54 protein-coding genes and 2 tRNA genes (1 of these 56 running past the window's edge) are annotated in these 56,477 nt (G+C 63.8%); 32 read left to right on the forward strand and 24 right to left on the reverse strand.

Annotation, left to right across the window (positions count from 1 at the left end):
* Positions 1-335: 335 nt before the first annotated feature.
* From Q1V43_RS02710 to Q1V43_RS02760, 11 genes are all read left to right on the forward strand, one after another.
* On the forward strand, positions 336-854 hold the full coding sequence (locus Q1V43_RS02710) for a c-type cytochrome (RefSeq protein WP_300513679.1): 519 nt from the start codon (positions 336-338) through the stop codon (positions 852-854).
* 752 nt (positions 855-1,606) lie between these two features.
* The gene (locus Q1V43_RS02715) at positions 1,607-2,998 is read left to right on the forward strand and encodes a bifunctional enoyl-CoA hydratase/phosphate acetyltransferase (protein ID WP_300513681.1); all 1,392 of its coding nucleotides are present in this window, start codon (positions 1,607-1,609) and stop codon (positions 2,996-2,998) included.
* 3 nt (positions 2,999-3,001) lie between these two features.
* Positions 3,002-4,171 (forward strand): acetate/propionate family kinase, encoded by a 1,170-nt coding sequence (locus Q1V43_RS02720; protein ID WP_300513683.1) that lies wholly within the window; start codon positions 3,002-3,004, stop codon positions 4,169-4,171.
* A 342-nt stretch (positions 4,172-4,513) separates the two neighbouring features.
* Positions 4,514-6,484 carry an acetate--CoA ligase gene (gene acs, locus Q1V43_RS02725; RefSeq protein ID WP_300513685.1) on the forward strand — a complete coding sequence of 657 codons (1,971 nt, stop codon included), beginning with the start codon at positions 4,514-4,516 and terminating at the stop codon, positions 6,482-6,484.
* A 1-nt stretch (position 6,485) separates the two neighbouring features.
* Complete coding sequence (locus tag Q1V43_RS02730) at positions 6,486-7,172, forward strand: adenylate kinase (protein WP_300513687.1); 687 nt, start codon at positions 6,486-6,488, stop codon at positions 7,170-7,172.
* A 57-nt stretch (positions 7,173-7,229) separates the two neighbouring features.
* Complete coding sequence (locus tag Q1V43_RS02735) at positions 7,230-7,490, forward strand: DUF4212 domain-containing protein (protein WP_300513689.1); 261 nt, start codon at positions 7,230-7,232, stop codon at positions 7,488-7,490.
* A gap of 18 nt (positions 7,491-7,508) precedes the next feature.
* Entirely contained in the window at positions 7,509-9,299 is a 1,791-nt protein-coding gene (locus Q1V43_RS02740; protein ID WP_300513691.1) for a sodium:solute symporter family protein, read from the forward strand.
* 217 nt (positions 9,300-9,516) lie between these two features.
* Positions 9,517-11,343, forward strand: coding sequence for a DUF294 nucleotidyltransferase-like domain-containing protein (locus Q1V43_RS02745; protein WP_300513694.1), 1,827 nt, complete (start codon positions 9,517-9,519; stop codon positions 11,341-11,343).
* Positions 11,344-11,391: 48 nt separating this feature from the next.
* Positions 11,392-11,922, forward strand: a complete 531-nt coding sequence (locus tag Q1V43_RS02750) for a hypothetical protein (protein ID WP_300513696.1) — start codon at positions 11,392-11,394, stop codon at positions 11,920-11,922.
* Positions 11,919-13,334 carry a 3'-5' exonuclease gene (locus Q1V43_RS02755; RefSeq protein ID WP_300513698.1) on the forward strand — a complete coding sequence of 472 codons (1,416 nt, stop codon included), beginning with the start codon at positions 11,919-11,921 and terminating at the stop codon, positions 13,332-13,334. The genes Q1V43_RS02750 and Q1V43_RS02755 overlap by 4 nt, the downstream gene beginning before the upstream one ends.
* Positions 13,335-13,481: 147 nt before the next feature.
* Entirely contained in the window at positions 13,482-14,330 is an 849-nt protein-coding gene (locus tag Q1V43_RS02760; RefSeq protein ID WP_300513700.1) for a Rossmann-like and DUF2520 domain-containing protein, read from the forward strand.
* Positions 14,331-14,469: 139 nt separating this feature from the next.
* Here the strand turns inward: Q1V43_RS02760 and Q1V43_RS02765 are convergent, their stop codons facing one another.
* From Q1V43_RS02765 to Q1V43_RS02800, 8 genes are all read right to left on the reverse strand, one after another.
* Entirely contained in the window at positions 14,470-15,435 is a 966-nt protein-coding gene (locus tag Q1V43_RS02765; protein WP_300513702.1) for an oligopeptide/dipeptide ABC transporter ATP-binding protein, read from the reverse strand.
* The gene (locus Q1V43_RS02770) at positions 15,432-16,406 is read right to left on the reverse strand and encodes an ABC transporter ATP-binding protein (RefSeq protein WP_300513704.1); all 975 of its coding nucleotides are present in this window, start codon (positions 16,404-16,406) and stop codon (positions 15,432-15,434) included. Before Q1V43_RS02770 ends, Q1V43_RS02765 begins: the two co-directional genes overlap by 4 nt.
* Entirely contained in the window at positions 16,403-17,338 is a 936-nt protein-coding gene (locus Q1V43_RS02775; protein WP_300513706.1) for an ABC transporter permease, read from the reverse strand. Before Q1V43_RS02775 ends, Q1V43_RS02770 begins: the two co-directional genes overlap by 4 nt.
* 14 nt (positions 17,339-17,352) lie before the next feature.
* Positions 17,353-18,336, reverse strand: coding sequence for an ABC transporter permease (locus Q1V43_RS02780; protein WP_300513708.1), 984 nt, complete (start codon positions 18,334-18,336; stop codon positions 17,353-17,355).
* A gap of 362 nt (positions 18,337-18,698) precedes the next feature.
* Positions 18,699-20,279, reverse strand: coding sequence for an ABC transporter substrate-binding protein (locus Q1V43_RS02785; protein WP_300513710.1), 1,581 nt, complete (start codon positions 20,277-20,279; stop codon positions 18,699-18,701).
* Between the two features lie 340 nt (positions 20,280-20,619).
* Entirely contained in the window at positions 20,620-21,003 is a 384-nt protein-coding gene (locus Q1V43_RS02790) for a carboxymuconolactone decarboxylase family protein (protein ID WP_300513712.1), read from the reverse strand.
* A gap of 98 nt (positions 21,004-21,101) precedes the next feature.
* A complete protein-coding gene (locus Q1V43_RS02795) occupies positions 21,102-22,193 on the reverse strand; it encodes an aromatic ring-hydroxylating dioxygenase subunit alpha (RefSeq protein WP_300513714.1) in 1,092 nt (363 codons plus the stop codon).
* Entirely contained in the window at positions 22,190-23,077 is an 888-nt protein-coding gene (locus Q1V43_RS02800) for a MurR/RpiR family transcriptional regulator (protein WP_300513716.1), read from the reverse strand. The genes Q1V43_RS02795 and Q1V43_RS02800 overlap by 4 nt, the downstream gene beginning before the upstream one ends.
* 74 nt (positions 23,078-23,151) lie before the next feature.
* Here Q1V43_RS02800 and Q1V43_RS02805 point away from each other — a divergent pair, with 74 nt between their 5' ends.
* From Q1V43_RS02805 to Q1V43_RS02825, 5 genes are all read left to right on the forward strand, one after another.
* Positions 23,152-25,605: an FAD-dependent oxidoreductase gene (locus Q1V43_RS02805; RefSeq protein ID WP_300513718.1), complete on the forward strand. Its 2,454-nt coding sequence runs from the start codon at positions 23,152-23,154 to the stop codon at positions 25,603-25,605.
* A complete protein-coding gene (locus Q1V43_RS02810) occupies positions 25,602-25,802 on the forward strand; it encodes a hypothetical protein (protein WP_300513720.1) in 201 nt (66 codons plus the stop codon). Before Q1V43_RS02805 ends, Q1V43_RS02810 begins: the two co-directional genes overlap by 4 nt.
* On the forward strand, positions 25,799-26,377 hold the full coding sequence (locus Q1V43_RS02815) for a dimethylsulfonioproprionate lyase family protein (protein ID WP_300513722.1): 579 nt from the start codon (positions 25,799-25,801) through the stop codon (positions 26,375-26,377). Before Q1V43_RS02810 ends, Q1V43_RS02815 begins: the two co-directional genes overlap by 4 nt.
* 118 nt (positions 26,378-26,495) lie before the next feature.
* Complete coding sequence (locus tag Q1V43_RS02820) at positions 26,496-27,599, forward strand: enolase C-terminal domain-like protein (protein ID WP_300513724.1); 1,104 nt, start codon at positions 26,496-26,498, stop codon at positions 27,597-27,599.
* 15 nt (positions 27,600-27,614) lie between these two features.
* On the forward strand, positions 27,615-28,889 hold the full coding sequence (locus tag Q1V43_RS02825; RefSeq protein WP_300513726.1) for an aminotransferase class III-fold pyridoxal phosphate-dependent enzyme: 1,275 nt from the start codon (positions 27,615-27,617) through the stop codon (positions 28,887-28,889).
* Between the two features lie 3 nt (positions 28,890-28,892).
* On the opposite strand, the gene Q1V43_RS02830 is transcribed toward Q1V43_RS02825, so the two are convergent.
* Positions 28,893-29,357, reverse strand: coding sequence for an Rrf2 family transcriptional regulator (locus tag Q1V43_RS02830; RefSeq protein ID WP_300513728.1), 465 nt, complete (start codon positions 29,355-29,357; stop codon positions 28,893-28,895).
* 65 nt (positions 29,358-29,422) lie between these two features.
* A complete protein-coding gene (locus tag Q1V43_RS02835; RefSeq protein ID WP_300513730.1) occupies positions 29,423-29,989 on the reverse strand; it encodes a DUF2478 domain-containing protein in 567 nt (188 codons plus the stop codon).
* A 48-nt stretch (positions 29,990-30,037) separates the two neighbouring features.
* Here Q1V43_RS02835 and Q1V43_RS02840 point away from each other — a divergent pair, with 48 nt between their 5' ends.
* From Q1V43_RS02840 to Q1V43_RS02855, 4 genes are all read left to right on the forward strand, one after another.
* Positions 30,038-30,463, forward strand: coding sequence for a GtrA family protein (locus tag Q1V43_RS02840; RefSeq protein WP_366146199.1), 426 nt, complete (start codon positions 30,038-30,040; stop codon positions 30,461-30,463).
* Between the two features lie 98 nt (positions 30,464-30,561).
* Complete coding sequence (locus Q1V43_RS02845; RefSeq protein ID WP_300513732.1) at positions 30,562-31,596, forward strand: NAD-dependent epimerase/dehydratase family protein; 1,035 nt, start codon at positions 30,562-30,564, stop codon at positions 31,594-31,596.
* A complete protein-coding gene (locus tag Q1V43_RS02850; protein ID WP_300513734.1) occupies positions 31,577-33,307 on the forward strand; it encodes a hypothetical protein in 1,731 nt (576 codons plus the stop codon). The genes Q1V43_RS02845 and Q1V43_RS02850 overlap by 20 nt, the downstream gene beginning before the upstream one ends.
* Complete coding sequence (locus tag Q1V43_RS02855) at positions 33,304-34,266, forward strand: SUMF1/EgtB/PvdO family nonheme iron enzyme (RefSeq protein ID WP_300513736.1); 963 nt, start codon at positions 33,304-33,306, stop codon at positions 34,264-34,266. The genes Q1V43_RS02850 and Q1V43_RS02855 overlap by 4 nt, the downstream gene beginning before the upstream one ends.
* A gap of 194 nt (positions 34,267-34,460) precedes the next feature.
* On the opposite strand, the gene Q1V43_RS02860 is transcribed toward Q1V43_RS02855, so the two are convergent.
* Together Q1V43_RS02860 and Q1V43_RS02865 are read right to left on the reverse strand one after the other, a co-directional pair.
* A complete protein-coding gene (locus Q1V43_RS02860) occupies positions 34,461-35,294 on the reverse strand; it encodes a hypothetical protein (protein WP_300513738.1) in 834 nt (277 codons plus the stop codon).
* Between the two features lie 307 nt (positions 35,295-35,601).
* A tRNA-Tyr gene (locus tag Q1V43_RS02865) sits at positions 35,602-35,685 on the reverse strand.
* Positions 35,686-35,824: 139 nt separating this feature from the next.
* On the opposite strand from Q1V43_RS02865, the gene rlmB reads away from it, so the two are divergent.
* The 3 genes from rlmB (at position 35,825) to Q1V43_RS02880 (ending at position 37,793) form a co-directional block, all read left to right on the forward strand.
* Positions 35,825-36,604 carry a 23S rRNA (guanosine(2251)-2'-O)-methyltransferase RlmB gene (gene rlmB / locus Q1V43_RS02870; RefSeq protein WP_300513740.1) on the forward strand — a complete coding sequence of 260 codons (780 nt, stop codon included), beginning with the start codon at positions 35,825-35,827 and terminating at the stop codon, positions 36,602-36,604.
* A 90-nt stretch (positions 36,605-36,694) separates the two neighbouring features.
* Positions 36,695-37,153, forward strand: a complete 459-nt coding sequence (locus tag Q1V43_RS02875; protein WP_300513741.1) for a YHS domain-containing (seleno)protein — start codon at positions 36,695-36,697, stop codon at positions 37,151-37,153.
* Positions 37,154-37,349: 196 nt separating this feature from the next.
* Complete coding sequence (locus Q1V43_RS02880) at positions 37,350-37,793, forward strand: CoA-binding protein (protein ID WP_300513743.1); 444 nt, start codon at positions 37,350-37,352, stop codon at positions 37,791-37,793.
* Positions 37,794-37,983: 190 nt separating this feature from the next.
* Here the strand turns inward: Q1V43_RS02880 and Q1V43_RS02885 are convergent, their stop codons facing one another.
* The 4 genes from Q1V43_RS02885 to hisA form a co-directional block, all read right to left on the reverse strand.
* Positions 37,984-38,295: a phosphoribosyl-ATP diphosphatase gene (locus tag Q1V43_RS02885; RefSeq protein ID WP_300513745.1), complete on the reverse strand. Its 312-nt coding sequence runs from the start codon at positions 38,293-38,295 to the stop codon at positions 37,984-37,986.
* Positions 38,292-39,089, reverse strand: coding sequence for an imidazole glycerol phosphate synthase subunit HisF (hisF, locus tag Q1V43_RS02890; protein ID WP_300513747.1), 798 nt, complete (start codon positions 39,087-39,089; stop codon positions 38,292-38,294). Before hisF ends, Q1V43_RS02885 begins: the two co-directional genes overlap by 4 nt.
* A 71-nt stretch (positions 39,090-39,160) precedes the next feature.
* Positions 39,161-39,418 carry a hypothetical protein gene (locus tag Q1V43_RS02895; RefSeq protein WP_300513749.1) on the reverse strand — a complete coding sequence of 86 codons (258 nt, stop codon included), beginning with the start codon at positions 39,416-39,418 and terminating at the stop codon, positions 39,161-39,163.
* On the reverse strand, positions 39,415-40,134 hold the full coding sequence (gene hisA, locus Q1V43_RS02900; RefSeq protein WP_300513751.1) for a 1-(5-phosphoribosyl)-5-[(5-phosphoribosylamino)methylideneamino]imidazole-4-carboxamide isomerase: 720 nt from the start codon (positions 40,132-40,134) through the stop codon (positions 39,415-39,417). Before hisA ends, Q1V43_RS02895 begins: the two co-directional genes overlap by 4 nt.
* 144 nt (positions 40,135-40,278) lie before the next feature.
* On the opposite strand from hisA, the gene Q1V43_RS02905 reads away from it, so the two are divergent.
* A complete protein-coding gene (locus Q1V43_RS02905; RefSeq protein WP_300513795.1) occupies positions 40,279-40,665 on the forward strand; it encodes a DUF2147 domain-containing protein in 387 nt (128 codons plus the stop codon).
* A 70-nt stretch (positions 40,666-40,735) separates the two neighbouring features.
* Here Q1V43_RS02905 and hisH read toward each other — a convergent pair whose 3' ends face one another.
* The 3 genes from hisH to Q1V43_RS02920 all read right to left on the reverse strand — a co-directional run bounded on the left by hisH (position 40,736) and on the right by Q1V43_RS02920 (position 43,066).
* The gene (gene hisH, locus Q1V43_RS02910; RefSeq protein WP_300513753.1) at positions 40,736-41,377 is read right to left on the reverse strand and encodes an imidazole glycerol phosphate synthase subunit HisH; all 642 of its coding nucleotides are present in this window, start codon (positions 41,375-41,377) and stop codon (positions 40,736-40,738) included.
* Between the two features lie 72 nt (positions 41,378-41,449).
* A complete protein-coding gene (gene hisB / locus Q1V43_RS02915) occupies positions 41,450-42,037 on the reverse strand; it encodes an imidazoleglycerol-phosphate dehydratase HisB (RefSeq protein ID WP_300513755.1) in 588 nt (195 codons plus the stop codon).
* Positions 42,038-42,139: 102 nt separating this feature from the next.
* Positions 42,140-43,066 (reverse strand): LysR family transcriptional regulator, encoded by a 927-nt coding sequence (locus Q1V43_RS02920; RefSeq protein WP_300513757.1) that lies wholly within the window; start codon positions 43,064-43,066, stop codon positions 42,140-42,142.
* A gap of 142 nt (positions 43,067-43,208) precedes the next feature.
* On the opposite strand from Q1V43_RS02920, the gene Q1V43_RS02925 reads away from it, so the two are divergent.
* Positions 43,209-43,571 carry a helix-turn-helix transcriptional regulator gene (locus Q1V43_RS02925; RefSeq protein WP_300513759.1) on the forward strand — a complete coding sequence of 121 codons (363 nt, stop codon included), beginning with the start codon at positions 43,209-43,211 and terminating at the stop codon, positions 43,569-43,571.
* Positions 43,572-43,725: 154 nt separating this feature from the next.
* Here the strand turns inward: Q1V43_RS02925 and Q1V43_RS02930 are convergent.
* From Q1V43_RS02930 to tldD, 5 genes are all read right to left on the reverse strand, one after another.
* Positions 43,726-43,800 (reverse strand) — tRNA-Gly (locus tag Q1V43_RS02930).
* 95 nt (positions 43,801-43,895) lie between these two features.
* Positions 43,896-44,282, reverse strand: coding sequence for an MAPEG family protein (locus Q1V43_RS02935; RefSeq protein ID WP_300513761.1), 387 nt, complete (start codon positions 44,280-44,282; stop codon positions 43,896-43,898).
* Between the two features lie 145 nt (positions 44,283-44,427).
* Positions 44,428-47,868: a pyruvate carboxylase gene (locus Q1V43_RS02940; protein ID WP_300513763.1), complete on the reverse strand. Its 3,441-nt coding sequence runs from the start codon at positions 47,866-47,868 to the stop codon at positions 44,428-44,430.
* A 192-nt stretch (positions 47,869-48,060) separates the two neighbouring features.
* Positions 48,061-49,221: a DNA-processing protein DprA gene (dprA, locus tag Q1V43_RS02945; RefSeq protein ID WP_300513765.1), complete on the reverse strand. Its 1,161-nt coding sequence runs from the start codon at positions 49,219-49,221 to the stop codon at positions 48,061-48,063.
* 102 nt (positions 49,222-49,323) lie between these two features.
* Positions 49,324-50,748, reverse strand: coding sequence for a metalloprotease TldD (gene tldD / locus Q1V43_RS02950; RefSeq protein WP_300513767.1), 1,425 nt, complete (start codon positions 50,746-50,748; stop codon positions 49,324-49,326).
* A gap of 188 nt (positions 50,749-50,936) precedes the next feature.
* Here tldD and coxB point away from each other — a divergent pair, with 188 nt between their 5' ends.
* The 7 genes from coxB to thrC form a co-directional block, all read left to right on the forward strand.
* Entirely contained in the window at positions 50,937-51,788 is an 852-nt protein-coding gene (gene coxB, locus Q1V43_RS02955; protein WP_300513797.1) for a cytochrome c oxidase subunit II, read from the forward strand.
* Positions 51,789-51,865: 77 nt separating this feature from the next.
* Positions 51,866-52,822, forward strand: coding sequence for a heme o synthase (gene cyoE, locus Q1V43_RS02960; RefSeq protein WP_300513770.1), 957 nt, complete (start codon positions 51,866-51,868; stop codon positions 52,820-52,822).
* 1 nt (position 52,823) lies between these two features.
* On the forward strand, positions 52,824-52,988 hold the full coding sequence (locus tag Q1V43_RS02965) for a hypothetical protein (RefSeq protein WP_300513772.1): 165 nt from the start codon (positions 52,824-52,826) through the stop codon (positions 52,986-52,988).
* On the forward strand, positions 52,985-53,566 hold the full coding sequence (locus Q1V43_RS02970; RefSeq protein WP_300513773.1) for a cytochrome c oxidase assembly protein: 582 nt from the start codon (positions 52,985-52,987) through the stop codon (positions 53,564-53,566). Before Q1V43_RS02965 ends, Q1V43_RS02970 begins: the two co-directional genes overlap by 4 nt.
* Before the next feature lie 17 nt (positions 53,567-53,583).
* A complete protein-coding gene (locus Q1V43_RS02975; RefSeq protein ID WP_300513775.1) occupies positions 53,584-54,384 on the forward strand; it encodes a cytochrome c oxidase subunit 3 in 801 nt (266 codons plus the stop codon).
* Positions 54,385-54,453: 69 nt separating this feature from the next.
* On the forward strand, positions 54,454-55,116 hold the full coding sequence (locus Q1V43_RS02980) for an SURF1 family protein (RefSeq protein ID WP_300513777.1): 663 nt from the start codon (positions 54,454-54,456) through the stop codon (positions 55,114-55,116).
* A 12-nt stretch (positions 55,117-55,128) separates the two neighbouring features.
* Positions 55,129-56,477: the 5' portion of a threonine synthase gene (gene thrC, locus Q1V43_RS02985; RefSeq protein ID WP_300513779.1), read on the forward strand. 37 nt of this gene lie beyond the right edge of the window; the window shows 1,349 of its 1,386 coding nt (coding positions 1-1,349); the start codon lies at positions 55,129-55,131; its stop codon lies off the right edge, out of view.

The raw sequence follows: 56,477 nt of genomic DNA on the forward strand, positions 1-56,477 counted from the left end.
GCCTTGGGCGGGACTTTCCCGGGGCTCGTTGACTTTGGTCAAGTGGTCGTGCGCGACTCACCGGGTATAAACAGCTAGGAGGCGGGTTGCGAACCTGCCTCGGGGAAGCAGCAGGCACAAGGTGCCCCTCCTGTGAAGCCCACCCTTTTGACCGTGGAGACGCGCGAGCGGTTTCCAGCGGCCGGTTTCGTGCCATCACAAGATCGTGAGAGAATACACGAATTTGACCCAGCGCAAATTTGCCCCCCCCTCTGATAGGATAGCGTGGAATACGCAAAGAGGGGCGGGACAATCCGAAAGAGTGCCTTTTTGCGAGCCGCACAACAAAGGGAACTATGATTATGATCGTCAAAAAATCAGCCGTGCTGGCAGGAGTCTTGTCTGCTGTTGCACTTGCTTCGCCGGCTCTGGCCGATGTCGGGCACAAGGAAGAAGTCGAACACGAGCCGATTTCGGTTCGTCTTGAAACGCCGGAACTGGATGCTCACGCAGGGCGGGAGCTCTTTGTCGAAAAGGGCTGCGTCGCCTGCCATTCGGTAAATGGTGTCGGTGGCGAGGATGCGTCGTCGCTCGATGCGCACTCGATGGAACCGGTGATGAACCCGTTCGATTTCGCGGCCAAGATGTGGGCGATGGCTCCCTTAATGATCGAAGCACAGGAAGAGGCGTTCGACGAGCAGATCCTGTTCACCGGCGAGGAACTGGGCAATATCATCGCCTTCCTCCACGATGATGCCGAACAGCACAAGCTGACAGAGGATTCACTCAGCGACGAGGTGCGCGCGATGATGGATCATGCGCACGAGGACGCGCCCGGCGAGGAAGCCCACAAGGAAGAGCTTGGGCACGATTGATCCCCGATTGACCACGTTGGGGACGGTCCCGTTCCCCGTGGTCATGGCCCTGTCGGCTGCCGTTTCTGCCGACAGGCGCCGCGGCCTCTGCTGAGGCCACATGCGGGACGATGGCCGGCGCCAGATCGTATTGGTCTGGGGGGTGGCCACCGTCCTTGCAATCGTCCTAGCCGCCGTCGCGGTGCGCCGGGCACCTTACACCCCCACACCACCATACCGTCAGAGGAAACCGGATAAAGGTGAGGTGGAACGGGTACCAATCCAGCGTCCTGCCATGCCCGGATGCTCTCCCTTTCGGTTTTTCAGAACCAGCCCCGGTGCCATTCACCGTGCGGTCTTTCTCTACCTCGTGTTCCGCTCTTCCTGCGGAATGTAAAAGGTTCGGTCCGTGAACATGGTATTGAACCAGCCATGAGACCAGCCATCGCCGGACTGTTCCGTAGTCTTGCTCTGCGACCTGACTTTCCGACACCCGGACGTTCAGTTCCCGGCTGGGAAAGCCCCTTGGCCTTCGGGGCACGGGGCCGCATAAATGAGCAGCTCAGGCGGCTTTGCATCGTGACCGGCCCTTGCACGATTTGACCCGTTTTCGCTTCCCTTTTTTGCGTTTTCCCGTATCCCGGCCCCGCGCAACTGGACTGACGCGCGCGCGGCATCTGGCGGTATGTGTCAAGGGGATGCCTGTCGCTAATGACGGGCGGGCCGCCTGTCGCTATATGACAAGACGAGTAGCCAAGAAGAGAGACGTGAACATGATCCGGCGCAACAAGTTATGGGACGACCTGTCGGTCGGCGACCGAGCCAGCCTGAAGCGGCAGTGCACGGCGAATGACCTTTATGTCTTTGCCCATGCCTCGGGCAACCTGAACCCGCTGCACCTGCCAAATGACGAGCATGATACGCATGAGGCGGTGGCGCCTTCGATGTGGGTGGGCTCGCTTTTCAGCTCGGTGATTGGCAATTCGCTGCCCGGGCCCGGGTCGCTCTACCGTTCGCAAACGCTGGAATTCATGGGCCGCGCGCGCATTGGGGACGAATTGACCATTACCGTCACCGTGATTGAAAAACTGCCCGACCAGATGGTGCGGCTGGATACGCAGGTCACAAATGACCGGGGGCGGGTGCTTTGCGCCGGCGTGGCCGAGGTGCAGACGCCGACTTCGCGCGTGGCGATCGAGATCGCAGAGGGGGACATCCCCGAGGTCCTGATCACCCGCCACGCCCATTTCGACCGTATCCTGGAAGAGGTCGAAGGGCTCGACCCGATTCCCACGGCCGTGGTCGCGCCGGAAGAACCCGACGCGCTGGGCGGCGCGCTTCTGGCGGCCCGGCACGGGATCATCAAACCTGTCCTGATCGGGTCGCGCAGGCTGATCGAACAATGCGCCGAGGAGACCGGCGACGACCTGACGGGGATCGAAATCATCGACGAAGCGCGTCACGACAAGGCCGCCGCCTGCGCGGTGGCCATGGCCCGCGCGGGGCAGGTGGGCGCGTTGATGAAGGGGCATCTTCATACGTCGGACCTGCTGTCGGCGATCCTGAAGAAGGGCGAGGGCCTGCGCGCCGGGCGGCGCCTCAGCCATGCCTTCATCATGGATGTGCCCGGGCTGGATCATCTTCTGGTCGTGACCGATGCCGCGGTGAACATCGCACCGACGCTGATGGACAAGGTGGACATTTGCCAGAACTCCATCGACCTCTGCCTGGCGCTGGGCATGGATCAGCCCAAAGTCGGCGTGCTGTCAGCGGTCGAGACCGTGAACCCGGCGATCCAGTCCACGCTGGATGCGGCCGCCCTGTCGAAAATGGCCGAACGCGGTCAGATCAAGGGCGGGCTGGTCGACGGGCCGCTGGCGATGGACAACGCCATGGACGTGAACGCCGCGCGCACCAAGGGCATTACCTCGCTGGTTGCGGGCCGGGCCGAGGTGCTGCTGGCCCCGAACCTTGAGGCGGGCAACATGCTGGCCAAGGAGCTGACCTTCGTCGCCCATGCCGAGGCCGGCGGGCTGGTTCTGGGGGCTCGCGTGCCGGTGATCGTGACATCCCGCGCGGATGGCGAGAAGGCGCGGCTCGCCTCCTGTGCCGTCGCCGCGCTTTATTCGCAATGGTTGCTTCGCAATGGCCGTGGAGGACACTGAGACATGACCCATGTGCTGACCCTCAACTCGGGGTCTTCCTCGATCAAATTCGCGCTCTATGCGAACGGTGGTGCGCCGGTGGAACAGCTGCGCGGTCAGGTCGAAGGGCTGGGCGCCAAACCGCGCTTTGCCCTGAAGGCGCAGGACGGCAGCCGGGAAGAACGGGATCTGAGCCCCGGGGAAGGGGCCGATCACGCCTCCGCGCTGAAGGTTGTCCTGGCGCGGCTGGAGGCTCTGCGCCCCGATGCCCGGGTCACGGCCATCGGCCACCGCGTGGTGCATGGCGGGCCGGAGCATACGGCGCCGATCGTGATCAATGACGCGGTGATTGCCGATCTCGAAGGGCTCGTGCCGCTGGCGCCCCTGCACCAGCCCGCGAACCTGGCCGGCATCCAGGCCGCCCGTGCCGCCTTCCCCGAGGCGGTTCAGGTTGCCTGTTTCGACACTTCATTCCACCGCGCTCAGACCTGGGAGGCCGACACCTACGCCTTGCCCAAGGCGCTCTATGACGAAGGCATCCGGCGCTACGGGTTCCACGGGCTCAGCTATGAATATGTTTCGGGCCGCCTGGCCGAGATCGCGCCGGAACTGGCAAACGGCCGGGTGATCATCGCCCACCTTGGCAACGGGGCCTCGATGTGCGCCGTGCATGACGGGCATGGGGTCGGCAGCTCGATGGGCTTCACCGCGCTCGATGGTCTGCCGATGGGCACACGCTGCGGCCAGCTGGACCCGGGCGTCGTGCTGTATCTGATGGCCGAGAAAGGCATGTCCGCCAGGGAAATCGAGACGCTGCTTTATCGTGAAAGCGGGCTCAAGGGCCTGTCCGGTCTCAGTCATGACATGCGCGCGCTGGAAGCGGCGGATACCGAGGATGCCCGCCGCGCCATTTCCTATTTCGTGCACCGGATCAAGCGCGAGTTGGGCGGGCAGGTGGCCTTGCTGGGCGGTCTCGATGCGCTGGTCTTCTGCGGTGGCATCGGCGAAAACGCGACAGCGGTCCGGGCCGGGGTCTGCGAAGGGCTCGACTGGGCCGGAATTGCCATTGATCCGCAGGCCAATGCCGAGGGTCGCCGCGAGCTGACGGCCTCCGGCGCGGCCACACGGGTTTTCGTTGTCCGCACCGACGAAGAACAGATGATCGCCCGCCATACGGCAGCGCTTCTGGCCTGAGAGAATCCTCGAAAACTTCACGGCCCGGGTCGGCGCGGAACGATCCGGACCGAATCTTGCTGAATTGCGCAACATTGTTAGCGTTGCAACCGGTGCGGTTTTTTACGAGGTCATTTTCACTCGTTTCACACGCAGTCAATTGTATTTGCGTGTAAAAACACCGAGGCGGAAAAATGGTTTACAGAAAAAATGACGGAGAGTTAAACGAATTTACAAGAAATCTGTTGTTTGCAGGGGGCTTGTGAACCTATTTTCACCCCCGGTGAGGGAGCTCTGTCAAAAACAGGGGCCGTCACCCGGCGCACCCACCGCGCCGAGGAGGATATTTTAGGAGGATCCCGAATGTCGTCGGATGCCAACACCGGTGCGACCTACGCCCCGTCGGCCGAAATGGTTGCCAATGCCCATGTGAACGCAGAGCGGTATGAAGAAATGTATGCGGCCTCGATCGCCGACCCGGACGCGTTCTGGGCCGAGCACGGCAAACGCATCGACTGGATCAAGCCTTTCACCCAGGTGAAGGACGTGAACTACAGCTTCCCCGACGTTTCGATCAACTGGTTCGCCGATGGGACGCTGAACGTCTCGGCCAACTGCATCGACCGTCATCTGGCGACCCGCGGTGATCAGACCGCGATCATCTTCGAGCCGGACAACCCGGAAGAAGACGCGCAGCACATCACCTACGCCCAGCTGCATGCCGAAGTCTGCAAGATGGCCAACATCCTGACCGACCTGGGCGTGTCCAAGGGCGACCGCGTCGTCCTCTACCTGCCGATGATCCCGGAAGCGGCCTATGCGATGCTGGCCTGCGCGCGGGTCGGTGCGATCCACTCGATCGTTTTCGCGGGTTTCTCGCCCGACGCGCTGGCAGCCCGGATCAACGGATCCGAAGCAAAGCTGGTTATCACCGCCGACTACGCCCCGCGTGGTGGCCGTCAGACCCCGCTGAAATCCAACGCCGACGAGGCGCTGCTGCACGTCACCCATGACTGCAAGGCGCTGATCGTCAAGCGCACTGGCGGACAGACCACTTGGACCGATGGTCGCGACTTCGACTACAACGCGCTGCGCGAAGGTGCCTCCACTGATTTCGCGCCGGTTGAAATGAATGCCGAAGACCCGCTGTTCATCCTCTACACCTCCGGGTCCACCGGCCAGCCCAAGGGCGTCGTGCACAGCTCGGGCGGTTATCTGGTCTACGCCTCGATGACCCATGAGATCGTGTTCGACTATCACGACGGTGACATCTTCTGGTGCACCGCCGACGTGGGCTGGGTCACTGGCCACAGCTACATCGTCTATGGCCCGCTGGCCAATGGCGCGACCACGCTGATGTTCGAAGGCGTACCGACCTTCCCGGATGCCGGGCGCTTCTGGGACGTCTGCGAGAAGCACAAGGTGAACCAGTTCTACACCGCTCCCACCGCCATCCGCGCGCTGATGGGCAAGGGGACCGAGTTTGTCGAGGGCAAGGACCTGTCCAGCCTCAAGGTGCTGGGCACCGTGGGCGAGCCGATCAACCCGGAAGCCTGGAACTGGTACAACGAGAACGTCGGCAAGGGGAATTGCCCGATCGTCGATACCTGGTGGCAGACCGAGACCGGCGGCCACATGATGACCCCGCTGCCGGGCGCCCATGCGACCAAGCCGGGCGCGGCGATGAAACCCTTCTTCGGCGTGAAGCCGGTGGTACTGGACCCGACCTCGGGCGATCTGGTCGAAGGCAACGGCGTCGAAGGTGTGCTGTGCATCGCCGACAGCTGGCCGGGCCAGATGCGCACGGTCTGGGGCGACCACGAGCGCTTCCAGAAGACCTATTTCAACGACTACCACGGCTATTACTTTGCCGGTGACGGCTGCCGCCGTGACGAGGACGGCGATTACTGGATCACCGGCCGCGTCGATGACGTGATCAACGTGTCTGGCCACCGCATGGGGACCGCCGAGGTGGAAAGCGCCCTGGTGGCGCATGCCAAGGTCGCCGAGGCCGCCGTGGTGGGTTATCCGCACGACATCAAGGGCCAGGGCATCTACTGCTATGTCACCCTGATGAATGACGTGGAGCCGACCGAGGAACTGCGCAAGGAGCTGCGCACCTGGGTGCGTACCGAAATCGGCCCGATCGCCGCGCCGGACCTGATCCAGTGGTCGCCGGGCCTGCCCAAGACCCGTTCGGGCAAGATCATGCGCCGTATCCTGCGCAAGATCGCCGAGGACGATTTTGGCGCGTTGGGTGACACTTCGACCCTGGCCGAACCCGGCGTGGTGGACGAGCTGATCGAAAACCGCATGAACCGGAAGGACGCGTAAGATGGACGGAGCCAACACCTCCACCGCCGCCCCCGTTCTGATCCTTCTCGGCCCTCCGGGCGCCGGGAAGGGCACGCAGGCACGGATGCTGGAAGACAAGTTCGGCCTGGTCCAGCTGTCGACCGGTGACATGCTGCGCGCCGCCGTGGCCGCCGGCACCGACGCCGGCAAGGCCGCCAAGGCCGTGATGGAAGCGGGTGATCTGGTCTCGGACGAGATCGTCATCAACATCCTGCGCGACCGCCTGGCCGAAGATGACTGCGCCAAGGGCGTGATCCTGGACGGCTTCCCGCGCACCACGGTGCAGGCGCAGGCCCTTGACACGCTGCTGGGCGAAAGCGGCCAGAAGATCAACGCCGCGATCAGCCTCGAAGTGGATGATGCCGCCATGGTGAGCCGGATTTCGGGCCGCTACACCTGCGGATCCTGCGGAGAGGGTTATCACGACAGCTTCAAGCAGCCCGCCAAGGACGGCGTCTGCGACAAATGCGGCGGGACGGAAATGAAACGCCGTGCCGACGACAATGCCGAAACAGTGGGCAGCCGTCTTGAGGCCTACCACGCGCAAACGGCACCGCTCATTGCCTACTACGGCGGCAAGGGCGCACTGCAAAAGATCGATGCCATGGGCGCGATCGAGGAAATTGCAGAGGGACTGAGCGCGATCGTCACCAAGGCGACCGCGTAAGGGAAGGAGAGGCGGGGGCCCGGCCCCCGTCAAAATCGAAAGAGTGGGAGGGGACACATGTCCGACAACTCATCCAGCAACGCGTATTGGTCAGCGAACCTGCGCATCATTGTGATCAGCCTCATCATCTGGGCGCTGGTCTCGTTCGGCTTCGGCATTCTGCTGCGCCCGATGCTGAGCGGAATCGCGGTCGGTGGATCCGACCTGGGATTCTGGTTCGCGCAACAGGGGTCGATCCTCGTCTTTTTGGCGCTGATCTTCTTCTATGCATTCCGCATGAACAAGCTCGACCGTGAACACGGCGTCGAAGAAGAATAAGAACAGGGCATAGGGACAATGGATCAGTTTATTCTCAATTGGATCTTTATCGGTGCGAGCTTCGCGCTCTACATCGGTATTGCCGTCTGGGCCCGCGCGGGCTCGACTTCGGAATTCTATGCCGCGGGCCGGGGTGTGCACCCCGTCGTCAACGGCATGGCCACCGGCGCCGACTGGATGTCGGCCGCCTCGTTCATCTCGATGGCCGGTCTCATCGCCTTTACCGGCTATGACAACTCGACCTTCCTGATGGGCTGGACCGGCGGCTACGTGCTGCTGGCGCTGATGCTGGCGCCGTATCTGCGCAAGTTCGGCAAGTTCACCGTGTCGGAATTCATCGGTGATCGCTTCTATTCGCCGACCGCTCGCATGGTGGCCGTTATCTGCCTGATTGTGGCATCGACCACCTACGTGATCGGCCAGATGACCGGCGTTGGCGTGGCCTTCGGCCGCTTCCTGGAAGTGGACAACACCACCGGCCTTCTGATCGGTGCCGTGGTTGTCTTCGCCTATGCCGTGTTTGGCGGCATGAAAGGTGTGACCTACACCCAGGTGGCTCAGTACTGCGTGTTGATTGTCGCCTACACCATCCCGGCGATCTTCATCTCGTTCCAGCTGACCGGCAACCCGATCCCGGCCCTGGGCCTGTTCGGCGACCACGCTGCCTCCGGCGAGCCGCTGCTGCAGAAACTGGACCAGATCGTGTCCGAGCTGGGCTTCAACGAGTACACCGCACACCACGCCGATACTCTGAACATGGTGCTGTTCACCCTGTCGCTGATGATCGGTACCGCCGGTCTGCCGCACGTGATCATGCGCTTCTTCACCGTTCCCACCGTATCGTCGGCCCGCTGGTCGGCCGGTTGGACCCTGGTGTTCATCGCCCTGCTGTATCTGACCGCTCCGGCTGTCGGTGCCATGGCGCGCCTGAACATCTCGGAAATGATGTGGCCGAACGGTTCGTCGGGTGAACCGGTTTCCGTCGAGATGATGGAAAGCGAAGCTCAGTATGACTGGATGGCCACCTGGCAGAAAACCGGTCTGCTGAACTGGGAAGACAAGAACGGCGACGGCAAGATTGCCTACTTCAACGACAAGAACGCCGAAAAGGTTGCCGAGATGGAAGCCGCTGGCTGGGGTTCGGAAAACGAGCTGGTCAAGTTCAACCGGGACATCCTGGTGCTTGCCAACCCGGAAATCGCCAACCTGCCCAGCTGGGTGATCGCCCTGGTTGCCGCCGGTGGTCTGGCCGCCGCGCTGTCGACCGCTGCCGGTCTGCTGCTGGCGATCTCCTCGGCGGTGTCGCATGACCTGCTGAAAGGTCAGCTGACCCCGAACATGACCGAGAAAGGCGAACTGATGTCCGCCCGTATCGCCATGGCCGTGGCCATCGTCATCGCGACCTACCTGGGTCTGAACCCGCCGGGCTTCGCTGCTCAGACGGTTGCCCTGGCCTTCGGTCTGGCGGCTGCCTCGATCTTCCCGGCGCTGATGATGGGGATCTTCTCGACCCGCATCAACAACTCGGGTGCCGTTGCCGGAATGATCGCGGGTATTACCGTGACCCTGGTCTACATCTTCCTGCACAAGGGCTGGTTCTTCGTCCCGGGCACCAACAGCTTCTCGGACGCCGACCCGCTGCTGGGCACGATCAAGTCGACCTCCTTCGGTGCCGTGGGTGCTGCGATCAACTTCATCGTTGCCTACGTGGTGTCGGGCATGACCAAGGCGACCCCGAAAGAGATCGTCGAGCTGGTCGAATCGGTCCGCGTCCCGCGTGGCGCCGGTGCTGCCGCTGCGGATCACTAAGAAAAATGTCTCGCCCCCTGCGCACCTGTGCGTTGGGGGCGATGACATGCACGGCTTCCAAAGTGGTGCAACGTTTCGTCGCTCAATCCGGATGTTCAGGTGACGAAACGTTTATGGTTCGGGCAGGTGGCCCTGCGGCCCTCCGCCCCCTTCACATCCTGTCCCGTCCGGTGCACACCGGGCGGGACATTTCTTTTCCCGAAAGGCCTTTCCAGCCATGCCTCTGACCCACGAGCAGATCCTGCGTTTCCTCTCTTCGGTGCACCCCTATGACACGATGCCCGCCGAGGTCGTTGCCGCCATCGAGCCCGCCTTCGAGGCGCGTGCCGTGGTCGCCGGGGACATGGTCTATGAGCTGGGACAGGAGCTCGACGGGCTTTTCATCATCTATGAAGGCGAGGTGGAGGTGAGCGACGAAAACGACGTCGTGGTCAGCCATCTGGGGCTGCGCAACTCATTCGGGGAACGCGGTCTGCTGCGCGAAGGAGTCTCACTCACCGCTGCCCGCGCCGTTGTCGATACTACGCTTCTGATGCTGCCCGCGGCGGGGTTTCACAAGCTGATCGCCGAACAGGACGCCGCCGCCCGCTTCTTCGACCGCTCGCGCGGAGACAAGCCGGTCAAGGCGGACCTGGCCACGACCCAGGTGGACACGCTGATGGCCGCCAATCCCGTGACCTGCCTCGCCAGTGACACGGCGCAGGACGCCGCGCGCCTGATGCGCGACAAGCGGGTTTCGTCGCTCTGCGTCACGGTGGAGGGCAAATTGTCCGGCATCCTCACCACCCGCGATCTTTCGGGCAAAGTTCTGGCCGAGGCGCTGCCGGTCACAACCCCGGTGGCCGAGGTCATGACCGCGAACCCGATCACGCTTGCCCCCAGCTCCATCGGCTCGGATGTGCTGCACGCGATGATGGAGCGCAAGATCGGTCACATCCCGATCGTTGAAAGCGGCAAGCTGGTGGGCATCGTGACCCAGACCGACCTGACCCGTTTCCAGGCGGTCAGCTCCGCCGAACTGGTCAGCGAAATTGCACATGCCGACACCGCCGAGGAAATGGCCCGGGTCACTGCCCGCATTCCGCAGCTGCTGGTGCAGCTCGTTGCAGGTGGCCGCCCGCATCAGGTCGTCACCCGTTTGATCACGGACATCGCCGACACGGCCACGCGGCGCCTGCTGATGCTGGCCGAAGAGAGGTTCGGACCCGCGCCGGTGCCCTACCTGTGGCTGGCCTGCGGCTCACAGGGCCGTCAGGAACAGACCGGCGTGTCCGATCAGGACAACTGCCTGATTCTTGACGGTGCGGTCACGCAAGCGGATCGCACTGGGTATTTCGCCAAAATGGCGAAATTCGTCTGCGACGGTCTCGACGCCTGCGGCTATGTCTACTGCCCCGGCGACATGATGGCGACCAACCCGAAATGGTGCCAGCCCCTGACCACCTGGCGCGGCTATTTCGAAAGTTGGGTCAACAAGCCGGTGCCTGAGGCGCAGATGCTGGCCTCGGTCATGTTCGACCTCAGGCCCATCGGCGGCCATGTCGGCCTGTTCGAGGACCTACAGGACCAGACCCTGGCGATGGCGTCGAAGAACTCGATCTTCGTGGCCCACATGGTGTCGAACTCGCTGAAACACACGCCGCCCCTTGGTCTGCTGCGCGGTTTTGCCACGATCCGGTCGGGCGAGCACAAGAACCAGCTGGACCTGAAACACAACGGCGTGGTGCCGGTGGTGGATCTGGGCCGTGTCTATGCGCTTCAGGGCCGGCTGGGCGAGGTGAACACCCGCGCCCGGCTGGAGGCCGCGATGCATGCGGGCGTCCTGTCGGGCGGCGGCGGGCAGGACCTGCTGGACGCCTACGAGCTGATTGCCGAGACGCGGCTGGAACATCAGGCCGCCCAGGTCAAGGCGGGGGGGGCTCCGGACAATTACCTGACCCCCTCGGACCTGTCCGAGTTTGATCGCAGCCACCTGCGCGACGCCTTCGTGGTGATCAAGTCGATGCAATCGGCGATCGGCCACGGGCGCGGCATGCTGGGATAACAAACCCGCCCGGCGCAGGCTGGCGCCGGGCCATCGGGAGGAGAGCTTATGTTCTATGAAATCGTTGCCACGCTGGTGGCCGGTGTGGCCGGGGCAGGGATTGCCCTGATGCTGAACAAGCTGACCGGCAGGCGTTTGCCGCGCTGGATCGTGCCTTTCGGCGTGGCGGTCGGCATGCTGGCCACCACGATTGCCAATGAATATGCCTGGTATGGGCGCACCGTGGCGAATTTGCCGGAGGAAATCGTGGTGATCTCGCAGCAGGAAAACACCAGCTTCTACCGCCCCTGGACCTATGCGAAGCCCTTCGTCGAACAGTTCGTCGCGGTGGACGGTGCCAGCCTGCGGACCCACCCCGACTATCCCGAATTGCGCATGGTGAACTTGATGCGCCTGGGCCGCTGGGCCACACCCAGCCAGCGGGCGGTCATGGTGGATTGCGAGGCCGGGCGCCGTGCGCCGATCTCGGGTCCGGCGGAGATCGGTACCGAAGGCTGGCTGGACCGATTGGGTTGGTTCGACGCGCCAGAAGATGACCCGGTCGTCGCTACCACCTGCGCGTTGGAGGCGACCTCATGAGCCTCGTGACCAAGCTTTCCCTTCGTCTGCGCATCTTCCTGTTCTTCGTCCTGATGGCGGTGGGCGGTCTGGTGGTCGTGCTTGGCGCGATCTGGCTGGGCTACCTGCGGGCAGCCGAAGGTGAAGCGGTGAACGGCTTTGCTTTTGCCGCCATGCTGGCGAGTTTTGGCCTGCTGGGCCTGTCCACCACCATCTGGTTCCTGTTCGACGAAAATGTCGCCAAACCGATCGAGCGTCTCGCAGCCTCCTTACGCTCGCGTGCCGCCGCCGGGGCCGGGGGCATGGACACCCATTCCGCCCGTTACCTGGGCGATTTGGCCCATGCGGCCGAGGCGGTGTCGGACCAGCTGATGCAATCGACCATGGACCAGGCCAGCATCGTCGCCTCGGAAACCGCGCGCCTGGCCAATGACCAGGCCCGCTTGACCGCACTTCTGTCGGAAATCCCGGTCGCGATGGTGCTGATCAACCCCGCGCACCAGATCGTGCTTTACGACAGCCAGGCGGCGGGGCTTCTGAACCAGGTCTGCACCGCGCGGCTCAATGCATCGATCTTCGACTACTTCCAGGAAGGCCCGTTTCTGGCTGCCTATAGCAAGATGATGAGAACGGGGCTCGAACAGAGTTTTACCGACCTTTCGGCCGCCAACGGGCTGGAGTTCGACGCCCGCCTGAAACCGCTTGAGGCGGGGCAAGGCTACCTGCTGATCATCGACGATGCCCATGCGATGATGGGGGCAGAGGCCGCGCGCCCGGTGGTGTTCGACTTCGATCTGATGGAGGAACAGGTCAGCGGCAGCATCTGGGACCGCCCCTTGTCCGAGCTAACCTTTGTGGTCTTCGACACCGAAACCACGGGCCTGTTGCCCCACAAGGACGAGATCGTGCAAATCGGCGCGGTGCGGGTGTTGAAGGGGCAGATCGTGCCAGGAGAAGTGCTGGACACGCTGGTTGATCCGGGCATACGCATTCCGCCGGCCTCGACCAAGGTGCACGGGATCAATGACGCAATGGTGGCCGGTGCGCCGATGATCGCGGCGGCGGGCAAGCGTATGCACAACTTTTCGCGCGGAGCTGTTCTGGTGGCGCATAATGCGCCTTTCGACATGGCGTTCCTGCGCCGTCACGCGGATGACATGGGGGTAGACTGGGATCATCCGATCCTCGACACCGTGCTGCTCTCGGCTGTGCTCTACGGCACCACCGAGGTGCACACGCTGGACGCGCTGTGTGACCGGCTTGACGTTGTGATCCCCGAGAAACTGCGCCACACCGCGCTGGGGGATGCCCAGGCCACGGCCGAGGTGCTGTGCAAGATGCTCGCCATGCTCGAGGCCCGCGGCATTCTGACCCTGCATCAGGCGGTAGACGAGGCGAAGAAACACAAGCGGCTGCTGAGCGATCTGAACTGATCCGGCCGTGATGCCGGTCAGGACTATAGGTGGCCGTGGAGGAAATGTTCTTCCCTGCCGGTTGAAGGGCAACCTAAAACAACGCCAGACCACTACGGCGAAACCTCACCAGGCAACCGTGGCTTCCGAAAACAGGGGACAAATCCGATGCCGACAATCTCGGTGAACCTGATTGGAGCGGGACGCGTGGGGAAAACCCTGCTCGGACTTCTGAGGTCTCTGCCTGCCTGCAAGATCCAGGACGTCCTGAGCAGCCGATATGTTTCGGCGCAGGCCGCCGTCGGTTTCGTCGGGGATGGCCGAGCGGTCGAGCACCCTTCCGACCTGCGCCCCGCAGACCTGTGGATCCTGGCCGTGCCGGATACGCAGATACTGGCAGTGGCGTCCGAAATCTCCGATGTTTTCAAACAGCGCAAACACGAGGGGTCAGCGCCGATCGCCTTTCATTGCAGCGGCTTTTTCGCCGCAGAGCAGATGGCCCCGCTTCGCGGCCTCGGGTGGCAGTTGGCCAGTGTCCACCCGGTGCTGTCCTTCGCGGATCCCGCTGAAGCCATGCGCCAGTTCAACGGCACCTTCTGCGGGATCGAGGGGGACAGGACTGCTCTGGATGCGATCGAACCCATGCTGATCGGGATCGGGGGAGTTCCGTTCGAGATCCGATCCGAAAGCAAAAGCCTTTACCACGCAGCCGCCGTGATCTCGAACAATTTCACGGTCGTGCTTCAGGCCCTTGCGCGTGACGCCTGGGCCGCGGCGGGTGTGCCGGAGGACATCGCGAAACAGCTCAATTCCAAACTGCTCCGGGCGACCTGCGAGAATGTAACGGCCCGGGGCCCCCGGGAGGCGCTGACCGGGCCCGCAGCCCGGGGGGACGAGCTCGTCGTCAAGCAGCAAGGGTTGGACGTCGCGCGTTGGCACCCTTCCGCCGGGATCATTTACAGGGAAATGAGCGCGCTTGCCCGAAAGATGAAATCGGAATGCGATCCCCGGGAGTAGCGTGGCAACAGGCGCAGTCTGACAACCCAAGGCCTCGGGTGCGCAGCGAGTGGGATTTTGCCGCCCCCCGGGCCGGTTGGGGCGAGGGGGCCTCGGGGTCATATAGCCGACGACTTGCGCCATGCAGGCTGTAGCGGCGTCATTCGGCGAGGTGACAGGCAACCTTGCTTGCCGCCAGGGCGCGCATTGCGGGACGGTCCTTGCGGCAAACATCCGTTGCGATCGGGCAGCGTGGGTGGAAGGCGCAGCCCGACGGCGGGTCGATGGGGTCGGGGATTTCGCCCTGCGGCGGGGGCACTTCGCGCCCGAAGGCATCCATGCGCGGAGCGGCGCTCAGCAGCATCTGCGTATAGGGGTGTTTGGGCGTATTGAACAGCGTTTCGGGATCGGCCTCCTCGACCAGACGGCCCAGGTAGAGCACCCCGATCCGGTCCGCCATGTGTCGCACCACGGTCAGGTCGTGGGTAATCAGCAGATAAGTCAGGCCGAACTCATCCTTCAGGTCGCTCATCAGGTTTAACACCTGTGCCTGCACCGACACGTCCAGCGCCGAAGTCGGCTCGTCACAGACGATCAGTCGAGGCTCTGAAGCCAGCGAACGCGCGATGCAGATGCGCTGCCGTTGCCCGCCGGAAAACTCATGCGGAAACTTGCCCGCATCCGAGGCATGCAGCCCCACCTGTTCCAGCAGCTTCTCGGCCAGCCCCTCGGTCTTGCCGCCTTGCGCAGCTACAGGTTCGACGATGATGTCACGCACCCGCCAGCGTGGGTTGAGCGAGGCATAGGGATCCTGAAAGATCATCTGGATGTTCGACCGCGACGCGGCGATCCTGTCGGCATCCGCTTCGGTCATCAGGTTCACCCCCTCGACCTCGACATTGCCCTCGGACGGGTTGAGCAGACCCACCAGCATCTTGCCGATGGTGGATTTGCCCGAGCCGCTTTCGCCAACCAGCGCATAGGTCGTGCGTTCCTCGATCTCGAAATCCACGTCGGAGACGGCGGTCAGGAAGGCTTTCTTGCGGCCTTCCAGCACCCGGTTCAGCCAGGGCTTCGACACGTCGAAGACCCGCGTCAGTCCGCGGACGGTGACATAGGCGCTCATTGGACCTCCTCCGGCAGCATCGGGAACCAGCAGGCCGCGCGCTCATTGGCAACCGGGGGCAGCGGCGCGGCACGGCATTTGTCCCGGGCATGCGGGCAGCGCGGGTGGAAGGCGCAGCCATCGGGCATATGGTGCAGGCGGGGCATGGCGCCGGGGATCTGGTGCAGCCGCTTCCTGCCCTGCGAAGCCAGCGGGGTCGAGGCCATCAGCCCGTGGGTATAGGGGTGCTGCGGTACGGTCAGCACGTCGCGCACGGTGCCCAGTTCGGCCAGGCGGCCGGCGTACATGACCGCGACACGGTCGGCGGCTTCGGCGATGACACCCATGTCATGGGTGATCAGCATGACCGCCGTGCCGCGTTCATGGCAGAGCCGTTTCAGCAGCGAGATGATCTGCGCCTGCACCGACACGTCCAGCGCGGTGGTCGGTTCATCCGCGATCACCAGGCTGGGTTCGGCACAGAGCGCCAGCGCAATGACCACACGCTGTCGCATGCCGCCCGAAAACTCGTGCGGATAGCTGTCGATACGCTCGGCGGCGCCGGGAATGCCGACCTCTTCCAGCGCGGCGATGGCGCGTTCACGCGCCTCTTTCCGGCTGATCGGCAGGTGGGTCAGCATGGTTTCGGTCAGCTGATCTCCGATGGTCAAGAGCGGGTTCAGCGAGGTCAGCGGATCCTGGAAGATCATGCCGATCTCTTTCCCGCGCAACCGGCGCATGTCCTCGCCCTTCAGCGGATCGATACGCCTGCCATTGAGCCAGATTTCCCCGCCCGAGATATGCGCAGGCGCGTTCAGAAGGCCGATGACCGCATTGCCGGCCATCGATTTGCCCGCGCCGCTTTCGCCGACCACGCCCAGGATTTCACCCTTGCCGACGTCGTAGCTCACGCCATCGACCGGCTTGACGATGCCCTGACGGGTCGGGATTTCGACGGAAAGGTTGCGGATGGAAAGAACAGGTGTGGTCAACGGAGCCTCGGGTTCAGAGCATCGCGGAGCCAGTCTCCCAGCAGGTTGACGCTCAGCGCCAACGCCAGAAGGGTACAGGCCGGAAAGAACAGGATCCACCATTCGCCCGAGAACAGGAAACCCTGTCCAATGCGAATGAGTGTTCCCAGCGAAGGTTGCGTGGGCGGCGCGCCGACGCCCAGGAAGGACAGGGTCGCCTCGGCGATAATGGCGAGCGCCAGCGAGATGGTGGCGATCACCAGCACCGGCGACAGGGCGTTTGGCAGGATGTGCTTGATCATGATCGCCCAGGGGCTGCGTCCGATCATCCGCGCGGCGGCAACGTACTCCTTGTTTTTTTCGACCAGCGTGGCGCCGCGCACGACGCGGGCGAATTGTACCCAGTCGGACAGACCGATCGCCAGGATCAGCACCCAGATCGCCATCTGGTCGCGATATTCGACCGGGGTGAACCCCTTCGCCACACCGAAGATCAGCATGGCGACCAGGATCGACGGGAAGGTCAACTGCACATCGGCAACGCGCATGATGATGGTTTCGGTCCAGCCGCCGAAATAGCCTGACACCAGCCCCAGCACGATGCCCAGCACCATCGCGAAGAGCACGGCGGCGACACCGACGAAGAGCGAGACCCGCATGCCGTAAAGGATGGTCGAGAACACGTCGCGCCCCTGGTCATCCGTGCCCAACAGGAAAGTGTTGCCGGTAAAGGCGTTGGGTTCCAACGGCGGGGTGAACCCGTCCATCAGGTTCAGGCTGGCCGGGTCGAACGGGTTGGTCGGCGCGATCAGCGGCGCGAAGACGGCCGACAGGACCAAGAGGCAGACCACCGCAAAGGACACCAGCGCGACGGGCGACCGTTTGAAGGCATAAAAGAAATCGCTTTCCAGAAAACGCTGCCAGCGCCCCTTGTCCTTGACCTCTGTTGTCATTGGTGCATCCGTCATCAGTGCCCCCCGTTCCGGTCAACCCGAAGCCGCGGGTCAATGAAGACATAAAGAATATCGACGATCAGGTTGATGCCCACGAACATGACCGAAATCAGCATGAGGTAGGCGGCCATCACCGGAATGTCGACGAACTGGATCGCGTTGATGAACAACAGGCCTACACCGGGCCACTGAAACACGGTTTCGGTGATGATGGCGAAGGCGATGATCGCGCCCAGTTGCAGGCCGATGACGGTCACGACCGGCACCATCGTGTTCTTCAGCGCGTGGCGGAAATTCACCACCCGGCTGCGTAGCCCGCGCGCGCGGGCAAAGCGGATATAGTCCTGCCGCAGTACTTCCAGCATTTCCGAGCGCACCAGGCGCATGATCAGCGTCATCTGGTAAAGCCCCAGGGTAATGGCTGGCAAGATCAGGGCCTTCCAGCCGCTTTCGGTCAGGAACCCGGTGGTCCACCAACTGCCCAACTGCACGGTTTCACCCCTGCCAAACGAAGGGAGCCACCCAAGCTCAACCGAGAAGAGATAGATCAGCAGGATACCGATCAGGAAGGTCGGCAGGGATACTCCGATAAGAGATGCCGCCATGATCGTATGCGCCGTGGGGCCGTTTCGTCGGATCGCGGTAAAGACACCCAGCGCAATGCCCGCGAGAATCGCCAGCACGCCCGATACGGCGGCCAGTTCCAGCGTCGCGGGTGCGCGTTCCAGCAGGATCTCGGCCACCGGGCGGCCCTGGCGATAGCTCACGCCGAAGTTGCCCTGCGCGGCCCCTTCCAGGAACTTGAAATACTGAATCGGAAACGGCTGATCCAGGCCCAATTGGGCGCGCAGGCGTTCCACATCCTCGATCGTGCGCTCCTGACCGAGCATATTGTCGATCGGGTCGCCCACGAAACGGAACATGGAAAAGGCAACCAGCCCAACGATCAGAAGAACGAGGAGCGATTGCCCAATGCGTCGAATGACAAAGGCCAGCATCTGTTTTGTTATCCTTCCCCGCCCCCTTTTGGCCGGGGGTTGTCCGGCTCCCGGTTGATCCGGGGTTCCGGCCCAGAAGATCAGCTAATGGTCCCCGAGCGCAAGGTGAAAAAACTATCCGGCCGTCGCGTCAACGCGTTGACACGGGGCGCGCGCCGGATCAGGGGCTGCATATAGAGCGGTACATGGGCGACCTCGTTCCGCAGGATCCCGGTGATCTCGGCGCTCATTTCCTTACGTTTGTCGTCTGCCGGTGCCGGTCGCCCCGCGTTTTTCAATGTACCTGTACAATTCCAATGAAAAACCCGGGGGAGCCACGCCCCCCCGGGTTCACATCCAGGCCAAGCCTGTTTGGGAAAGCCCTATTTCATCGTGATATATTTCACCTTCGGCTGGTCTTCCGGGTCGACCTCGATGCCGACACCTTCGCCCATGCCCCAGTTCAGCACCTGGTGGTGGATCGGGATGTAAAGCTGCTCATCCTGCACCACGCGCCAGATTGCCGCGATATCCGCGTTGCGGGCTTCCAGATCGGTATTCGAGGCCAGCGACTCGATCTTGGCGTCGATCTCGTCATTGTCGAAACCGGTTCCGTTCCAGGTGCCGATATCGCTTTCGCGCCCGTGTACCAGGAAGTTGAAGATATACTCGGAATCGTAGGTCGGCACGCCCCAGCCCAGCATGTAGAAGTCGGTTTTGCCTTCGGTGATCTTCGGGAAGTGCTGCGCTTTCGGAATGGCATCCAGATTCACGGTGATGCCGATCTGACCCAGCATGCCGACGGCGGCCTGACAGATCGCCTCGTCATTGATGTAGCGGTCGTTCGGGCAGTCCAGACGGATCGAGAACCCGTCGCCGTAACCGGCCTCGGCCATCAGCGCCTTGGCGGCTTCGACATCGGTCGAGCTTTCGCCGTCCATCGCGGCGGTCCAGCCGTTGACGAAGGGCGGGGCGATCATGCCGGCCGGCTGCGACTGGCCACGCATCACGACCTGGCGGATGGCGTCGCGGTTGATCGCCATCGACATGGCCTTGCGCACGCGCACATCGGCCAGCGGGTTGGCACCATCCACATTGTCGGCCTCGATATCCGCCGAACCCTGGTTCATGCCGAAAAAGATCACCCGGTTCTGCGGCGCCTGTTTGACCACCAGGCCGGGGGCGCTGTCCACGCGGGCCAGATCCTGCACCGGCATGTCCTGCAGGAAGTTCACCTCACCCGACAGCAGAGCGGCGACACGGGTCGCGGCGTTCTGGATCGGGGTATAGACGATCTCGCTAACCTCCATCGGGAACTGGTCGCGGCCCCAGTAGGCCTCGTTGCGGGTCATGACGGTTTTCACGTCCGGCTCGCGGCTGGTCAGAACATAGGGGCCGGTGCCGTTGGCATTCGTGGTGGCATAGGTGATCTCGCCGCCCTCGAAGTCCTGCACGTTCACGGTGTTGTTCGCCTCGGTCCAGCCCTTGTCCATGATGAACAGGTTGGTCAGGTTCGAGGGCAGGATCGGGTTCGGCCCGTCTGTAACCATCTCGATCGTGTAGTCATCGACCGCACGTACTTCGGTGATCGAGCCGATCAACTCTTTCATGTCCGAGTTGGGCTGCTTGGCGCGGTCATAACTGAAAACCACGTCCTCGGCGGTAAAATCGGACCCGTCATGGAACTTGACGCCCTGACGCAGCTTGAAGACCCAAACGGTCGGGTCGTCCGGGCTGGGGGCCCATTCGGTCGCCAGGGCGGCTTCGAAGGCGCCGGTGGTGTCGCGAATGATGAGCGGCTCGTACATCTGGTGGCGAATGGTGTGTGTCGGCCCCTCGTTCTGCGCATGCGGATCAAGAGTGAGGGCATCGCCGGCCCGGGCCCAGCGCAGCGTTTCGGCGCTGGCCGGCAGGGCGGTGGCAGCGACCAGACACGCAAGGATGGTGTTCATTGCGGTTTTCATGTGATCTCCCTTAAGTCTTTTCTTGGTTTTGTTTGTGGTGGCAAGTCTTTGCCAATTCGGGTGAAATATCAAGGGTTCGCCGAGACCTGACGCGACGGCAATCAGGTTGCCGGGGGACGCCAAACGTACCGCCCCGACGGTGGGCCGACGGGGAAAACCGCCGCTCGGTCCTTGCTGCACAGGGCCCCGGACCGCGAAACGGGGCCAGGCGCTTGTGCCTGACCCCGAAAGCGTGAGGGCGAAATTCCTGCGTGCGAAGGGGGACGTCCGCGTGGTGTGTTTGGGACCGGGGCGGGCGAAAAGGCCCCCTCCCGACAATGGGCCATGGGGGAGGGAGGAGTCAGTCCAACTCCAGCACCTTGCGGGCCACGCGGAAACATTCCAGCGCCTGCGGCACGCCGCAGTAGATGCCGACCACGTGGATGATGGCGCGAATCTCTTCGGGCGAAACGCCGTTGTTCACCGCGCCGCGGCAGTGGATTTCCCATTCATGCATCTTGCCCAATGCGCCGATCATGGCGAGGTTCATCATCGACCGCGTCTTGGGCTCGATCACGTCGTCGCCCCAGCCGAAGCCCCAGCACCAGGCGGTCATTGCCTCCTGGAACGGGCGGGTGAAGTCGTCAGCGGCGGCGAGGTTCTTTTCGACATACTCCGCGCCCAGGGTGGATTTGCGTTGTTCCAGTCCTTTCAGGAACAGGTCTTCGTTGAAGAGGTCAGCCATTGAATTTCCTTCGTCCCAAAGCGTGAGGCGGTGTTGCCGGGCCTGATCGTAAAGCGGTTTCTTCCGTTGGTGTAGATGTCGCGCGTGGTCGTGCCGGCTCAACCATCCACGGCCTCGCGCATCCAGCGTTGCAGGGTGGCGATGGAATGTTCGCTCATCACGCCGCAGGCCGGGTCCAGCACCAGCGGGCCTGGGCGGTAGCCCTTGGAGTGCAGCCCGCGCTGCACACTTTCGACCAGCCGAATATCCTCTTCGACCGTTGTTTCACGGTCCTGCACCGCAAGCCCCCGGATCACGTCGCTTTCGGCGCCTTCGGGCGTGTACCAGCCGCGCCAGACGGTGCATTGATCCGCGCTGCCCGCGCGCCAGTGATAGGTGTTCAGCACATTGCCCGGGTAGCATTGGAACGAGAACATCGGCCACAGGAACCAGCTCTGGTAATCGCCCGCATGGGGCACCGACAGGTCGATCGGATAGGTCATCTTGTCCATCGACTGGCATTCAGTCACGTGGCGCAGAACGTACCCGCCGCCCGCGTCCGGCTGGATGTCGTAGGTTTCCGGTTTGATGACACCCTCGGCGAAAGTCGGGTGGTTGGACGGGCAGTGGTAGCACTCCGAGTAGTTCTCGACCGAAACCTTCCAGTTGCAGTTTTCCGGCACCTCGACCCATTCCAGCGGGGCCAGATCGGCGATATGGGACACGTAGCCCGCGATTTCCGCGCGTACGCCGGGGTACCAGTCGTCCATCGGGGCCGCACCGTCGTCGAGGTTCACGAAAAGAAAGCCGTGGAAATCCTCGGTCCGGACCTCGGTCAGGCAGATTTCGGACCGATCGAATCCGGGCACGGATTTCGTGTTCGGGCCCGCGCGCAGCTCGCCGGTCAGCTCGTAGCTCCAGGCGTGGTAGGGGCAGACCACCACGCGGGTGTTGCCGGTGCCCGTGACCATCTCATGCGCGCGGTGCTGGCAGACGTTGTAGAAAGTGCGCACCACCCCGTCGCGACCGCGGATGCAGAACAGGCTCTGGCCGGCGATCTCGAAGGCGAAATAGTCGCCCGGGTTGGCCACCTGACTGACATGTCCGGCAAATTGCCAGGTGCGGGACAGAAGCCCCTCCATCTCCTGCGCGAAAATCTCCGGGTCGGTGTAATAACGCGCGTCGAGCGACCGGGTGAGCGGTGCGTTCATTCAGGATCCTCCCTGTAGATGCCAAGCTGGTGGCGGCGGCGGTGAAAGGTTTCGACCCGCTCGACGATCTCTTCGCTCGCGACAGCGATGACGAAGCTCAGCAGCGTTTCCAACAGGGCGATGGTCGAGACGGAAGAGGGGAAGAACTGCGGCGCGTCTGCCTGCACGATGAAGCCGTGATCAGCCCCGCGCAGGATCGGGCTGGCCGGGCTGTCCGAGATTGCGACGATGGTGACGCCTTGTTCGCGGGCAACCTCGATCGCGTCGATCACCTCGGAGCGGTAGGGGCGGCAGGTGATGGCGATCAGCACGTCCTGGTCATCCGCCCAGGCGAGGTCATCCACGGCGGTCGAACCGGAGCGGGGGATGGCGTGGAACCGGGTCATGCCGGTCGAGGCCAGATAGGTGAAATTGCGGGCATTGGCGTTGTTCACGCCGACCCCCAGGGTAAAGACCTGCCGGCTGTTCCAGATCCGTTCGGCCGCCGCCTTCAGGTCCGTCACGTCGATGGCGGCAAAGGTTTCCTCGATATTGGCCAGGGTGCCCGAGATAGCTTCGGCGTAGAGCGCGCCCAGCTCGCCCCGTTTCGACACGTCTTGAAGCCAGCGTGCACGGTCGGGGAAATCGACCATGCCTTGCCGTATGGCATCGCGAAATGGTTCGCGGAAATCTTCGTAACCGTCGAACCCAACTTGCCGGGCCATGCGGACCACGGTGTTGGGTTTTACATTCGCCGCCTCGGCAATCTCGCGCACGGTCGAAACCCCCACGTCGCGCGGGTTCTCCAGCACGTAGCGCGCGGCTTTCTGCGCCTCGGGTGTCAATTCGTCCCATTCCTCGGAGAGGCGGGTGAGAATCTCGGATGATACATTTGTGCCATTCATGATTGACCATGGTATATTTGTACGCTTAGCCTGTCGAGAGGGAATCCCTCCCAACCGGAAAAGGACACAGAGACATGGTCGCAGACCTCCCCTCCCACGCCCGCGTCGTCATTGTTGGCGGCGGCGTCATGGGCGTCGGGCTTGCCTATCACCTCGGACACGAGGGCTGGGGCGCCGATACCGTGCTCTTGGAAAAAGCCGAGCTGACCAGCGGCTCGACCTGGCACGCCGCCGGGCAGATCACCCATTCGACCTCGTCCTTTTCCCTGGGCAAATGCGTCGATTACAACATTGGGCTCTATTCCGGTGCGCTGGAGGCGGAGACCGGCCAGGCCGTGACCTGGCACGGCTGCGGTTCGTTCCGCCTGGCCTATACCGAGGAGGAGATGGACTGGCTGCGCCACACCCTGTCGGTGGCGCGTTCGTTGGGGTTCAACATCGAGCTGGTGGGGCCTGACCGCGTTGCCGAGCTGCATCCTTTCTACAACCTCGACGGCGTGCTTGGCGCGTTGCATACGCCCGATGACGGTCATGTGGACCCGACCAATGTGACCATGGCCATGGCGGCCGGGGCGCGGGCCAAGGGGGTGAAGATCGTCCGCCGTTGCCGGGCGACCAATATCACCCAGACAGCCAGCGGCGAATGGGTGGTCGAGACCGAAAAAGGCACGATCACCTGCGAACATGTGGTCAACGCGGGCGGCACCTATGCGCGCCAGATGGGCGAATGGTCCGGGCTGCAACTGCCCATGACCTCGATGACGCACCACTATTTCGTGACTGAACCTGTGCCCGAATTTGCCGCACTGGACCACGAACTGCCGGTCATTCGCGATGACAAGAAAGTGTCGGGCTACATTCGGATGGAGCAGAAACGCGGGCTCATCGGCATCTATGAAAAGGAAAACCCCAACACGGTGTGGGAGGATCACTGCCCCTGGGAGGCCGAGAACGAGCTGTTCGATGCCGATTACGACCGGGTCATGCCCTGGCTGGAGGAAAGCCTGAACCGCATGCCGATATTTGCCGATCTGGGCATCCAGCGCGAGGTGCATGGCGCGATCTCGCACCCGCCCGACGGCAACCCGCTGATCGGTCCGGCGCCGGGGGTGAGGAATTACTGGTGCTGCTGCGGCACGCAGATCGGCATCGGCTGGGGGCCAGGGCTGACCCGCGAGCTGGCCCGCTGGATGGTGCATGGCGCCGCCGACATTTCGATGCGCGACTATGATCCGCGCCGCTTTGGCAGCTACGCGACCAGGGACTGGCAGGTGGTAAAGGCGAAAGAAGACTACTGCCTGCGCCACGAAATCCCCTTCCCGCATTTCAACCGCCTTGCCGGACGACCAGTGAAGCCCTCGCCCTTCTACGACCGTCTGAGGGCCAAGGGGGCCGTGCATGAAGAAGTCTACGGCCACGAGCGCCCGCGCTGGTTTGCGAAGGGTGGCGTGGCGTCGCGGGATCACTACTCCTTCCGGCGCTCGGTGGTGGATGAGATGGTGGCCGCCGAGGTGAAGTCCGTGCGCGAAGCCGTTGGCATCATGGATATTTCCGCCTTCACCAAGGTCGAGGTGTCGGGGCCGGAGGCAGAGGCCTTTCTGGATCGACAGGTGGCCAACCGCCTGCCGCAGAAGGTGGGCGGCATCATCCTGACCCACATGTTGAACCGCGCCGGTCGGATCGAGTTGGAGACCACCGTGGTGCGGCTGGCCGAGGATCGCTTCTACCTGGTCTGCGCGGCCTTCTTCGAACAGCGCCTGCTGGACCACCTCGACCACCAGCGCAGGGGCGAGGATGTGACCGTCACCCTGCGCTCGAACGACTGGGCGGCGCTGGCGCTCAATGGCCCGCGCGCCCGCGATGTGCTGGGCGCCTGTACCGCGGCCGACCTCTCGAACGCCGGGTTCCGCTGGATGTCGGCGCAGGAGATTACCGTCGCCGGGGTCACGCTCTGGGCCTTCCGCATGTCCTATGCCGGGGAACTCGGATGGGAGCTGCATATCCCCCGCGACGGGGCGCTTCAGGTCTATGATGCGCTCTGGGCTGCGGGCGAGGCGCATGGCATTGCCGATTACGGCAGCTTTGCCATGAACGCGATGCGGCTGGAGAAGGGCTTCAAGGGGGCAGGGGAACTGACCAACGAAGTCACCCTGCCCGAGGCCGACGTCATGCGCTTCGTGAAAACCGACAAGGACTGTCTGGGCAAGGAGGCGTCACTGGCGGACGACCCGCGCTGGCTCTGCGCCTATCTGGAGATTGAACCGGACGGGCAGATCGACGGCCATGGCGGCGAAGCGGTGCTGCTGGAGGGCAGGGTGGTCGGCTCGACCGCCTCGGTAGCCTACGGGCCGAGCGTCGACAAGGTGCTGGCCTTTGCCTATCTGAAACCCGAGGCCGCACAGCCGGGTACAGTGCTGGAGGTGGTGATCCACGGCACCCCCCGCGCGGCCAGGGTGCTGGGCGCCCCCGCCTACGATCCCGACAACATCCGTCCCCGCGCGGACATGGTGCAGGAGCCGGCCGAATGAGCTTTCCAGATGCGCCGTGCGCCACGGTCGCAATGGGCCGTGGTTATCTGAATCCGGTAATCCCGCACCAAGGCTGGAAACGCCCGGACCCCGCCCCCGGCGAAGTGCCGGCCACCTATCCACTGGCCGAACTGCATGACACGCAGGCGGTTTTCATCTCCAATGCCCATGCGGGCAATATCGTGGTGGAGCCATGACCGATCTTTCCCTTGTTCTCGAGGCCGCGCGCGCCCTGCACGCCTCGCAGCCCGCGCTTTCTGCCTATGCCCCCTGGCCTGCGGATCTGACCCCGGCCAACCTGCCTTCGCGCCCGGTGCCAGCCGCCGATCTCGTGGCCGATTTTCCGCTGTCCGGGATCGACATGACCCAGCCGCTGATCGACGCTGTGCGCGCGACCACGCATCTGGCCGCGTGGAAACGAACCTATGGCGAAGAAGAAGTCGGCGCCGACTTCCGCAACCGCTATGGCTATTACGAGCTGTTCGGGCCGACCGGGCATTTCCACTCCGCCTCCCTGCGTGGCTACATTGCCTATTGGGGCGAGGGGCTGCGCTATGACTGGCACAGCCACGAGGCCGAGGAGATATACCTGTGCCTTTCGGGCGGGGCTGAGTTCGAACGCGAGGACGGGGTGGCCTTTCTGGGTGCGGGCGATACGCGCGAACATGCCGGCTGGCAGGCCCATGCCATGACCACCACGGATCGGCCGATCCTGACCTTCGTTCTTTGGCGCGGCGCCGGTCTGGCCGGGCTGCCGTTGATGAACCGATGACCATTGCTCGGACCATCGGCGCCCGCATCCGAGCCTGCAAGACCGTCCCGCCGTCGATGCCCGGGCTGGGCGTGCCCCCCGTTCCGGACGTTCCCGTCAGCCCTGTGGAGGTTTACGAATGAGAATAACCCGCCTGTCCCTCTGGCATGTTCCGTTGACCAGCCACGAAGCCTATTACATGTCAGACGGCAAAACCTGCGACACGGTGGAAACCGTGGTGCTGCGCCTCGACACCGACGGCGGGCTGGTCGGGTGGGGAGAAGTCTGCCCGATCCCGCATTACCTTCCCGCCTATGCGCGCGGCGTGGGGGCGGCGCTGGGCGAACTGGCGCCGGTCCTTCTGGGGGCCGACCCGGTCGGACCCGAGGCTCTGATGGCCCGGGCAGAGGCGTTCCTGAAAGGCCACCGCTACGCCAAATCCGCGCTGGACATCGCGCTGTGGGATCTGACCGGCAAGGCCGCCGGGCTGCCGGTATACACGCTTCTGGGCGGGCGGCGCGCTGCGGACATGCCGCTATATCACTCCATCACCTGTATCGCGCCCGAGGACATGGCCCGCATCGCCAGGGAGGCCCGGGCCAGGGGCATGGCACAATTTCAGGTCAAGCTGGGCGTGGACGGCGATTGGCTGGCCGATGTCGCCCGCCTGCGTCTGGTGCGCGAGGCGGTGGGGCCGGGGCCGCTGGTCTATGGCGACTGGAACTGCGGGGCGACCTCTCTGGACGCCACCCGCGTCGGCCGCGCCGTGGCGGATCTGGATGTGATGCTGGAGCAGCCCTGCGCCACGATTGCCGATTGCGCCCGTGTGCGCGAAGCCACCGGCCTGCCGATGAAGATGGACGAAAACGCCCATGATACCGCGTCCCTGCTGGAGGCCCACGGCGCCGGGGTGATGGATGCCGTGGCGCTGAAACTGTCCAAGTTCGGCGGGCTTTCCGCAACCCGCCATGCCCGCGACCTCTGCCTGCATCTGGGGGCCAGGATGTGCGTGGAATGCACTTGGGGATCGGACATCGTCACCGCCGCCGCGTTGCACCTGGCCGCCGCGACGGATCCCGCACGGCTGATGAACACCTGCGACCTGTCCTCCTACGTGTCGCCCCGGCTTGACCCGTCCGCGCCGGAGCGGCTGAATGGCCGTATCACCCCACCCGAAGGGGCCGGACTGGGCATTTCCCCCGACCTCGACCTGCTTGGCACCCCTGACCTGATTCTGGACTAAGAACGGACTGGCCCGATGAACAGACTGCACACCCAAGACGAATGGATCGCCCGCGCCCGACGGGTGCTGCCTGCTGGCGGCTTCGGTAATTTTGACCCGGGCATCATCATTTCCCACGGCGAAGGCGCGCGGGTTTGGGACGGGGACGGGCGCGAGTATGTCGACTACCTGATCGGCTCCGGCCCGATGCTTCTGGGCCATGGCCACCCGGAGGTGATGGAAGCGGTGCTGGAACAACTGCCCCGCGGCATGACCTATTTCGCCAACAATACCAAGGGGATCGAACTGGCCGAGGCGATCATCGACGCGGTGCCCTGCTGCGAACAGATCCGTTTCGTCGCTTCGGGGGGCGAGGCCGATATGTACGCAATTCGCCTCGCGCGCGCCTACACTGGCCGCGACAAGATCCTGAAGTTCGAAGGCGGCTATCACGGCATGTCCGCCGAGGCGCAGATGAGCCTTGCCCCCACCATCGAACGCAACTTCCCCGCCGCCGTGCCCGACAGTGCGGGCATCCCGCAAGGGGTGGCCGACCAGATGCTGATCGCGCCCTACAATGACCTGGCGGCGGTCGAGAGCCTGCTGGACGAGCACGACGACATCGTCGCCATCATCGCCGAGCCGCTGCAACGCATCATCCCGCCAGCGCCCGGCTACCTCGAAGGGCTGCGCGCGCTGTGTGACAGATACGGGGTGCTGTTGATCTTCGACGAGATCGTCACCGGCTTTCGGCTGGATTACGGCGGGGCGCAGGAACGCTATGGCGTGACGCCGGATATCTGCACCCTGGGCAAGATCACCGGCGGCGGCTTCCCGCTGGCAGCACTTGGCGCCTCGGCCCAGATCATGGCCCATTTCGACAAGGACGCGGTGGGACAGGACAGGTGGCTGATGCAGCTGGGCACGCTGTCGGGCAACCCGGTGGCCTCGGCGGCCGGGTTGAAAACGATGGAGGTACTGCGGCGCGACGGCACCTATGACCGGTTGCGTGCGCTGGGAACGGAGCTGCAGGAAATGCAGGGCAAAGCCCTGTCTGCGGCGGGCATCCCCCACCAGGTCGTTGGCGATGCGACCCTGTTCGACATCTATTTTACCGAAACGCCCTGCCGCGATTACCGCTCTGCGCGCCATGACGACCCCGGCGTGAATGCGCGTTACAATGCGGTTCTGCGCGAACACGGCGTGTTCAAGTCACCCGGCAAGCTCTACCCGTCGTTGGCATTGACCGACGCGGATCTGGACCTGACCCGCGTTGCGGTGGAGAAGGCGGTGGCGGCGATCGCAGGCTGACGCTCAGGCGTGTTCGCAGCTCATGTGCAGCATCTGTTCCAGGTCGAACAGATGTTCAAGCCCGGTGTTGCCGTCCACCAACTCGTTCAGGCTGATCATGTCGAGTTCGGCGTAAAACGCATCCAGCGCGCGTCTCAGGGCGATCTTCAGACGACAGGTCGGCGCGATGGGGCAGGTGTTTTCGGCCGCAGAGAAACATTCGGCAAAGGGCAGTCCCGCCTCGAATACGCGGAAAACCTCGCCCACGTTGATCTGGGACGGGGGGCGGCTGAGGCGGATGCCGCCGCCGCGCCCGCGCGTAGTTTCCAAAAAGCCACCATGGCCCAGTTGGTTGATGATTACGCCCAGATGGTTGGCCGACGCATTGCAGGCCTCGGCCACTTCGGTCTTGCGTACAGTTCGCCCGGTATTCACCGCGCAGAACATCAGCGCACGCATGGCAAGGTTCGTCTTGACGGTCAGACGCACGGAGGTCGGTCCCTTTTTTCCTTCCCCTGCATAGGATAATCCGCCCGCGCGATCCTTGACATAAATCAGGACGCAGAGGGGCGCCGGGCTTCCTCTGCCGCCTGCCGTGCCCAGTCGAGAATCACCTCGAGTTCCGCCGCCAAAGGCGTGGCCTGTCCCCCGCAGAACGAATCGAGCGCCGGTCGATTGGCCTCGTTCACGCCCACCAGCACCGGGATGCCGGCCACTATCGCCGCCCCGATTACATCGCGAAATCCGCGCCCCGCGGTCTCCTGCTTGCCGAACTTGTTGATGATCACCAGGTCGGCGCCACGGGTCACATTGGCCAGCGTCAGGGCCACGCTGTCCTCCAGCCCCGCCGGGTCAAGACGGCAGCCCGAGGCGCCGGGGCCCAGGCTGGTGGAAATGCGCAGGGTCGGCCCGTTCGGAAGCACCAGCACATCCATGTCGCAGAGAAGCGAGCGTGGCGTTTCCGTATCGGTCTGTACCGTGCCTGCCAGGCGAAAGCCCTCGGCGGACAGTATCGGGGCCGCGCGGGCCAGCAGCCGGTTGGTTTCACCCCGGCCGGAGGCGGTGACATGGGCAATCTTCATGGGCCTGCCTGACAATCGTGATCCCGGCAGGGATGCCATGCCGCGCGGGTCTTGCGCAAGGGGCGGGGCCGTGGTCAAGTCGCGGCCATGGCTCGGCTGACGAATACCCAACTTGTGACCCGATACACGGGCTTTGCGGTTCTGGCGACGCTGGCCAACCTGGCCGCGCAACGGGTCAGTCTTGCGGCCCATGACGGGGCGGGTGCTCTGGCGCTGGCCATCGGGGTTGGCACCGGGGTCGGGCTGGTGCTGAAATACCTTCTGGACAAGCGCTGGATCTTCTTCGACCTGTCATCCGGGGCGGCGACCCATGGGCGCAAGTTTGGCCTCTATACGCTGATGGGGGGCGTCACCACGGCGATCTTCTGGGGGGCGGAGGCCGGGGCCTGGGCCATCTGGGGCACGCAGCTGGCCCGCGAGTTGGGTGCCGTTGCGGGTCTGACCGTCGGCTATGTGGTCAAATACCGCCTGGACAAGCGTTACGTCTTTACTGGGACCGGCCCCGCAGCTTGACCTGTATCATGTCGGAACCCCGTGTCATCGCATAGGGTTAGGCTGCATTCCTCCAACAGGAGGGTTGAGGTCTTTTCGACAGGTAAACGGGGGGCGTCATGCGCATTCTAGTCACCGGTGGCAGCGGCTTTCTGGGCATCAACCTGATCCGGTTCCTCCTTGCACGCGGGCACGAGATTCGCAGCTGGGACATTGCCCCGTTCGACTATCCGGAACGCGACCGTATCGACGAGCTGCATGGCGACATCCGCGATCTGTCCCTGCACGAGCGCGGCTTTGCCGGGATCGATGCCGTGGTCCATTGCGCCGCTGCCCTGCCGCTGTGCTCCGAGGAGGAGATATTCTCGACCGATGTCGGGGGCACCAAGGCGCTGCTGCGCAGCGCCGAGGACAAGGGCATTGCCCGTTTCGTGCATATCTCCTCGACCGCCGTCTATGGCGTGCCCGACCACCACCCGCTTTTCGAACATGATCCGATGGTCGGCGTCGGCCCCTATGGCAGCGCCAAGATCGAGGCCGAACGTGCGATAGATGCCTTCCGCGCCCGTGGCCTGACGGTTCCGATTCTGCGCCCCAAGAGCTTCGTCGGCCCGGAACGTCTGGGTGCTTTCGAACTGCTGTATGATTTTGCCGTGACGGGGCACGGGTTTCCCGTTCTGGGCAATGGGCAGAACCTCTATCAGCTCCTGGATGTCGATGACCTGTGCCAGGCGATCTGGCTCTGTCTCAGCGCGTCGTCTGAGCGCGTGAACGACACGTTCAACGTCGGCGCCGGCCGCTTCGGCACCCTGCGCCAGGGCTTCCAGGCGGTGCTGGATCAGGCGGGTTTCGGCAAGCATGTCGTCGGGTTTCCGCTGGCCCCCGCGGTGGCCACGCTGCGCGCGCTCGAAGCTCTGCATCTCTCGCCGCTCTACAAGTGGATTTACGAGACTGCCGGCAAGGACAGTTTCGTTTCCATAGACAAGATTGGTGACAGGACGGGTTTTGTGCCGCAATATTCAAATGAAGATGCTTTGTTAAGAAACTTCGATTGGTATGTCGCAAATCGCGGCCGCATTTCGGCGAAGGCGGGTGTCAGCCATCGCGTACCTTGGAAGAAGGGAGCTTTGGGCCTTGTTAAATTGGTCATTTAAGGGGGCAGTCCTGGTCGGGGCGCTGCTGGGGAGCATTCCGGCCCTGGCGCAAACCGCCGAGGAACTGGAGGCTCAATGGGCCACCTATCAGGAGGTGCGGCCCAAGGGGATACACGAGCTGCAGCCCTACCGCCAGGAAACGACCGCGCCCCTGAAGGACGGACGGGTGGTGCGCCTGGTGTCGCTGAACCCGGCGGTGAACAGTTGGTTTTTGCTCAGGCTCGAAACCGCCGACGGCAAGGTTCAGGACAGCTACCACCTGGAAAACCCGGACCCGGCGGGGCAGACGCTTGGCCTGTTTGGCGACGGGCGCACGGCGCTGGTGGTGGAAAATGCCGAAGGCACCATGCGCTGCGCGCCCTGGCTGGGGTCGGCGGGGTCACTGACCGTTGCGCGCAAGACCGGGCTGCCCTTCGCGCCGCTCTGCGGAGATCGCATCTATCTGCGCAACCAGGTCTCGGGCTCGCGGTCGAACCTCGAAGCCACGACCGAGTTCCTGCGCGACAACGTGTGGGGTGGCGAGCGGATCGTAAACTTCGTCAAGGGCACCTTCTTTCGTGACAGCGAGATGACGACCTCCGAAGCGCTGGCGGCAAGCGGGCAGGGGCGTCTGGACATCGGCCCCGGTGCGGCGGAGATGGATTTCGCGCTGGAAGACCGCCCTGTGGTGCGCACCTACAATGCGCTGGGGTTCGACGGGGCCGAGAACAAGAACATGACCATGGGGCTCTGGTATCCGATTGCCGGGCTCGAAGGGGTCTTTACCTCGACCATCCAACCCCGCCACCTGGCCCAGTCCGTGCTGAAAGGCGAGGGCAAGACCAATTGGCTCGACGCGGTGGAAAGCCGGGCAAACGCGCATTTCGTGGGTTTTGACCTGTCGCGCTTCGATCTCAGCTATGCGGTCGGCACGGCCCATCCCGGCCTGGGGTGGTCGCCTCGCCCGCCATGGGACGTGCGGCCACGCGGCATGCCCGGCCCGGACGGGGTCCGATCAGCCAGGCCGCTGGTGCGCCTGGGCATGATCCCGCCGCAGAAAGCTGACCGTGCGATTGCCGTTTTCACCGGCGGGTTCAAGCGTGAGCATGCGGCCTTCAAATGGGGCGAATACATCCGGCTGAACTATGGCACCCATTACGGATTCATCGAAAACGGGGTGATCCTGTCCAAGTTGCAGCCGCGCCTGTCAACGCTCTACGTGCTGACCGACGGCACCATAGGCATGAAAACCTGGACCGAGGATGACAATCGAATGCTGCCGCGCATCCGTTTTGCCCGTCAGAACGGAGTGCCGCTGGTCGAAAACGGCATTCCCGGACCGCTGGTGCCCCACTGGGGCGCGGGCAACTGGTCGGGCTCGGCCGAGGCCAAGCTGCGCACCCTGCGAGCAGGCGCCTGCATGAAGGAAGAGAACGGCCGGCAGTGGCTGATCTACGGCTGGTTCTCGACCGCGACGCCCTCGGCAATGGCGCGCAGTTTCCAGGGCTACGGCTGCGACTATGCCATGCTGCTGGACATGAACGCGATGGAGCACACCCATCTGGCGCTCTTTACCCGAAACGAAGGCTCTCTGCATGTCGAACACCTGATGCCCGGCATGGCGGCAATCGAGAAACGGGCGCGTTCCGGCGACGTCATCCCGCGGTTCCTGGGTTTTGTCGACAATCGCGATTTCTTCTACCTGACCCTGAAGGAGGGACTTGAGCCATGATGCTGCGTATCCTGCTGATCCTTGCGAGCCTGACCACCCCTGCGGCGGCCCAAACCCTGGCCCAGCAGAACGCCCGCATGTTCGAGGCGCTTGACCGTGTGCACAACCTGTCGGCACGCGAGTTGGCGCGCATCAAGGAAATCTTTGCGGCTTCGGGGGTCGCCGGCCAGGGCAACCCGGCCATTTCGGTGCACCCGCTGACGCCTGAACAATGCGCCGCGCGCATCCCCGGTGGGCCGTCCAGCTATGACAATGCCCGGAACCGGCGCATATGCGGCGACCGCTACATGGCGCCGCTTTATGATCCCGCCACGCAGCGGCCCGAGGATGCCAAGGCCTGTATCGACATGTTCGAGTTCCCGAACATCCCCTGCACCTACCCGGTGGTCTGGATCAAGGCGCGCGAGGCGGCGCAGGTCTGTGCCGCCCAGGGCAAGCGGCTTTGCGATGCGCATGAATGGGAAGGGGCCTGTGCCGGCGCATTGACGGAACCGGATTACCGGTTCGGTGCCGGCTCGGTTGCCGCGATGCGCAGTTGGCACAACAACAAATATGCGCCGACAAAGAACTGGGCCTATGGTTCCAGCTACCAACGTGGGGTCTGCGCCGCCGATAGCGCGAAAAGCCCCGGCTGTGCCGGTGGCGGATTTGGCCGCTGCGGGTCGAACACCTACCCGACCGGCTCCTTCCCCGGATGTGTCTCGGCGCTGGGCGTCTACGACCAGCACGGCAATGCGGCGGAACACATGAACCTGCCGCTGGCGCCAGACCAGATGACCTCGGCCGGCGGCATGGGGGTGACGGAGATGAAAGGCAGCTGGTTCATCTTCGACAAGTATCGTGCGCACGAGGACTGGTGCCGCTGGCGCGCGCCCTATTGGCACGGCAGTCAGGTGATGAGCACAGGCAGCCACGCGAATTACCACCTGGGGTTCCGCTGCTGCAAGTCGGTGGACTAGGTGTTTCGTGAGAAATCTGACTCGCGGGTTTTGCTCGAAACGCCCACGACATTGATGGGTTCCATGGCGTTTCCACTCAAACCTGTCTCAGGTTCAAGTGGAAACGCTTCAGGACCGGGCGGGTGACTGGCCCGCGCAACAAAAAACGCCCGTCGGAATCCCGGCGGGCGTTTCAAGTTTGCAACGAAAGTCGCCTAGTACAGCGAAGCCTGCAGCCGCGCCGGGTCCACCGGGCCTTCGGAGCTGACCAGGCCGGCCAGTTCCGGGTGGCGCATGAGCTCTTCCAATGGCACTTTTCGGCCGTTCACATAGGCGATGCGGGCGACCAGGCGAATGCCGTGGCTGTAATCCGCATATTGTGCGCCATGCACGGTCGACAGGGGCTGAATCGGACGGCCGTTCGGGCGGTGCCAGCCATAAATCGCCACCTGCCCGGGTTTGCTGTAGAGCCGGGTGGTCAGCACGAGGTCCTTCTTCTGCCCGGCTGTCAGCGTGTCCAGAAAGCGGGTCACGCGGGCGCGCTGCTGCGTTACCGTGGCGTCATGACGGCGCATGTAGTCGGTTGTGACCATCGCGCTGGTCGGTTTCATCGGCGAGGGCGGCAGTTGAACGTCGGCCTGTTCGTATATCGCATCGACAATGCGGGTGGTGGGCAGGAAGAACCCCAGCTCGTCCGCAATGCGCGCTGCGGCGGGCAGACCCAGTGGCACGCGCACGTAATCGCTGTCCGAGCCGACGGCCAGGTAGTCCGGCGTCACGCAGAGCACCACGACAACCTGTTCGCCATTCGACAATGTGCCGTTAAAGCCGACGGGCACCAGCTGGCGCAGATATTCTGGGATATTGCCAGACAGCACCTCGCGGGTGATTGCGCTGTCACGCTCGACGCCGCCAAGGCTCATCACGCGGTCCATCACGGCACTGCCGGAGGTCGCCCGTGCCGTGCGGCGAGGGATTTCACGGGTCAAGTCATTGCCGCACAGCACCAATGCCTGCGCGGGGGCGGCCGCAAGGGAAGCAATAGCCATGGACACAGCAAAGGCCATGCGCTTGAACGAAGCAAGGTGGATCATTCTGGTTCTCTGTCCCGTGAGTGGTCTTGCGACACCGTTTGACACGTCAATTGGCGTCGTTTCGCATTGAACGGCGTTTTCGGTCAACATCGGGTTAACATAAAGCTTCCGCTAGGCGGAAACCTGCCCGCCCCATGCGATTTTTCGCCAAAACTACTGAAAAAGCGCGAAAATTTCCGAGCCCGAAACGTAGGTTTCCCTGCCTGCGACGGAGTGCCACCCGCGTCGAGCAGCCAGTTTCATGGGTTGTCCGAGGGGAAAGTGGTGGGCGACCTTGGAATCGAACCAAGCGTGCGTCTCCGCGAGGGAGTTACAGTCCCCTGCCACACCTTGCGGCCTGTCGCCCACTTGCCCGGCGCTTGCGCTGCCTGACGTGAGGGGCTGAATAAGCCCAGTGCATTGCGGCGTCAACTGGAAAATTGCTTGCGATGTGCCTTTGTCTGACGCATTACCTGCGCCTGTCATACATGCAGGGGAACGGACCCATGAGAAAGCCCAAATGGGTCATCGAGAAAGAGCAATCCAAGCGCGCGGCGGCGGCGCAGACCGTGTGGCTTTTCGGGCTTCACGCGGTGCGCGATGCGCTAATGAACCCGGCCCGGGAACGCCTGCGTCTGGTGCTGACCAAGAACGCCGCCGACAAGCTGGGCGAGGCCATCGCCGCTTCGGGCATGGCGCCCGAGATCGTCGATCCGCGCAAATTTTCGGTTCCGATTGATCCGGGGTCCGTGCACCAGGGCGCAGCGCTGGAAGTGAAGCCGCTGTCGTGGGGCTCGCTCGAAGAGGTCTGTGTGCAGGGCGAGGGCGCTCCGCTGGTGCTGCTTCTGGACCGTGTGACCGACCCGCATAACGTGGGGGCGATCCTGCGGTCTGCCGAGGTGTTCGGAGCGCGCGCGGTGATTGCGCCCGCCCGCCACTCGGCGCCCGAAACAGGGGCGCTGGCCAAGACCGCCTCGGGCGCGCTGGAACGCCAGCCCTATCTGAAGGTGCGCAACCTGGCCGACACGATGGAGGCGCTGCGCGAAATGGGCTTTCTGCTCTACGGCATGGATGGCGAGGCCGAGGTCACGCTGGATCAGGCTTTGGACGGCGCGACGGGCAGGGCGATCGGGCTGGTGCTGGGCGCGGAAGGCCCGGGCCTGCGACAACGCACCAAGGAAACCTGCGACAAGTTGGTCAAGATCGACGCCGCGCGAGGATTCGGCTCTCTGAACGTCTCCAATGCCGCCGCCGTGGGACTTTATGCGGCGCGGGCGCATATGTAGGCCCACACAACCGGTCACAGACACGCGAGGCGGGGTTACGCCGGGCGCCTGACACGCCAGATTGGGGGAAACCAACCGAAAGGAGCCCCCATGCTGACCCGCCGCACCCTGTTGGCCGGCCTTGCCGCCGCCCCGATGATCCCCGCCATTGCCCGGACGGCCCGGGCCGCCAGCCACGCCGTGTTCAACATCGATGGCGTGGCGATCAACGGCCATGACCCGGTCGCCTATTTCACCGAGGGCGCGCCGGTCGAGGGGCTGGCCGAATTCACCGCCGACTGGGACGGTGCCACGCTGCGATTCGCCTCTGCCACCAACCGCGACATGTTTCTGGCTGACCGTGACCGTTTTACCCCCAAATTCGGGGGCTACTGTGCCTATGCCGCCAGCCTGGGCTATCTTGCCCCGACGGTGCCCGAGGCCTGGACCGTGTTCGAGGACCGTCTTTACCTGAACGCCAGCCTGCGCGCCCGCGAATTGTGGTTGAGGGACGTGCCCGGGAACATCGCCAAGGGCATGGCCAACTGGCCCGGAATCCTTGAATCGTGAGTTTTCGAAGCGTTAACCGGATCTTCACAAGTTCTTTACACCCTCTTTTTTGAAACGAAAGAGATCCTATGTGCCCATACGAGAGCGGGGTGTGGAACCCCCGATATCTCACTTCACTGTCCCTCGTTCCACACACTCTGCGCCCGGGCACAACCCGGGCGCTTTTTTATGAGGATGAATGGGTTAGGGTGGGCGCATGAGCAGTATCGCAGATATTCTGAAACGCAGCCGCACCATTGCGGTGATTGGGCTGTCGCACAAACCGGAACGTGCTTCGAACGGTGTGGCGCGGTTTCTTCACGGGCGCGGCTACCGCGTGATCGGCGTCAATCCAGGCCTGGCCGGGCGGGAAATGTTCGGTGAAACCGTCGTGCCCGACATTGCCTCATTGCCCGATGAAGTGGACATGATCGACATCTTTCGCCGCTCCGAGGCGGTCGCGCCCATTGTCGACGCGGCTTTGGCACATCTGCCCGGGTTGAAGACCGTCTGGATGCAGTTGGGAGTGGTGAACGAACCTGCCGCGGACCGGGCCCGGGCTGCGGGGGTGCAGGTGGTCATGGACCGCTGCCCGGCGATCGAATACCCGCGGATTTTCGGAGAAATGTCCCTGTCCGAGCTGTCTGAGCGGATTGCTTAACCGCCCGTTCATCCCGCGGTGCAATTCTGTGGCGGGCTGTTCAAGGAGAAGTGACATGGCCAAACCCTATCCCGGCCTGTTCGCCATTCTGCGCGCGCAGGCCGCCGAACCGCGCGGACCGGTGAAACCGACGCTATTCGGGCGCCCGGCCTTGCGGGTGGTTTGAGGCTGAAACGGTGCGCGGGCCGGGTTATCCGCGCGCGGCCTTCTCGGCAATGCCCGAGGTGCCCTGGCGCCGGTCGAGCTCGGCCAGCACATCCGCCAGCGGCACTTCCTGCGCCGCCAGCATGACCAGCAGGTGATAAAGCACGTCGGCCGCCTCGTAGGTCAGGTTCTCGCGGTCGTTCTTCACCGCCGCGATCACCGCCTCGATGGCTTCTTCACCGAATTTCTCGGCACATTTCTCGGGCCCTTTGGACAGCAGTTTGGCGGTCCAGGAGCTGTCGGGATCAGCGCCGATCCGGGCCTGAATGGTGGCTTCCAGGGTCTCAAGCGTGGTCATGACAGCCTCATCGGAATGCCCGCGGCGGCCATGTGTTCCTTGGCCTCGCGGATGGTGTATTCGCCGAAATGGAAGATCGAGGCCGCCAGAACGGCGCTGGCGTGGCCCTCGGTCACGCCCTCGACCAGATGATCAAGGGTGCCGACCCCTCCGCTCGCGATCACCGGCACGTTCACCGCATCCGAAATGGTGCGGGTCAGCGGGATGTTGAACCCGGCCTTGGTGCCGTCGCGGTCCATCGAGGTCAGCAGGATCTCTCCCGCGCCCTTTTCCTGCACGGTCCTGGCGAATTCGACCGCGTCGATCTGTTTGCCGTCCCTGTCCAGCGCCGGCTTGCGCCCACCATGGGTAAAGATGCCCCACTTGGTGCCGATACCATCCGCGTCGGTCTCGATCGTCTTGGCATCGATGGCGACGACGATGCATTGGCTGCCGAACCGGTCGGCGGCGCGCGCGACCACGTCCGGGTCGGCCACGGCGGCGGAGTTGAAGCTGACCTTGTCGGCCCCGGCCAGCAGCAGGTCGCGCACGTCCTCGGGTGTGCGCACGCCGCCACCGATGGTCAGCGGCATGAAGCAATGTTCCGCCGTGCGCGTGGCCAGGTCATACATGGTGCCGCGGTTTTCATGGGTCGCCTTGATGTCCAGGAACACCAGCTCGTCGGCGCCGGCGGCATCATAGGCGCGTGCCTGTTCCACCGGGTCGCCCGCGTCGATCAGGTCGACGAAGTTCACGCCCTTGACCGTGCGCCCCTCGGCCACGTCCAGGCAGGGGATGATGCGGGTTTTCAGCATGTCGCCTCCGGGTTCTTTCCGGGGCCGTGATAGGGCAAGCGCGGCACCTTCGCAATGTCAGTCACGCAAGTTCAGTCGGGGCGGTTTGCGGCCCTCATCCCCTCAATGATCATCAGGATCAGCCCGATCACCCCCAGAGGCGCGGTATACATGACCCAGGCGCCCGCGTTCACCGCCGTTCCGGCGATACGGCCGGGCAGGGTGGAAAGCCAGGCACATTCCGGCCCGGTGCAGCCTGCGGTCCCGATTGCCAGCAGTCCGGCGATCTGTCCGACGAAGGGCAGAACCGAGACGACGATCAAGAGGAGTCCCAGCCGTTTGCGGGTCATTTCAGCACCCCAAGCGCCTCGGCCAGGTCAATGGCCCCGTCATAGAGCGCGCGGCCCGAGATGGCTCCGTTCAGGCTGGCACCACACTCTTTCAGCGCCCGCAGGTCATCCAGCGACGAGACACCGCCCGAGGCGATGACGGGGATCGACATGGCGCGGGCCAGATCGGCGGTGGCCTCGACATTCGGGCCCTGCATCGCGCCGTCGCGGTTGATGTCGGTGTAGATGATCGCGGCGACGCCCGCGTCCTCGAAGCTGCGCGCCAGGTCCGTGACCATCACGTCGGTTTCTTCGGCCCAGCCCTTGGTCGCCACGCGACCATCGCGCGCGTCGATGCCCACGGCGACCTTGCCGGGGAAGGCGCGCGCGGCTTCTTGCACCAGATCGGGGTTTTCCACCGCCACCGTGCCCAGGATCACGCGGCTGAGGCCCTTTTCGATCCAGGTGGCGATGGTCGCCATGTCGCGAATGCCACCACCCAGCTGGGCGGGCACGTCGATCGCGCCCAGAATTGCCTCGACCGCGGCGGCGTTTACCGGTTCGCCCGCAAAAGCGCCGTTCAGGTCCACCAGGTGAATCCACTCGCAGCCTGCGTCCTGAAAGGCGCGGGCCTGGGCGGCGGGGTCGTCGTTGAAGACGGTCGCCGCCTCCATCTCGCCGCGCAGAAGGCGCACGCATTGGCCGTCTTTCAGATCGATGGCGGGGTAAAGGATCATGGGGGCCTCCTGTCTGTTCGGCGTGCTTGTGCCATGCGCGCCCGGGAAAGCCAAGTATTGCCGAGCGGAGGCCTGCCTCAACGTAACAGTTGCCAGATTGACCAGGAGCAGGTCAGGATGCGCGAAAACCAGTGGGAGGACATGATGAAGAAACTCTTTGCAGCCGTGGCGATGCTGATCGGCCTGACCCTGCCGGCCCTGGCCGCCGATCCGGTCGAAGGGGTGTGGAAAACACAGGTGGATGACGGCAGCTATGCCCATATCACCATCGCCCCCTGTGGTGAGGAGATCTGCGGTGTGATCAGCCGCACCTTCAACGCAGAGGGCGAATGGAACAGCGCCAATATCGGCAAACGCCTGGTCTGGGGCATGAATGCCCGGGGCAATGGCAAATACGCTGGTGGCACGATCTGGCAACCCTCGACCGGCAAGGAATACCGCTCGAAGATGGTGCTGAATGGCGATGTGCTGAAGGTTTCGGGCTGTGTCGGGCCGATCTGCAAGAAACAGACCTGGACGCGCGTACAGTAAACCGTTTCCGGATTTCGAAAAAGACAAGGCGCTCCTGATTGGGAGCGCCTTTTTCGTTCGGATGGCCTTGTCAGGGCGCCCAGGTCAGGAAGTTGCCAATCATGCGCAGGCCCGCCGCCTGGCTTTTTTCCGGGTGGAACTGGGTGCCGATGATGTTGTCGCGCCCGACGATGGCGGTGATGTCACCGGCGTAGTCGCAATGGGCCAGGCGTTCGGCCGGATTTGCGACCCGCATGTGGTAGGAGTGCACGAAATAAGCGTGATCGCCGGTTTCTACCCCCGCCAGCACCGGGTGCGGGTTGTCGATAACCAGGTCGTTCCACCCCATGTGCGGCACCTTCAGCGTGGGGTCGGCCGGGGTGATGCGCACCACCTCGCCCTTGATCCAGTCGAACCCGTCCGTGTCGACATATTCCCGGCTGACCGAGGCCAGCATCTGCATGCCGACGCAGATGCCCATGAAGGGCCGGCCCTTGCTGTTCACGCTTTCGTCCACCGCCTCGAAGATGCCGCGATGATCAAACAGCGCCTTCCAGCAGGCCGGGAAGGCCCCATCGCCGGGCAGAACCAGGCGGTCGGCCCTGGCCACCACATCCGGGTCCGAGGTCACGACGATCTTGCCCGCGCCGGTTTCCTGCGCCATGCGCTGGAACGCTTTCTCGGCCGAATGCAGGTTGCCGCTTTCATAGTCGATGACAGCTGTGAGGCTCATGGTCTGGCTTTCACTTGCGGAAATGGGGGCGGCGCACGGACACTCCGGCGCCACCTGTCAGTTTCGAACTGCTTACAACGCGCCCTTGGTCGAAGGGATCGCATCCGCTTTGCGCGGGTCGGTTTCGACCGCGATGCGCAGGGCGCGCGCGACGGCCTTGAAGGCCGCCTCGGCGATGTGGTGCGCGTTGAACCCGTGGATCTGGTCCACGTGCAGGGTGATCCCGCCGTGGGTCGCAAGGGCCTGGAAGAACTCACGCACCAGCTCGGTGTCGAATGTGCCGATCTTGGGGGTCGGCAGGTCCACGTTCCAGATCAGGAAGGGGCGCGCAGACAGGTCCAGCGCGCAGCGCACCTGGGCGTCATCCATCGGCAGGTGACATTCGCCGTAGCGGCGGATGCCTTTCTTGTCCCCCAATGCCTGGGCCAGGGCCTGACCAAGCGCGATGCCGGTGTCCTCGACCGTGTGGTGGTCGTCGATGTGGTAGTCGCCCTTGGCGCGGATGGTCATGTCGATCAGCGAATGGCGCGCCAGCTGGTCCAGCATGTGGTCGAAGAACCCCACGCCGGTCTGGTTGTCATAGGCTCCGGTGCCATCCAGGTTCACCTGGACGGAGATGTCGGTTTCGGCGGTGGCCCGCGTGACGTCGGCTGTGCGCATTGTTGTCCCTCGTCTTGTCGGGGCGGTTATAGGCGCCCGGGCCGCGCGGGGGAAGGCGGCAAATGGACGGAAGGTTCAGATGTGGCAGGCTTGCGTCCCGGGTCAGGTCGCGACCGGGGCCCTTCCGGCCGGTTTGGCGTGCCGGTCGGCCAGTTCCGCGTGGATGTCGACATTCATGACCAGCCCTTCATCCATGGAGCGCACCTCCTCGCGGCTGACCCCCTCGATGTCAATGTTGTAGGTGCGGTCGATCAGCGAGGCCAGCGCGAAGCTGCCGTCGGGAAAACGGCATCCGGTCAGCAGGCGCTGATAGCTGACCGGGACGAGGGTGCCGGCATTTGGGCCATGCTTGGGGGTTAGGGAGGTAAAAATATGGTCCAGCCGCGCATGGCCAAGGGTCCGTACGTTCTCGAATGGAATGGTCAGCAGGCGCCCTAAATTGTGCCCCCCGGGCAGGGCGGATATCGGCCTGCCGATGGTGCTGCGTTGCCAGGCCCAGCCGTAGAAATTCGAATAAGAGCTCCTTTCCCCGACATCGACACAGATCCACTCGTTGTGGTGCCGCCGAAAAACCATCAGCCATGGGCGCAGCGCGCGGTACTGCGGGCTTTCGATCTCGCCGCAGGACCGGGCCCAGGTCTGAAACCCTTCCTGGATCAAGGGGGAGCTGTCTTGCCAGATCCGGCTCAGGGGCTGTTGTTGAAGGCAGTAAGTGTAGCCCTCTGGCATGTTCAGACCAAGGCGCTGCAACCCGTTCACGTGATAAGAGTGCCCCCCCACCCAGGCATCCGCACGAATGACGAGTTCGTCAGCTTCTATCAGCGCATGGCGCCCCAAGTCTGTCAGGTGGTATTTTCGGTCCCGTATGGCAAACAGCGGCCCGCCCTTGTGTTGTTCGAGAGTCGCGATGTGGCGGCGCACGGTCTGGCGCGTACTGTTGAGCTCCTCCACCGTGCGCGAGAGGTTCAGGGTCTCGGCCAGTGAGACGAAGGATCGCATCATTTCAAACAGGAGCGGCGGTGCGGGCATGGCGTACTCCGAATGGATATGGGTGATTTATCACCCATTCGCGGAGCGAAAGAAACCCTTTTCTGGGTTCAAACCTCATCAATTGTACTCCGGCGGGCAGGGGTTCACTCTCGTTATACGAGATTTTCGCGGGGAAAAATACATGAACCATCCTGTTGACGCCCATGTCGGGCGCAAGATCAGGGAAGTGCGCCTGCTGCGGGGCATGACCCAGGCGGAGGTGGCTGCAAACCTGGGCCTCTCCTTTCAGCAGTTGCAAAAATACGAGACCGGCCACAATCGCGTCTCGGCCAGCAAGCTCTATGAAATCGCTCGACTCCTGAATGTCGGGCCGAGTGTTTTCTTCGATGGCCTGGAGGGCGCCGACGCGGGGGCGGGCGACCTGATCGACGACCGTACCGCACGGGCAGCCCAGGCGCTGGCTTCGATCGTCGATGAAAAGGTCAAGGCGCGCCTTCGCTCGATGATCCACGAAATTGCGTCGCGCGAAGCTGCCGTGGAATAGACCCCGGAGCCAAGGCCCGGAAGCCTCGGTGTCGCGCCCACTCGCAAGTCCACGAATTCGGGGCCGTATGGCCCCCGTTTTCTGGCGGGCTTCAATCAGGGGATGCATAATGCAAAACGGCCCCCGGCTATTCGCCGGGGGCCGTTTTGAAAATTGGAGCGGGCGATGAGATTCGAACTCACGACCCTAACCTTGGCAAGGTTATGCTCTACCCCTGAGCTACGCCCGCGTCCTTGGGTGAGGCGTGAAATAGGAAATATGCCGGGGGGCCGCAAGAGGAAAGTTGAGAAAACCGCGAAAAACTTTGATGCGTCTCCGGGCCGATCACAATAGCGCGTACAGCAGCACCGCAACCCCGCCAAGGGCCAGTTGCAGATAGGTCGCCAGCATGCCGCTCTGGCGCAGCAGCAGGATCTGCCTTTCACGCCCATAGCCGGTCAGATAGGCCACGCGCCCCCCCAACAGCAGCAGGCCCAGCAGGTGAACGACACCCGCTGACGCCCCCTGCGCCTCGGTCAGCCCGACAAGGATCAGCCCCAGAGGCAGGTATTCCGCCGAGTTGCCCTGCATTCGGATCGCACGGCCCAGCGCCCTGTCCCTGCCATCGCCATAGCTCACCCGCTTGCGCATGCGAATGAGGCTGACGCGCAGGCTCAGCCAGGTAAACAGAAGCGCCGCAAGCCCGGCGTAGATGGCGGTGATCTGGAACATGATTGTCCTCCCTGAACCCACATCAGCGGAAGGTGGAAGAGGCGGCGGCGGCCTGTCAACCGTTCCCCGGGGGCAGGGAAGGCGAAAAAGAAAACCGCCCCCGACCGTCTGGCGCGGGGGCGGTTTGTGTTGGTTCGGGCCGGGTTTACTCCAGTTCCACCAGCAGATCCTTGGCGTCGATCTGGGCACCTGGCGTGATATGCACGGCCTTGATGGTGGCGTCGCGCTCGGCGTGGATTCCGGTTTCCATCTTCATCGCCTCGATGGTCAGGAGCAGGTCGCCTTCCTTGACCTGGCTGCCCACGGTGGCGGCCACGCTGGCGACCACGCCGGGCATCGGCGCGCCGATGTGGTTTGCATTGCCCGCTTCCGCCTTGGCACGCGCCTGCGCCCGCGCCTTGACCTTGCGGTCAGGCACGCGGATCACGCGGGGTTGGCCATTGAGTTCGAAGAACACCTTCGCCTCGCCGTCCTCGCCGGTCTCGCCCACCGCCTGCAGGCGGATTTCCAGCGTCTTGCCCGGGTCGATCTCCGCCTCGATCTCTTCGCCCGGCTCCATGCCGTAGAAGAAGGTGCGTGTCGGCAGGGTGCGCACCGGGCCGTAGGTCCGGTGGCGGCCCATGTAATCCAGGAAAACCTTGGGATACATCAGGTAGCCGTTCAGATCTTCGTCATCGACCTGGAAACCTTCGAGTTCTTCCGAAAGCTCCGTGCGGGCTTTCTTCAGGTCCACGGGCTTCAGGTGCTGACCGGGGCGCGAGGTGTCGGGCTTGGCGCCTTTCAGAACCTTGTCGACGATGCCTTCCGGGAAACCACCGGGCGGCTGGCCCAGGTTGCCCTTCATCATGTCGATGACCGAGTCGGGGAAGGCCACGTCAGTGTCGGGATCTTCCACGTCGTCGCGGGTCAGACCCTGGCTGACCATCATCAGCGCCATGTCGCCGACCACCTTGGACGAGGGCGTCACCTTCACGATGTCGCCGAACATCCGGTTCACATCGGCATAGCTCTGCGCGACCTCCGGCCAGCGTTCTTCCAGCCCCAGCGAGCGCGCCTGCGCCTTGAGGTTGGTGAACTGTCCGCCGGGCATCTCGTGCAGGTAGACCTCGGAGGCCGGTGCGGCGAGGCCGCTTTCAAAGGCGGCATATTGCGCGCGCACACCTTCCCAGTAGTTCGAAATCTCGCGGATCGCGCCAATGTCGAGCCCGGTGTCGCGATCGGTGTTGCGCAGGGCTTCAACCACCGACCCCAGGCAGGGCTGCGAGGTGCCGCCGGAAAAAGCGTCCATCGCCGCGTCCACCGCATCGACGCCCGCATCGGCGGCGGCCAGGATCGTGGCCCCGGCAATGCCCGAGGTGTCATGGGTGTGGAAATGGATCGGCAGCCCGACTTCTTCTTTCAGCGCCTTGACCAGTTTCGAGGCCGAGGCGGGTTTCAACAGCCCTGCCATGTCCTTCAGCCCCAGCACATGGGCGCCCGCGTCACGCAGCTCCTTGCCCATGTTGACGTAATAGTTCAGGTCGTATTTTGCGCGGTTCGGATCCAGGATGTCGCCGGTGTAGCAGATCGTGCCCTCGCAGACCTTGCCCGCGTCCACCACCGCATCCATCGCGACGCGCATGTTCTCGACCCAGTTCAGGCTGTCGAAGACGCGGAACACATCCACGCCGGTCTCGGCCGCCTGGCGCACGAATTCCTGCACCACATTGTCCGGGTAGTTGGTGTACCCGACGCCGTTCGAGGCGCGCAGCAGCATCTGGCTCATGACATTCGGCATGGCCGCGCGCAGGTCGCGCAGGCGCTGCCAGGGGCATTCCTGCAGGAAGCGATAGGCCACGTCGAAGGTCGCGCCCCCCCAGCATTCCACCGAGAACAGCCCGGGCAGGTTGGCCGCATAGGTCGGCGCCACCTTGATCATGTCGATCGAACGCATCCGGGTCGCCAGAAGCGACTGGTGGCCGTCGCGCATGGTGGTGTCGGTCAGAAGCAGCTGTTTCTGATCTGCCATCCAGTCGGCCACCGCCTGCGGGCCCTTTTCCTCCAGCAGGTTGCGGGTGCCATAGGCGGGTTCCGTGCGCGGGGCCGGGGCTTTCGGCGCCTTCAGATCCTCGGCGGGCAGCGGGCGGCCCTCGGTTTCGGGATGACCGTTCACCGTGATGTCGGCGATATAGGTCAGGATCTTGGTCGCCCGGTCGCGCCGCTTCTTGAACTTGAACAGGCCCGGCGTCTCGTCGATGAACTTTGTCGTATACTGGTTGTTCAGGAAGGTCGGGTGTTTCAGCAGGTTCTCGACGAAGGCGATGTTCGTGGACACGCCGCGCACGCGGAACTCACGCAGGGCGCGGTCCATGCGGGCAATCGCCTTTTCCGGCGTCGGCGCCCAGGTCGTCACCTTCGTCAGCAGGCTGTCATAATAGCGCGTGATCACGCCCCCTGCATAGGCCGTGCCGCCGTCCAGGCGCACGCCCATGCCTGTGGCCGAGCGATAGGCGGTGATGCGGCCGTAATCGGGGATGAAGTTGTTCTGCGGGTCTTCCGTGGTGACGCGCGTCTGCAGCGCATGGCCGTTCAGGCGGATGTCGTACTGCGAGGCCTTGCCGGTCGCCTCGGCCAGGGATTTCCCTTCGGAAATAAGGATTTGCGCCTGCACGATGTCGATGCCGGTGACTTCTTCGGTCACGGTGTGTTCGACCTGAACGCGCGGGTTCACCTCGATGAAGTAGAATTTGCCGGTCTCCATATCCATCAGGAACTCGACCGTGCCCGCGCATTGATAATTTACGTGGTTGCAGATCTTGCGGCCCAGTTCGCAGATCTCTTCGCGCTGTGCCTCCGACAGGGAGGGGGCGGGCGCACGTGCGACCACTTTCTGGTTGCGGCGCTGCACCGAACAGTCGCGTTCGTAAAGGTGATAGATCGCCCCGTGGGTGTCACCCAGGATCTGCACCTCGACGTGGCGGGCGCGGGTGATCATCTTTTCCAGGTAGCCTTCGCCATTGCCGAAGGCGGCTTCCGCCTCGCGGCGGCCTTCCAGCACCTTTTCTTCCAGCTCCTCGGGCCCGTGGATCGGGCGCATGCCGCGCCCGCCACCGCCCCAGGAGGCTTTCAGCATCAGGGGATAGCCGACCGCCTCGGCCTCGGCGCGGATCGCGTCCATGTCGTCGCCCAGCACCTCGGTCGCCGGGATGACCGGCACGCCGGCCTCGATCGCCACACGCCGCGCGCTGGCCTTGTCGCCCAGAGCCCGCATGGTTTCCGCCTTGGGACCAATGAAGGTAATGCCATTGGCGGCGCAGGCATCCACGAAGTCGGGGTTCTCGGACAGAAGCCCATAACCCGGATGGATCGCGTCGGCGCCGCATTCCTTGGCGACGCGGATGATCTCATCGATCGACAGATAGGCGGCCACAGGCCCCATCCCCTCACCGATCTTGTAGGCCTCATCCGCCTTGAAGCGGTGCAGGCCGAGCTTGTCCTCCTCCGCATAGACAGCAACGGTCTTTTTTCCCATCTCATTCGCCGCGCGCATCACGCGAATGGCAATCTCACCGCGGTTGGCGATCAGGATCTTACGAAAATCAGGCATGGCAGGCTCCCCCGTCTGCTCACTGGTCAGGATTTCTGACCAGTTATAGTCATGCTGCGACGCAGCGCAAGCGTTCTGTAACATTTCTGCAAGAATCGCGGAAGGCGCTGGTGCGACATTGTGGAGCACTGGTGCGTCAGCGGGCGCAAGCGTCTGTTCGGGGGAGGTTGATGGTCAGAGGTGCGAACGGGTCTAGGTGTTCGGGCGCGTCAGAAGCCCGCCCGGTTCGCGATGTACCTTGCCGTCGAGTTCCAGATCCGTGAGCCCGCGCGCGACCTGCGAGGCCTCCGCGCCCAGGTCGCGGATCAACTGGTCCTCGGCCACTGGGCTGGGGCCGAGCCGGTCGAGGATCTGCCTGTGCAGCGCCAGATGGTCTGCATGGCTGCGGCGCGCAGGGTGCCGGCTCTCTTCGACGGGGACGACCGGTTGGGGGAAGTGTTCGGCCTCTTCCACCTCGGGCATGGCCTGTTGCACGGCTTCGATCACGTCCTTCGGTCCGCGCACCAGGAGCGCGCCGTCGCGGATCAGCATGTTGCATCCCGAGGCCCGGGCGTCGAAAGGATGGCCGGGCACGGCCATCACTTCGCGCCCCTGGTCCAGGGCGTCACGCGCGGTGATGAGCGATCCGGATTTTGCCGCTGCTTCCACCACCACCACCGCCTGTGCAAGGCCGGAGATAATCCGGTTGCGGCGTGGAAAATGGCGCGCCATGGGGGAAAGGCCCATCGGCTGTTCGGACAGGCGCACGCCCTGGCGGGCGATCTCTTCGCCCAGTACGGTGTTTTCCTTGGGATAGAGCACATCGACCCCGCCGGCCATCACGGCGGCGGTGGTGCCGTGGTCCAGTGCCGCGGCATGGGCGGCGGTGTCGATCCCGCGCGCCAGACCGGATACCACGGTAATTCCTGCCTGTGCCAGGTCGCCCGCCAGTTTGCGGGCCATGCGGGTGCCCAGCGAGGACGCGTTGCGCGCGCCGACAAGGGCCACGGTTGGGCGGTGCAGGGTGGCAATATCGCCCATTGCCCAGAGAAGCGGCGGGGCATCGGGAATCTCGGTCAGCGCCGCAGGATACTCCGCCGAGCCGAATGCGATCAGTCGCGCGCCGGCAAAGCGCGCGCGCGACAACTCATCTTCGACCACGGCAACAGGGCAGGGCTGATAGTCCTTCACCCCGGCGGCGCGGGCTACTTCAGGCAGGGCGTCCAGCGCGGCCTGTGCCGTGCCGTGTTCGCGTATCAATCTGTAAAAGGTCGTCACGCCGACGCGGCGCGAGCGCAAGAGCCGGAGCCAGGCAACCTCATCTTCCGCACTGAGGGGTGGGGTGAGGGGGTGGGAGGAAGGGAATAAATCCACTTGGTCGTCCTGTTTCCGGTTCTTGCGGATTAACCATAGGGGCGAAATGGTTAACGAGGTGTGAAGCGGACCGGGATTTATTCCCCCCTTATGGCTGTTGCCTCAGGTGGCCGAACCTCCCACGGTCAGCCCGCCGATGAGCAATGTCGGCTGCCCCACGCCAACCGGCACGGATTGACCCGCCTTGCCGCAGGTGCCGATGCCGGGGTCCATCGCCATGTCATTCGCCATCGCGCGGATCTGCTTCATCGCCTGCGGGCCGTCGCCGATCAGCGTTGCGCCTTTCACCGGAGCGCCGATCCTGCCGCCCTCGATGCGATAGGCTTCGGTGCAGGAAAAGACGAATTTGCCGTTGGTGATGTCCACCTGACCGCCGCCGAAGCCGACCGCATATATGCCGTCCCTGAGCTCGCCAAGCACCTCTTCGCGGGTCGCTGTGCCACCTTCCATGATCGTATTGGTCATGCGCGGCATGGGCGTGTGGGCGTAGCTTTCACGTCGCCCGTTGCCGGTGGGGGCGACGCCCATCAGGCGGGCGTTCTGGCGGTCCTGCATGTAGCCGACCAGCACACCATCCTCGATCAGCACATTGCGCGCGCCCGGTGTTCCCTCGTCGTCCACGGTGATCGACCCACGGCGATCGGGAATGGTGCCGTCATCCACCACGGTCACGCCCCTGGCCGCAACCCGGGTGCCGACGAGACCCGAGAAGGCAGAGCTTCCCTTGCGGTTGAAGTCGCCCTCCAACCCGTGGCCCACGGCCTCGTGCAGCAGAATGCCGGGCCAGCCGGAACCCAGGACCACGTCCATCTGCCCGGCCGGGGCGGGCACGGCGTCGAGGTTCACCAGCGCGATGCGCAGCGCCTCGCGGGTCACGCCCTGCCAGTGGGCGGGTTCCAGCAGCCCGTCCAGGCCAAGCCGCCCGCCGCCGCCGTGGCCGCCCGCCTCGCGCCGTCCGTCCTGTTCGACGATCACCGAGACATTCAGCCGGGTCATCGGGCGGGTGTCGGAGACCAGCGTGCCGTCAGGACGCAGGATGTGAACCTCTTGAAGCGATGCCGCGAGGGTCGCTGTGACCTGCACGATACGCGGGTCGAGGTCGCGGGCGAAGGCGTCGATCTCGCGCAGGGTCTCGATCTTGACGGGAAACTCGGCCCCGGCCATCGGATCTTCGTCCGTATAGAGGCGCCGGTTGGTCTGGGCAGGGGAGTCAGCCATGACGCCACCGCCGTCCCCGACCGCCAGACGCGTGGTCGCCGCGGCCCGTTTCAGGGCGGCCTCGCTGATCTCGGTCGAATGGGCATAGCCGGAGACTTCGCCCTTCACCGCGCGCAGTCCGAAGCCTTCGGAGGCGTCGTAGCTTGCTGTCTTTACCCGCCCGTCATCGAAGGTCAGAACCTCGCTGCGGCGACGCTCCAAAAACAGCTCGCCATCCTCGGCGCCCTCGGTCGCCGCGCGCAGGGTGGACAGCGCTTCTTCCTGGCCCAGGTGAGTCTCGAACGGCCTGAATCTGGTATCCTCGGACATGACAACCCCTATTGTTAGCGCTGCGACAATGTGCAAGAGCGACAAAACAGCGCAGATTTTCCTTGTTCACAGTTTCTAGATATGGTTTCAAACCGACAGGGACACAACGGGATTCCCGCGTGAGGAGGCGTGGACCCGGGCCGGGTGCGGCTCAAGCACCGAGTGAACAGGAAAGATACATGCGACCGATGAAGACCCTCACGGCTGGCCTGGCCGCCGCTCTCGCCACGATGACCGCGACCGCCGCTTCTGCCCAGGAGGGCCTGAAAATCATTGGCGCTCCGCAGCCTGGCGGGCTGGGCTTCCAACCGGCCGCGACCGATATCGCCGTAAATACCCAGGGGCTGGACAACCTGCTTCTGTGGATCATCACCGCGATCTCGATCTTCGTCGGTGCGCTGGTGCTGTACATTATCGTCCGCTACAACCGCCGCGCCAACCCGACCCCGGGCACCTTTACCCACAACACCCCGATCGAAATCGCCTGGACGCTGATCCCGATCGTGATCCTCGTTTTCATCGGCGCGAACTCCCTGCCGGTCCTGTTCCAGCAGCAGGAGATCCCGGAAGGCGACGTGCATATCAAGGTCACGGGCTATCAGTGGTACTGGGGCTATGAATACACCGACCACGACTTCGGCTTCGACAGCTTCCTGCTGGCCAAGGAAGATCTGGCCGATTACGGTTATACGGAGCAGGAATACCTGCTGGCCACCGACACCGCCGTCGTGGTGCCGACCGGGGCCAAGGTCGTCATGGACGTGACCGGCGCCGACGTGATCCACTCCTGGACCATTCCGGCCTTCGGTGTGAAACAGGATGCCGTGCCCGGTCGGATCGCCCAGCTGTGGTTCGAAGTCGAGGAAGGCAAGGAAGGCATCTACTTTGGCCAGTGTTCCGAGCTTTGCGGCAAGGACCACGCCTATATGCCGATCACCGTCAAGGCTGTGACCCAGGCTGAATATGATGCCTGGCTGAACGGCGCCATCGAGGAATATGCCGGCGTCAGCCCGGCGCTGACCGTGGCCTCCGCCGAGTGAAAGATCCCTCGCGGGGCCGCGACCCGGCCCCGCACCCCAAGCCAGCCCCGAGCCGGAACTGCCCCAGAAGACCCGATATGAGCGACGCAAGCTTCGATAACAAGACCCGCATCTGTCCCCAGACCGGCCTTTATGAGGCACAGTTCGGAGATTATTTCGAGCTGCTGAAGCCGCGGGTCATGTCGCTCGTGGTCTTTACCGCCTTCGTTGGCCTGCTGGTCGCGCCGGTGGGCGTGAACCCGATGGTTGCGCTGGCCTCGATCCTGTTCATTGCGCTTGGTGGCGGTGCCTCCGGCGCGCTGAACATGTGGTATGACGCGGATATCGACCGCAAGATGAAACGCACCCGGTCGCGCCCGATCCCTTCGGGGCGCGTGACCGAGGGCGAGGCTTTCGCGATCGGCATCTCCCTGTCGGTCTTCGCAGTCGTCATGCTGTCCCTGGCCGCCAACCTGATGGCGGGTGCCCTTCTGGCCTTTACCATCTTCTTCTACGTGGTGATCTACACCATGTGGCTGAAACGCTGGACCCCGCAGAATATCGTGATCGGTGGCGCCGCAGGGGCCTTCCCGCCGATGATCGGCTGGGCCGTGGCCACCGGCGGCATGTCTGTGGAAAGCGTGCTGATGTTCGCCCTGACCCTGGCCTGGACGCCGCCGCATTTCTGGGCGCTGGCCCTGTTCACCAAGGGTGACTACGCAAACGCCGGTGTGCCGATGCTGACCGTGACCCACGGCCGCAAGGCAACCCGCGCCCATATCCTGGGCTACACGGTGGCGCTGGTCGGCGTGTCCATTGCGCTGGGGCTGACCTCGATCGGTGGACCGGTCTACATGGTCGTGGCCACGGTACTGAACCTCTTGTTCCTCAGGGGCGCCTGGGCGGTCTGGCGCCGCACGGATGCTGACAGCGACGCCGACAAGCACGCGGCCGAACGGGGCCTGTTCAAGCTTTCGCTGCTTTACCTGTTCCTGCATTACGGTGCGTTGCTGATCGAGGCTTCGCTGAAACCCTTCGAAATGGGAGGCTGGTAACATGGCAATGAAGGTCGAACATGCTCTCCACCGCCGCCGCCTGAGCCGCAACGTGGGCCTGGGGCTGGTGCTGGTTCTCTACGTGGGCCTCGTCTACGGGCTGACCATCGCCAAGGTGGGCGGGCCGAAACCGAACACCCTGCCGGCTGCGGAGGCGCGCGAATGAGCCTCACCGCCCCGCAGAAGACCGCGTTCAGGATGGTCGGCGTCGCCGTCACCATGGGCGCGCTGGCCTGGGCCTCGGTGCCGTTCTATGACTGGTTTTGCCGGGTCACGGGCTTTGGCGGCGTGACACAGACCGCCGAGGCGGGCTCGGATGTGGTGCTGGAGCGTACCATCAAGGTCCGTTTCGACGCCTCGCTGGAACGCGACATGCCCTGGGGCTTCAAACCCATGCAGCGCGAGATGGAGCTGAAAATCGGTGAAACCGGTCTGGCCTTCTACGAGGCCTGGAACCCGACCGACCGTCCAATCGCCGGCACCGCCAGCTACAACGTCGCGCCCTATGCGGCCGGTCTTTTCTTTTCCAAGATCGACTGTTTCTGCTTTACCGAACAGGTTTTGCAGCCGGGCGAGCGTGTCACCATGCCCGTCACCTTCTATGTCGACCCCGAAATCGTCGAGGACCGGGAGGCGAAATTCACCCGCGTGATCACCCTGTCCTATACTTTCCACGAAACCGAACTGCCCGAGGACGTGGCGGCTTTGACGCCCGAGACCTCCGGCAGCACCGAGAATAACTAGAACCAGGGACGAAACACATGGCGCACGCAAAGAACCACGACTACCACATCCTGCAGCCTTCCATTCAGCCCTTCCTGGGCGCGCTCTTCGCCTTCATCATGCTCTTTGGCGCCGTGCAATGGATGTCTGCCGGTACGCCCTGGATATTCGCCATCGGCTTTGTCGGCGTGCTCTATGTCATGTTTGCCTGGTGGTCCGAAGTCGTGACCGAATCCCATGTCGGCGACCACACCCCGGTCGTGAAGATCGGTCTGCGCTACGGCGTGATCCTGTTCATCATGTCCGAAGTCATGTTCTTCTCGGCCTGGTTCTGGAGCTTCTTCAAACACGCCATGTACCCGATGTCGGACCAGTCGCCTGCCGTCGACGGTGTCTGGCCGCCGGTCGGGATCGAGACCTTCGACCCCTGGCACCTGCCGCTGATCAACACGATCATCCTGCTGCTGTCCGGCTGCGCCGTGACCTGGGCCCACCACGCCCTCGCGCATGAGAACAACCGCAAGGACCTTGTCACCGGCCTGCTGCTGGCGGTCCTGCTGGGCATGCTCTTCACCTTCTTCCAGGCCTATGAATACATCCACGCGTCCTTCGGCCTGTCGGGCAATATCTACGGCGCCAACTTCTACATGGCGACCGGCTTCCACGGCTTGCATGTGATCATCGGCACCATTTTCCTGGCGGTCTGCCTGCTGCGCGCCATGAAGGGCCACTTTACCCCGCAAAGCCACGTCGGGTTCGAGGCCGCCGCCTGGTACTGGCACTTCGTCGATGTCGTCTGGCTGTTCCTGTTCGCCGCTATCTACATCTGGGGCGGTTGAACCTGATCTCCGGACAGGGTTTAAGAAGCGCGGGGCCGAGGCTCCGCGCTTTTTCAATTCGAGGACCCGATGCGCGTCATTATCACCATCCTGCTCTCCGTTGCCGTCCTGGCTACGTTCCTGTCGCTGGGCACCTGGCAGCTGAAGCGCCTGGCGTGGAAACAGGCCGTCCTGACCGAGATCGACGCGCGCATCTCCGCGGCCCCCGTGGGGATCCCCGCCGATCCCGATCCCGCGGCCGACCGCTATTTGCCCGTCACCGCCACAGGCGTGATGGGCGAGGAGGAACTGCACGTTCTGGTCTCGACCCGCGACCATGGGGCGGGGTTTCGCATCATTGCCCCCTTCGAGGTGGACGGGCGGCGCGTCATGGTCGACCGGGGCTATGTGCGCGTTACCGCAAAGGATGCGCCCCGCGTGACCGGCCCGATGGAGGTCAGCGGAAATCTGCACTGGCCGGATGAACGCTATGACTCGACGCCGCAAAACGATCTGGTCGGGAACTATTGGTATGCCCGGGAGGTCGCGGTGATGGCCGCCGCACTGGGCACCGAACCCATCCTGATTATCGCGCGGTCTGAAACCGACCCTTCCGTGCTGCCTCTGCCCGTAACCAGCGAAGGCATCCCGAACGACCATCTGCAATATGCCATGACGTGGTTTTTGCTCGCCGCGACATGGATCGTGATGACAGGCTATGCGCTTTGGCGTATGAAGCGCCCGACCAATTGAGGACAATGGACGATGCGTTATATCTCGACCCGCGGTGAAGCCCCGGTTCTGAGCTTTGAAGAGGCGATGCTGACGGGGCTGGCCCGCGACGGTGGGCTCTATGTGCCCGAGACTGTGCCGACCATGACAAAGGACGAGATTGCGGCGCTGGCCGGCCTGTCCTACGAGGAGGCCGCCTTTCGCGTGATGCGCCCCTTCGTCGGTGACAGCTTTACCGACGAAGAGTTCCGCGAAATCATTGCCAAGGCCTATGCGGGCTTCGATCACGATGCCCGCGCGCCGCTGGTGCAGCTTGGCCCGAACCATTTCCTGCTGGAGCTGTTCCACGGGCCGACGCTGGCCTTCAAGGATTTCGCGATGCAGCTCATCGGCCAGCTGTTCCAGGTTGCGCTGAGCCGCCGGGGTGAGAAAGTGACCATCGTCGGCGCGACCTCGGGCGACACCGGATCGGCCGCGATCGAAGCCTTCAAGGGGCTGGACGCTGTGGATGTCTTCATCCTCTTTCCCCATGGCCGCGTCAGCGAAGTTCAGCGCCGCCAGATGACCACGCCGGGCGAAGCGAACGTGCATGCTCTGGCTGTGGACGGCGATTTCGACGATTGCCAGGCCCGCCTGAAGGACATGTTCAACGATTTCGATTTTCGCGACGGTGTGAAACTGGCCGGGGTGAACTCGATCAACTGGGCCCGCGTGCTTGCACAGGTCGTATATTACTTCACCTCCGCCGTGGCGCTGGGTGCCCCACACCGCAAGGTCTCCTTCACCGTGCCCACCGGCAATTTCGGTGACATTTTCGCGGGCTACATCGCCAAGAAAATGGGCCTGCCGATCGACCGGCTGGTGATCGCCACCAACCAGAACGACATCCTGCACCGCACGATGGAGACCTCGGCCTATACCAAAGGCGACGTGAGCCCGTCGATCTCGCCCTCGATGGACATCCAGGTCAGCTCCAACTTCGAACGCGCCCTCTTTGACGCCTACGGGCGCGACGGGGCCGCCGTGGCCGGGCAGATGGAGGACCTTGCCTCGGGCGGGTTCCAGATCAGCCAGGGCGCGATGGAATTCCTGCGCGAACAGTTCGACTCGGGCCGGGCCTCCGAGGAGGAGACCAGGGCGCAGATCAAGACCAGCTTCGCCGCCACCGGTCAGGTCATCTGCCCGCATGGTGCGGTGGGTGTGAAAGTGGCCGAAGAGCATCTGGGCGACAGCCCGATGATCACGCTGGCCACCGCGCACCCGGCCAAGTTCCCCGCCGCTGTCAAGGACGCCTGCGGTCAGGACGCGCCGCTGCCGGGCCGCATGGCCGACCTGTTCGACCGCGAGGAACGTGTCACCCGCGTCGCCAACGACCTTGGCGC

This window comes from Aliiroseovarius sp., assembly GCF_030148435.1.
Classification (GTDB): Bacteria; Pseudomonadota; Alphaproteobacteria; order Rhodobacterales; family Rhodobacteraceae; genus JASBTN01.

Excerpts from the sequence above, each read along its gene's own strand:
- coxB (WP_300513797.1), top strand. The coding sequence starts at position 50,937 with ATGAAGACCCTCACGGCTGGCCTGGCCGCCGCTCTCGCCACGATGACC.
- Q1V43_RS02720 (WP_300513683.1), top strand. The coding sequence starts at position 3,002 with ATGACCCATGTGCTGACCCTCAACTCGGGGTCTTCCTCGATCAAATTC.
- Q1V43_RS02965 (WP_300513772.1), top strand. The coding sequence starts at position 52,824 with ATGGCAATGAAGGTCGAACATGCTCTCCACCGCCGCCGCCTGAGCCGC.
- Q1V43_RS02765 (WP_300513702.1), bottom strand. The coding sequence starts at position 15,435 with ATGAGCGCCTATGTCACCGTCCGCGGACTGACGCGGGTCTTCGACGTG.
- tldD (WP_300513767.1), bottom strand. The coding sequence starts at position 50,748 with ATGTCCGAGGATACCAGATTCAGGCCGTTCGAGACTCACCTGGGCCAG.
- Q1V43_RS02745 (WP_300513694.1), top strand. The coding sequence starts at position 9,517 with ATGCCTCTGACCCACGAGCAGATCCTGCGTTTCCTCTCTTCGGTGCAC.
- Q1V43_RS02880 (WP_300513743.1), top strand. The coding sequence starts at position 37,350 with ATGAGCAGTATCGCAGATATTCTGAAACGCAGCCGCACCATTGCGGTG.
- hisF (WP_300513747.1), bottom strand. The coding sequence starts at position 39,089 with ATGCTGAAAACCCGCATCATCCCCTGCCTGGACGTGGCCGAGGGGCGC.
- Q1V43_RS02750 (WP_300513696.1), top strand. The coding sequence starts at position 11,392 with ATGTTCTATGAAATCGTTGCCACGCTGGTGGCCGGTGTGGCCGGGGCA.
- hisH (WP_300513753.1), bottom strand. The coding sequence starts at position 41,377 with ATGAGCCTCACAGCTGTCATCGACTATGAAAGCGGCAACCTGCATTCG.
- Q1V43_RS02805 (WP_300513718.1), top strand. The coding sequence starts at position 23,152 with ATGGTCGCAGACCTCCCCTCCCACGCCCGCGTCGTCATTGTTGGCGGC.
- rlmB (WP_300513740.1), top strand. The coding sequence starts at position 35,825 with ATGAGAAAGCCCAAATGGGTCATCGAGAAAGAGCAATCCAAGCGCGCG.
- Q1V43_RS02970 (WP_300513773.1), top strand. The coding sequence starts at position 52,985 with ATGAGCCTCACCGCCCCGCAGAAGACCGCGTTCAGGATGGTCGGCGTC.
- Q1V43_RS02710 (WP_300513679.1), top strand. The coding sequence starts at position 336 with ATGATTATGATCGTCAAAAAATCAGCCGTGCTGGCAGGAGTCTTGTCT.
- Q1V43_RS02835 (WP_300513730.1), bottom strand. The coding sequence starts at position 29,989 with ATGGCATCCCTGCCGGGATCACGATTGTCAGGCAGGCCCATGAAGATT.
- Q1V43_RS02795 (WP_300513714.1), bottom strand. The coding sequence starts at position 22,193 with ATGAACGCACCGCTCACCCGGTCGCTCGACGCGCGTTATTACACCGAC.
- Q1V43_RS02715 (WP_300513681.1), top strand. The coding sequence starts at position 1,607 with ATGATCCGGCGCAACAAGTTATGGGACGACCTGTCGGTCGGCGACCGA.
- Q1V43_RS02980 (WP_300513777.1), top strand. The coding sequence starts at position 54,454 with ATGCGCGTCATTATCACCATCCTGCTCTCCGTTGCCGTCCTGGCTACG.
- hisB (WP_300513755.1), bottom strand. The coding sequence starts at position 42,037 with ATGCGCACAGCCGACGTCACGCGGGCCACCGCCGAAACCGACATCTCC.
- Q1V43_RS02895 (WP_300513749.1), bottom strand. The coding sequence starts at position 39,418 with ATGACCCGCAAACGGCTGGGACTCCTCTTGATCGTCGTCTCGGTTCTG.
- Q1V43_RS02860 (WP_300513738.1), bottom strand. The coding sequence starts at position 35,294 with ATGGCTATTGCTTCCCTTGCGGCCGCCCCCGCGCAGGCATTGGTGCTG.
- Q1V43_RS02755 (WP_300513698.1), top strand. The coding sequence starts at position 11,919 with ATGAGCCTCGTGACCAAGCTTTCCCTTCGTCTGCGCATCTTCCTGTTC.
- Q1V43_RS02840 (WP_366146199.1), top strand. The coding sequence starts at position 30,038 with ATGGCTCGGCTGACGAATACCCAACTTGTGACCCGATACACGGGCTTT.
- Q1V43_RS02975 (WP_300513775.1), top strand. The coding sequence starts at position 53,584 with ATGGCGCACGCAAAGAACCACGACTACCACATCCTGCAGCCTTCCATT.
- Q1V43_RS02920 (WP_300513757.1), bottom strand. The coding sequence starts at position 43,066 with ATGCCCGCACCGCCGCTCCTGTTTGAAATGATGCGATCCTTCGTCTCA.
- Q1V43_RS02935 (WP_300513761.1), bottom strand. The coding sequence starts at position 44,282 with ATGTTCCAGATCACCGCCATCTACGCCGGGCTTGCGGCGCTTCTGTTT.
- Q1V43_RS02845 (WP_300513732.1), top strand. The coding sequence starts at position 30,562 with ATGCGCATTCTAGTCACCGGTGGCAGCGGCTTTCTGGGCATCAACCTG.
- Q1V43_RS02810 (WP_300513720.1), top strand. The coding sequence starts at position 25,602 with ATGAGCTTTCCAGATGCGCCGTGCGCCACGGTCGCAATGGGCCGTGGT.
- Q1V43_RS02855 (WP_300513736.1), top strand. The coding sequence starts at position 33,304 with ATGATGCTGCGTATCCTGCTGATCCTTGCGAGCCTGACCACCCCTGCG.
- Q1V43_RS02800 (WP_300513716.1), bottom strand. The coding sequence starts at position 23,077 with ATGAATGGCACAAATGTATCATCCGAGATTCTCACCCGCCTCTCCGAG.
- Q1V43_RS02940 (WP_300513763.1), bottom strand. The coding sequence starts at position 47,868 with ATGCCTGATTTTCGTAAGATCCTGATCGCCAACCGCGGTGAGATTGCC.
- Q1V43_RS02825 (WP_300513726.1), top strand. The coding sequence starts at position 27,615 with ATGAACAGACTGCACACCCAAGACGAATGGATCGCCCGCGCCCGACGG.
- Q1V43_RS02790 (WP_300513712.1), bottom strand. The coding sequence starts at position 21,003 with ATGGCTGACCTCTTCAACGAAGACCTGTTCCTGAAAGGACTGGAACAA.
- Q1V43_RS02735 (WP_300513689.1), top strand. The coding sequence starts at position 7,230 with ATGTCCGACAACTCATCCAGCAACGCGTATTGGTCAGCGAACCTGCGC.
- cyoE (WP_300513770.1), top strand. The coding sequence starts at position 51,866 with ATGAGCGACGCAAGCTTCGATAACAAGACCCGCATCTGTCCCCAGACC.
- acs (WP_300513685.1), top strand. The coding sequence starts at position 4,514 with ATGTCGTCGGATGCCAACACCGGTGCGACCTACGCCCCGTCGGCCGAA.
- Q1V43_RS02815 (WP_300513722.1), top strand. The coding sequence starts at position 25,799 with ATGACCGATCTTTCCCTTGTTCTCGAGGCCGCGCGCGCCCTGCACGCC.
- Q1V43_RS02925 (WP_300513759.1), top strand. The coding sequence starts at position 43,209 with ATGAACCATCCTGTTGACGCCCATGTCGGGCGCAAGATCAGGGAAGTG.
- Q1V43_RS02730 (WP_300513687.1), top strand. The coding sequence starts at position 6,486 with ATGGACGGAGCCAACACCTCCACCGCCGCCCCCGTTCTGATCCTTCTC.
- hisA (WP_300513751.1), bottom strand. The coding sequence starts at position 40,134 with ATGATCCTTTACCCCGCCATCGATCTGAAAGACGGCCAATGCGTGCGC.
- Q1V43_RS02740 (WP_300513691.1), top strand. The coding sequence starts at position 7,509 with ATGGATCAGTTTATTCTCAATTGGATCTTTATCGGTGCGAGCTTCGCG.
- Q1V43_RS02780 (WP_300513708.1), bottom strand. The coding sequence starts at position 18,336 with ATGCTGGCCTTTGTCATTCGACGCATTGGGCAATCGCTCCTCGTTCTT.
- Q1V43_RS02875 (WP_300513741.1), top strand. The coding sequence starts at position 36,695 with ATGCTGACCCGCCGCACCCTGTTGGCCGGCCTTGCCGCCGCCCCGATG.
- Q1V43_RS02775 (WP_300513706.1), bottom strand. The coding sequence starts at position 17,338 with ATGACAACAGAGGTCAAGGACAAGGGGCGCTGGCAGCGTTTTCTGGAA.
- Q1V43_RS02905 (WP_300513795.1), top strand. The coding sequence starts at position 40,279 with ATGAAGAAACTCTTTGCAGCCGTGGCGATGCTGATCGGCCTGACCCTG.
- Q1V43_RS02785 (WP_300513710.1), bottom strand. The coding sequence starts at position 20,279 with ATGAAAACCGCAATGAACACCATCCTTGCGTGTCTGGTCGCTGCCACC.
- Q1V43_RS02760 (WP_300513700.1), top strand. The coding sequence starts at position 13,482 with ATGCCGACAATCTCGGTGAACCTGATTGGAGCGGGACGCGTGGGGAAA.
- Q1V43_RS02820 (WP_300513724.1), top strand. The coding sequence starts at position 26,496 with ATGAGAATAACCCGCCTGTCCCTCTGGCATGTTCCGTTGACCAGCCAC.
- Q1V43_RS02885 (WP_300513745.1), bottom strand. The coding sequence starts at position 38,295 with ATGACCACGCTTGAGACCCTGGAAGCCACCATTCAGGCCCGGATCGGC.